The organism is uncultured Paracoccus sp., assembly GCF_945915435.1.
GTDB lineage: Bacteria > Pseudomonadota > Alphaproteobacteria > Rhodobacterales > Rhodobacteraceae > Paracoccus.
Genome location: NZ_CAMEFG010000020.1, coordinates 1 through 56,457 on the forward strand (window position 1 = coordinate 1; position 56,457 = coordinate 56,457).

Sequence of the window (56,457 nt, forward strand, 5' to 3'; positions counted from 1 at the left end):
CGCTATTCGACCGTGGCGGGCATCCCGCTGCCGGATCTGGTCAAGATGGGCTGGACAAGCCAGGAAAACCTGGACGCCATCGTCCAGCGCACCCGCGACGGCGGCGCGGAAATCGTCGGCCTGCTGAAAACCGGCAGCGCCTTCTACGCCCCCGCGACCTCGGCGATCGAGATGGCGGAAAGCTATCTCAAGGACCAGAAGCGCGTCCTGCCCTGCGCGGCCCATGTCAAGGGCGCCTATGGGCTGGACGGCCTTTATGTCGGCGTGCCGACCGTGATCGGCGCGAACGGGATCGAGAAGGTCATCGACATCGAACTGAACAGCGACGAACAGGCGATGTTCGACAAGTCGGTCGATGCGGTCAAGGGCCTGGTCTCGGCCTGCAAAGAGATCGACAACACGCTGGCCTGATCGCCTGATCGGTCCGTTTTCGGAAGAACCCGCAAGCCACCGGCCTGCGGGTTTTTTTCATGGCCGCCGTTTGTGATCACAGTCTGGCGCAGGATGATGACCCTCCAGGCGCCGGAACGCGGCCCGCACGAATCACCTGCACCCCCGTCCAGCGAGAGGTAGACCGGCCCACGCAAGGGACATGGCGGATTGCTGCGATGCAGCACCGCCGTTTTTGTGATCACACCCCTCGGGCCTGCGATCACAAACGGCGAAATTTCTCCAATTGCATCGCATTTACGGGAAATTAGGTTTCTTGTGCGACATGACCTATGCCACAACTCGGCGAACCGAATTTGCGGGGGACTACGATGAACATCCATGAATACCAGGCCAAGGCGCTGTTGCGTCAATATGGCGCGCCGGTCAGCGATGGCCGCGCCGTCACCAAGGCCGATGAGGTGAAATCCGCTGCGGGCGAACTCGACGGGCCGCTTTGGGTCGTCAAGGCGCAGATCCACGCCGGCGGCCGCGGCAAGGGCCATTTCGTCGAGAAGGAGGCCGGTGAAAAAGGCGGCGTCCGCCTGGCGAAATCGGTGTCCGAGGCCGAGGAACTGGCCCGCCAGATGCTGGGCCGCACGCTGGTCACCCACCAGACCGGCCCCGTCGGCAAGCAGGTGAACCGCATCTATATCGAGGACGGCAGCGACATCGAGCGCGAGCTGTATCTGGCCCTGCTGGTCGATCGCTCCACCTCGCGCGTCAGCTTCGTCGCCTCGACCGAGGGCGGCATGGACATCGAGGAAGTGGCGGCCAACACGCCCGAAAAGATCGTCAGCTTCAGCGTCGATCCGGCATCCGGCCTGTCGGATTTCCACGGCCGCCGCGTGGCCTTCGCCCTCGGGCTGCAAGGCGCGCAGGTCAAGCAATGCGTGGCGCTGATCAAGAACCTCTATCGCCTGTTCCTGGACAAGGACATGGAGATGCTCGAGATCAACCCGCTGATCGTGACCGACAAGGGCGATCTGAAATGCCTCGACGCCAAGATGGGCTTCGACAACAACGCGCTTTACCGCCAGCCCGACATCCTCGCCCTGCGCGACGAGACCGAGGAAGACCCCAAGGAACTGGAAGCGTCGAAATACGACCTGAACTATATCGCGCTGGATGGCGAGATCGGTTGCATGGTCAACGGCGCGGGCCTTGCGATGGCCACGATGGACATCATCAAGCTGTTCGGGGCCGAGCCTGCGAACTTCCTGGACGTCGGCGGCGGCGCGACCAAGGAAAAGGTGACCGAAGCGTTCAAGATCATCACCTCGGACCCGAACGTCAAAGGCATCCTGGTCAACATCTTCGGCGGCATCATGCGCTGCGACATCATCGCGGAAGGCATCATCGCCGCCGTGAAAGAGGTCGGCCTGCAAGTCCCGCTGGTCGTGCGGCTTGAGGGCACCAACGTCGATCTGGGCAAGAAGATCATCGCCGAATCCAGCCTGAACGTGATCGCCGCCGACGACCTGTCGGACGCGGCCCAGAAAATCGTGAAAGCGGTCAAGGGCTGATGAGGCGCAAAGGCTGCATCATCGCGCTTTGCCTGATGGCGACCTCGACCGCGCAGGCGGCGGATATTTCGGGGAAAGAGCTTGCGGACAAGCTTTTTTCCGATTGCGATGCCGCCCTTGCCGATCCGGCCAGCGTGCTGGCGCTTGCCGACATCACCTCCGAGGCGCCTGCGATGGCGACCACCGATGGCAAGGTCCTGAGTGCGACGATAACGCTGACCGACGCGGAGGGCGACTTCATCGGCGCCAACTTCGTCACTGCGCGCAGCCTGCCCGGCGGAACCGCCGTAAGTTGCATGTTGACGCTGTATGGCAACGTCGTTCGCGACGAAACCAGAGCCAGCCTGCACGATACGACGCTTGCCAATGCACATGCCTTGATCGGAGAGGATGGCGTCACGGTCGGCGGGGCGGTCGGCGGGCCTGCACTTCTGAAAATGGCCGACGCGCCAACAGAGGTCAAAGTGTTGGCCAGCCCCGATTTTCCGCCTTCGGCCAGCGTGGCGATTGCCACGTCGGACGGTTTCACCAACGTCACCGTAGAAAGATTCCGGGCCGCGCCATGATGCGTCGCGGCCAGACGAGACACATATATCAAGGAGGCCCAAGTGGCTGTTCTCGTAGATAAAAACACCAAAGTCATCTGCCAGGGCCTGACCGGCTCGCAGGGCACGTTCCACACCGAACAGGCGATCGCCTACGGCACGCGGATGGTCGGTGGCGTGACGCCGGGCAAGGGCGGGACCGAGCATATCGGCCTGCCGGTCTTCAACTCTGTCCACGAGGCCGTGGCGAAAACCGGCGCGAATGCCAGCGTGATCTATGTCCCGCCCCCCTTCGCGGCGGATTCGATCCTGGAGGCCATCGACGCCGAGATTCCGCTGATCGTCGCCATCACCGAGGGCATCCCGGTGCTGGACATGATGCGCGTCAAGCGTGCCCTGCAAGGATCGGGATCCCGCCTGATCGGGCCGAACTGCCCCGGCATCATGACGCCCGACGAATGCAAGATCGGCATCATGCCCGGCTCGATCTTCAAGCGCGGCTCGGTCGGCGTCGTGTCGCGTTCCGGCACGCTGACCTATGAGGCGGTCAAGCAGACCTCGGACGTGGGTCTGGGCCAGTCCAGCGCGGTCGGCATCGGCGGCGACCCGATCAAGGGGATGGAACATATCGACGTGCTTCAGATGTTCCTGGACGACCCGGAAACCGAGTCGATCATCATGATCGGCGAGATCGGGGGATCGGCCGAGGAAGAGGCCGCAGAATTCCTGGCCGAGCAGAAGAAGAAGGGCAAATGGAAGCCGACCGCCGGTTTCATCGCCGGGCGCACCGCGCCTCCGGGCCGGCGCATGGGCCATGCCGGCGCCATCGTCTCGGGCGGCAAGGGCGACGCGGAATCGAAGATCGAGGCCATGAAGAAGGCCGGGATCGTCGTCGCCGACAGCCCCGCGGGTCTGGGCGAGGCCGTTCTGAAGGCGATCGGCAAATAAGGCTTTTGACTTGGGCATTGCCGCTACCTACCTTGGTGGCAATGCCATTCCGACAGTATGGTGTTCGACGTGTTCGAAAATGCATCGCGATCCGACGGCGGCAAGGCCCCCCCTTCCGGGGCCGGATCTTTCGTGATCGCTTCGGGCAGGCCCAAGCGGATGGGCCGGGCCGCAGGGCTTGGCCCGCTGTCGCTTTGCGTCCTGCTGGTGCTGGCGGGCTGCGGGGCCGCGCCGACCGACGACATCCTGCCGGGCGGCGTTCCCGCCGCGACCGACCTGCATCGCACGACCAGCCTGCCGCCCGCCTCGGTGCGCTCGGTCGCGCGCAAGGATGCGGGCTGGCGCGTCATCTACCACCCCGCCCGCGCCCCGGCCAATGCCGAACAGGGCGCCGCCGCCGCGCTGTGCCGGCTTGAGCGCAAGCGCCCGGCCCAGATCATCGTGGTCCCGATGGCCGCGCCGATGGACGATCCGGGCGCGCGCATGATCGACGTCATCTGCGGGTAGGGTCATGCGCATGTCTTTCAGCTTCGGCCCGCCTTCTGCCCCCGCCTGCTTCCGGCGGGCCGCGCGGGCGGGCTTTCGATCCGCGGCCCCTTGCGCCGCGCGAACCTTGTCATCCTTCGTCGCGGGCCGGTCTTGGCCGTCCCCTTCATCCCGGCCCGGCAGCGGGCCGCAACCTTCCAGGGCTGTGCAATGAACGACCAATCCCCCAGCGGCAACGCAGCGTTTCACGACTCGTCCTTTCTGCAAGGACAGAACGCCACCTATGTCGAGCAGCTTTATGGCCAATGGGCCAAGGACCCGGCGGCGGTGGATGCCGCCTGGGATGCGTTCTTTTCCAGCCTCGGCGACGAGCAGTCGGACGTGACGCGCGAAGCCGCAGGCGCAAGCTGGCGCCGCGCGGACTGGCCGCCGATGCCACAGGACGAAAACACCTCGGCGCTGACCGGGGAATGGCCGCAGTCCACCAAGGCCGAGGCCGATGCGGCGATGAAGAAGATCGGCGGCAAGGCCAGCGAAAAGGGCGTTTCCCTGACCGATGAGCAGATGCGCCGCGCCGTGCTGGATTCGGTGCGCGCGATCATGCTGATCCGCGCCTTCCGCATCCGCGGCCACCTGTTTGCCGACGTCGATCCGCTGGGCCAGCGCGAAACGCCGACAACGGGCGAGCTGGACCCCGCGACCTACGGCTTCGGGCCGAACGACCTGGACCGCCCGATCTTCATCGACAATGTCCTTGGCCTTCAGGTCGCCACGGTCCGCCAGATCGTCGAGCTGATGCGGCGCACCTATTGCGGCACCTTCGCGCTGCAATTCATGCATATCTCGGACCCCGAGCAAGCCGCCTGGCTGAAGGAGCGGATCGAGGGTTACGGCAAGGAAATCAGCTTCACCCGCGAAGGCCGCCGCGCCATCCTGAACAAGCTGGTCGAGGCCGAAGGCTTTGAAAAGTTCTTGCATGTCAAATACATGGGCACCAAGCGCTTTGGCCTTGACGGCGGCGAATCCCTGATCCCCGCGATGGAGCAGATCATCAAGCGCGGCGGCCAGTTGGGCGTCAAGGACATCGTGGTCGGGATGCCGCACCGGGGCCGCCTGTCGGTTCTGGCCAATGTCATGGGCAAGCCCTATCGCGCGATCTTCAACGAATTCCAGGGCGGCAGCTTCAAGCCCGAGGACGTCGATGGTTCGGGCGATGTGAAATATCACCTCGGCGCGTCCAGCGATCGCGAATTCGACGGCAATTCCGTCCACCTGTCGCTGACCGCCAACCCCAGCCACCTGGAAGCCGTGAACCCGGTGGTTCTGGGCAAGGTCCGCGCCAAGCAGGACCAGATGAACGACACCGAAACGCGCGCGGCGGTGATGCCGATCCTGCTGCATGGCGACGCGGCCTTTGCGGGCCAGGGGATCGTCGCGGAATGCTTTGGCCTTTCGGGCCTGCGCGGCCACAAGACCGGCGGCACGATCCACATCGTGGTGAACAACCAGATCGGCTTTACCACCGCGCCGCATTTCAGCCGCTCGTCGCCCTATCCGACCGATATCGCGCTGATGGTCGAGGCGCCGATCTTCCACGTCAACGGCGACGACCCCGAGGCGGTCGTCCACGCCGCCCGCGTCGCCACCGAGTTCCGGCAGAAGTTCCACAAGGACGTCGTTCTGGACATCTTCTGCTATCGCCGCTTCGGTCACAACGAAGGCGATGAGCCTATGTTCACCAACCCGGCGATGTACAAGCAGATCAAGGGCCACAAGACGACCTTGCAGCTTTACACCGACCGCCTTGTCGCCGACGGGCTGATCCCCGAAGGCGAGATCGAGGACATGAAGGCCGCCTTCCAGTCCCATCTGAACACCGAGTTCGAATCGGGCAAGGAGTTCAAGCCCAACAAGGCCGACTGGCTCGACGGCAAATGGTCGGGCCTGAGCGTCGAGGGCGAGGACTACATGGCCGGCCAGACCGGGATCGAGCGTTCGACGCTGGACGAGATCGGCCGCGCGCTGACCTCGGCCCCCGCCGAATTCGCGCTGCACAAGACGGTCGGGCGCCTGCTGGAAGCCAAGAAGAAGATGTTCGAGACCGGCGAGGGTTTCGACTGGGCCACGGGCGAGGCGCTGGCCTTCGGCTCGCTGCTGCTGGAAGGCCATCCGGTGCGCCTGTCGGGCCAGGATTCGACGCGCGGGACCTTCAGCCAGCGCCATTCCGCCTTCATCGACCAGGCGACCGAGGATCGGTATTATCCGCTCAACCATATCCGCCAGGGGCAGGCGCGCTACGAAGTCATCGACTCGATGCTGTCGGAATATGCGGTGCTTGGCTTTGAATATGGCTATTCGCTGGCCGAACCCAACGCGCTGACCCTGTGGGAGGCCCAGTTCGGCGATTTCGCCAACGGCGCGCAGATCATGTTCGACCAGTTCATCAGTTCGGGCGAAAAGAAATGGCTGCGCATGTCGGGGCTGGTCGTCCTGCTGCCGCATGGGTTCGAGGGGCAAGGCCCCGAACATTCCAGCGCGCGGCTGGAGCGCTTCCTGCAAGGCTGCGCGGAAGACAACTGGATCGTAGCGAACTGCTCGACCCCGGCCAACTACTTCCACATCCTGCGCCGCCAGCTCAAGCGTAACTTCCGCAAGCCGCTGATGCTGATGACGCCGAAATCGCTGCTGCGCCACCCGCTGGCGACCTCGAAGGTCCAGGATTTCCTGCCCGATTCCAGCTTCCGCCGGGTGCTGTGGGACGACGCGCAAAGCGGCGGGTCCGAGTTGACGCTGAAGCCGGACAGCGAAATCCGCCGCGTCGTCATCTGCTCGGGCAAGGTCTATTACGACCTGCTGCAAGCGCGCGATGCCGCCGGGGCCGACGATGTCTATCTGCTGCGGCTGGAGCAGTTCTATCCCTTCCCGGCACAAACCATGTCGCGCGAGCTTGAACGCTTCAAGCAGGCCGAAATCGTCTGGTGCCAGGAAGAACCCAAGAACCAGGGCGGCTGGTCCTTCGTGGAACCCAATATCGAATGGGTGCTGAACCGCGTCGGCGCCACGCATGGCCGCGCCCGCTATGTGGGCCGCAATGCCGCCGCTTCCGTCGCGACCGGCCTCGCCTCGCGCCACAAGGCCGAGCAAGAGGCGCTGGTCCACGAAGCCATCACGATCGGAGAATAGGCCAATGGCTGTCGAACTGCGCGTCCCCGCACTTGGCGAATCGGTATCCGAGGCGACCGTGGCCACCTGGTTCAAGAAACCGGGCGACCGCGTCGCCGTGGACGAAATGCTGTGCGAGCTGGAAACCGACAAGGTGACAGTCGAAGTGCCGTCCCCCGCCGCGGGAACGCTGGCCGAAATCGTTGCACCCGAGGGCCAGACCGTCGCGCCCAACGCATTGCTTGCGCAAATCGCCGAGGACGGGAACGCAGGTCCCGAAGAAATGTTGCCGCGCGAACGACCGGCGGCCAATCCCAAGGAAGGACAAGAGAGAATGAGCGGAAAAGCCGTCGATGTGATGGTGCCCACCCTGGGCGAAAGCGTCACCGAAGCCACCGTCGCGACATGGTTCAAGAAGGTCGGCGATGCGGTCGCGCAGGATGAAATGCTGTGCGAGCTGGAAACCGACAAGGTCTCGGTCGAGGTTCCGGCACCGGCTGCGGGTGTCCTGGCCGAGATCCTCGCGCCCGAGGGCGAAACGGTCGAGGCCAGCGCCCGGCTGGCCATCATCACCGAAGGCGCCGCCGGCACCGCCCCCGCGCCGCAGACCGCCGATCCCAAGGTGCAGGACGCGGCGGCCACCCAATCGCCCGGCGCCGGTCCCGAGCAACTGACGCCGCGCCGCGATGTCGAGGACGCGCCCTCAGCCAGGAAGGCGATGGCCGAGGCCGGGCTCACCCGCGACCAGGTGCAGGGTTCGGGCCGCGACGGCCGCGCGATGAAGGAAGACGTGGCCCGCGCCGCGGCGGCGCCGTCAGTCGCACCCGCACCGGCGGCGGCCCCGCGTCAGCCCGGATCGGCCGCCGACAGCGCGCGCGAGGAACGCGTCAAGATGACCCGCCTGCGCGCCACCATCGCCCGCCGCCTCAAGGATGCGCAGAACACCGCCGCGATCCTGACCACCTATAACGAGGTGGACATGTCGGCGATCATGGGCCTGCGCAACGAATACAAGGACGCCTTCGAAAAGAAGCACAAGGTCAAGCTTGGCTTCATGTCCTTTTTCGTCAAGGCCTGCTGCCACGCGCTGAAGGAAGTCCCCGAGGTCAATGCCGAGATCGACGGCGGAGATATCGTCTACAAGAACTTCGTCCACATGGGCGTCGCGGTCGGCACCCCCACCGGGCTGGTCGTGCCGGTCCTGCGCGATGCCGACCAGCTTTCCTTTGCCGATATCGAAAAGCAGATCGGCGAGCTGGGCCTGCGCGCCCGCGACGGCAAGCTGACGATGAACGACATGCAGGGCGGCACCTTCACCATCTCGAACGGCGGGGTCTATGGCTCGCTCATGTCCTCGCCCATCCTGAACCCGCCGCAATCGGGTATCCTGGGGATGCACAAGATCCAGGAACGCCCCGTCGTCGTGAAGGGCGAGATCGTCATCCGCCCGATGATGTATCTGGCGCTGAGCTACGATCACCGCATCGTGGACGGCAAGGGCGCGGTGACCTTCCTCGTCCGCGTCAAGGAAGCGCTGGAGGACCCCCGCCGCCTGCTGATGGATCTGTGATCACAAAACGGAAAGGGGCGCGATTTCCCGCGCCCCTTCCTTCATCGCGCCTCGTTTGCACCCCTGCGGGCCGGAAAAACCACCAGCCGATCCCGGCACTTGCAGCCTTCGGGGCATGACAGACGCGCAATCTTCGCACCTGCGGACCGCACCCGCAGCCCTGACAGGAGAACCGAGCCATGACCCAGATGATCGCCCGCTACACCATCGCCGATTACGCCCGGTTCAAGCCCGCCTTCGACGCCGATGCCGAGGATCGCGGCAACAACGGGCTGTCGCTGCTGCAACTGTGGCGCGAGGATGACAGCCATGTCTGGGCGCTGTTCCAGGTATCCGACGCCAAGGCCGCGCGCGCCTATCTGGACGGCGCGGCGGGGGCCTTCAACAGCCTGGCCGGGGTCACGGGGACCGGGTTCCACTTCGTGGAAACCGCCTGATGTCTGCCGAGATGACCGCCCTCGGCCTTGCCGCGCTGTTACAGGCGGTCCAGATCGGATTGGCCGGCGCCTCGATGAACCGCGACACCGGCCCGCGCTGGAACGCCGGGCCGCGCGACGACTCGCCCCCGCTGTCGCCCATGACCGGACGGCTGCGCCGCGCGGTCGACAATCATTTCGAGGGGCTGATCCTTTTCACCATCGCCGTGGTGCTAGTGGTCTTCTGGGACCGCACCAGCCCGCTGACGGTGCTTTGCGCGTGGCTCTATCTGGCGGCGCGCGTGCTTTACGTGCCCGCCTATGCCTTCGGCTGGTCGCCGTGGCGCTCGCTCATCTGGGCGGTGGGATTCGTGGCGACGCTGGCCATGATCCTGATCGCCCTGTTCACCTGACCCGCGCGACCCACCGGGGCCGCGACACTTAATGGAGACCTGAATGTCCTACGATCTCATCGTCATCGGCGCCGGCCCCGGCGGCTATGTCTGCGCCATCCGCGCGGCCCAGCTTGGCCTGAAGGTGGCCTGCGTCGAAGGGCGCGAGACCCTTGGCGGCACCTGCCTGAACGTGGGCTGCATCCCCTCGAAGGCGCTGCTGCACGCCAGCCACATGCTGCACGAAACCCATGAGAATTTCGAGAAGATGGGCCTGATGGGCGCCGCCCCCACCGTCGATTGGGACAGGATGCTGGGCTACAAGTCCGAGACCGTCGGCACCAACACCAAGGGGATCGAATTCCTGTTCAAGAAGAACAAGGTGGACTGGCTGAAAGGCTGGGCCGAGATCGAGGCGCCGGGTCGCGTCAAGGTCGGCGATCAGGTGCATGAGGCGAAGAACATCGTCATCGCCACCGGCTCGGTCCCGTCCAGCCTGCCGGGCGTGACGGTCGACAACGACGCGGGCGTGGTCGTCGATTCCACCGGCGCGCTGGCGCTGAAGAAGATCCCCGCCTCGATGGTGGTGATCGGCGCGGGCGTGATCGGGCTGGAGCTGGGTTCGGTCTACGCCCGCCTCGGCGCGCAGGTCACGGTGGTCGAATATCTGGACGCGATCACGCCGGGCATGGACGGCGAGGTGCAAAAGCAGTTCCAGAAGCTGCTGACGAAACAGGGGCTGGAGTTCATCCTCGGCGCCGCCGTGTCCAAGGCCGAGGGCGGCAAGGTCGAATACAAGCTGCGCAAGGACGACAGCGCCCATGAGATCGAGGCCGAGGTGGTGCTGGTCGCCACCGGCCGCCGCCCCCATGTCGAGGGGCAGGGGCTGGACAAGCTGGGCGTCGCGCTGACCGACCGCGGTTTCGTGCAGATCGACAAGCACTGGCAGACCAGCGTGCCCGGCATCTACGCCATCGGCGACGCGGTGCCCGGCCCGATGCTGGCCCACAAGGCCGAGGACGAGGGCATGGCGGTGGCCGAGACCATCGCAGGCAAGCACGGCCATGTGAATTACGACGTCATCCCCGGCGTGATCTACACCGCGCCCGAAGTCGCCTCGGTCGGGCTGACCGAGGCCGCGGCGAAGGAATCGGGCCGCAAGGTCAAGGTCGGCAAGTTCCCCTTCATGGGCAATGCGCGTGCCAAGGCGATGTTCCAGGGCGACGGTTTCGTCAAGATGATCGTGGACGCCGAAACCGACCGCGTGCTTGGCTGCCATATCATCGGCCCGAACGCGGGCGAGATGATCCACGAGGTTTGCGTGGCGATGGAGTTCGGCGCCTCGGCCGAGGATATCGCCCTGACCTGCCACGCGCATCCGACCTGTTCGGAAGCGGTGCGCGAGGCCGCGCTGGCCTGCGGCGATGGCGCGATCCACGCCTGAGCGCCGATCCGGCGGGCCGCCCCCCGGCCCGCCAATGCGCCGGCACTCGGCATGAGCTGGTCGCGGTTGTTTCAGCGATGGTCTGTCAACGATGGCCCGGTGGATTCTTCTCGGATCCGCCCCCACGATCGGCGCGCTGGGCTGCATCCTCGCGGCGTTGTTCCTGTTCGGGACCAAGGCCCCCTGGCTTGTTCATCCCGTCGCTGCCGGGTGCGACAGGTTTTCCGCTGCTTGCGTTGCATGATCCCAAAACACGCGCTTCCCGTAATGGATAACGCACGGACACGCCCTTTTTCCTTGCGGCAAGGCCTTTGCGCCCCTATCCGATAGCCACCGGCACCAGAACCGGACGAGGCACATACCCGGAGCAAAGACCATGATCCTTCGCAGAAGCCTGATCCTGTCGGCCCTTGCACTTGCGGCCTGCGGCGGCGGCACGAAACGCCCGCGCGATTTCGGCAGCCCCGACCTGCACCCCAACGAGACGCCCGAACTGCGCCGCAAGATCAACTACTGGTCCGACCATTACCAGGTTCCGCGTTCGCTGGTGCATCGCGTCATCATCCGCGAATCCAGCCACCGCCCCCATGCGCGCAACGGTCCCTATTACGGGCTGATGCAGATCCTGCCCGAAACCGCGCGCACGATGGGCCACCGCGGTTCCCCCAACCAGTTGCTGGATGCCGACACCAACCTGCAATATGCCGTCAAATACCTGCGCGGCGCCTATATCGTCGCGAACGGCAACCATGATCGCGCGGTAAGCTGGTATGCGCGCGGCTATTATTACGAGGCCAAGCGGCGCGGATTGCTGGAACAGACCGGCCTGCGGGGGTGATGCGGGGACGGCGGGTTTGCGGAACCCGGATGGTGTTCGCCCTGAACAGCCCCTCGGTTTTCCGGGGCGGCCCGTTGCTGATTTCAGGAATTTCGCAAGGCAAGCTCGGCCATAGCTGTTCTTTCATCAACAACATCGGTGCAACCAAGCTCTACACGGATTTTCCCGGTGTCGAGGACAAGATGCTGCCTATAGTCAAACGGCGGTGGAACGGGTGTCTCGCCGTTTCGCGCTGGCAATGATGCCAGCCGCTCGCCCACTGTTGGCGTGACTTCCTCTCCGACATTGAAAACCGCATTGCGCGCTTTGGGGTGAGATGCGCCCGCAACGATTGCAGCGGCGACGTTCTCGACGTGGCCATGAGTCCAACGCCACCCCGGCACCCCCGCAAAGTTGTAAACGGTCGAAAGATCACTGTTGTCTTCCGGTCCATAGACCTTGGGAAGACGCAGAATGGTCCAGTCGAGGCCGGGCCTATTCTGCACGGCGCGCTCTGCCAGAATCTTGTCGTAGTCGTGGGCGTAAGTGCCAAGCTGCGCCTCCATGCCACGATAAGGATAGAGAACCGAGCGAAGCGGCGCATCCTCGCGCAGAGGCACCGCCTCTTGCGGTCCCGGTTCTGTTTTCATCAACCGTCCATAGGCCCGGTAAACATCGCAACTCGAAACGAGAACAAGGCGGCCAGTTCGCCCCGCGAATGAACGTGCGGCGGCATCTGCATCGGCTTCGCCCATCGCAACCATATGGATGACGATATCCCAATCGCGCATCAGATCAGCCGGAAATGCCGTTATCGGATATTCCGCCGAAGCATCCAGAACGTGCTCGATTTCCGGCAGGATCGGGTTGGAGCTTGTCCCGCGATGAAAGGCTGTAACCTGCGCACCGGCATCATGCAGACGCCGCACGACATGCGCACCGATAAAGCGGGTTCCGCCGATAACCAAAGCCTTCATCGTCATTCCTTCCGAATTTCCCGAAACCTGCGACAAGAAAATGTCTATCGCCTCAGGATCCGGGGCAAGGTCGCGCGCAAGGTCGAACTTTGCCGCCACGGCCGTTTCCGGGGTTCGATCATGTAGCCAGTCATCGGGCTGCATGATGGCTTGGCGCACCCAGCCGCTTTTGCGCCTATTCGGCGGGGCTGAACCTCAGAACACCCGCGATTTTGGGACCTCCGGCGGAATCCGAAGGGTGCGAAACGCCGTCCATAACCACGACTTCAGCAAAATCAAACGGGCTGATGCCGTTGATACATGCGATGTTGATTCCGAACTGGCTGGGATTGGAACGACGCTGGTGGTGGGTATAGATCCCACAGGTCTTGCAGAAATAGTGCTTCGCGGTTCCGGTATTGAACTGATAAAGCGTCAGGTTATCTTCGCCCTTGACGAATTCGATATCCGAAAGCTGCGCCGAAGCGGCAATGGCGCCACGCATCCGGCAATAAGAGCATGAACAACGCCGGATCGTATTGAATTCATCCGTCAGTCGAACCTTGAACTGCACGGAGCCGCAATGACAAGCCGCGTTGTGCTGGGGTCGCAGGTGATTCATCGGTGGCTGCCTCCTTTCCGGCTGCAAGACCTTGGCGCAGCGATTGCGCCCATCCCCCTCACCGCCCCTGCCGCCGGGCCATGAAGGCCAGGCGTTCGAACAGCGACACGTCCTGTTCGTTCTTCAGAAGCGCGCCGTGCAGGCGGGGCAGCATCTCGCCCGCAGGGCGGCTGAGGTCCTCGGGGGACAGGTCCTCGGCCAGGATCAGCTTCAGCCAGTCGAGGAATTCGCTGGTCGAGGGCTTCTTCTTCAGCCCCGGCACCTCGCGCAGTTCAAAGAACTGGTTCAGCGCCTCGTCCAGCAGGCGCGGCTTCAGGCCGGGGAAGTGGACATCCACGATGCGCCGCAGCACCTCGGCGTCGGGAAAGCGGATATAGTGGAAGAAACAGCGGCGCAGGAAGGCGTCGGGCAGTTCCTTTTCGTTGTTCGAGGTGATGACGACCACCGGGCGATGGGCGGCGCGGATGGTCTGGCCGGTCTCGTAGACGTGGAACTCCATCCGGTCGAGCTCTTGCAGCAGGTCGTTGGGAAACTCGATGTCGGCCTTGTCGATCTCGTCGATCAGCAGGACGACCTTGCGAGGAGCCTCGAAAGCCTGCCACAGCTTGCCCTTGCGGATGTAATTGCCGATCTCGTGGACGCGGGCATCGCCAAGCTGGCTGTCGCGCAAACGTGACACGGCATCGTATTCGTAAAGCCCCTGCTGGGCGCGGGTGGTGGACTTGACGTTCCACTCGACCATCTCAAGCCCCAGCGAGGCCGCGACCTGCCGGGCCAGTTCGGTCTTGCCGGTGCCGGGTTCGCCCTTGACCAGCAGGGGACGTTCCAACGTGATGGCGGCGTTGACGGCCATCGTCAGGTCGGGCGGCGCGACATATCGGTCGGTGGACGAAAATTGCATGAAATCTATCCCCTGGCTGCGGCGGAACCTAGCCAGCGCCGTGACGGGACGCAAGATGCGCCCAAAGGGGGGGCTGCGCTAGTGACAATGACTCGTCCATAAAGTATTGGGGCCGCATGAACGGGTTCAGCACCCGCTCCTGGAGGACCGATGAAAGCCCAGACCTTCCTGCCCGATGACTACCGTCCCGCCGAGGACGAGCCTTTCATGAACGAGTTGCAACTGGAATACTTCCGCCGCAAACTGGTGGCGTGGAAGCAGGAACTGCTTAGCCAATCAGCCGAAACGCTTGAAGGATTGCAGGACAGCGCGCGCAACGTGCCCGACCTTGCCGACCGCGCGAGCGAGGAAACCGACCGCGCGCTGGAACTGCGCACCCGCGACCGCCAGCGCAAGCTGGTCAGCAAGATCGACGCGGCGCTGCGCCGAATCGAAACCGGTGAGTATGGTTATTGCGAAGTGACCGGCGATCCGATCAGCCTCAGGCGGCTGGACGCGCGCCCCATCGCGACCATGACGCTGGAGGCGCAGGAACGCCACGAGCGGCGCGAACGGGTCCACCGCGACGACTGAACGCCCATTCGGGATGACCGCCACGGGGAGGGATGCGGGTTGACCGGACAAGCAATGCAAGGGCCTGCGCCGATCCGGCGGGCAGGCCGCCACCGCGCCGGGCTGCAAGGAACCGCGATTTGCCGGGCGCGCTGAAGGGCCGCCGCATCACCGTGGTCGGCGCCGGGATCGCGGGGCTGACGGCGGCCATCGCCTGCGCGCGGCGCGGCGCGCATGTCACGCTGCACGAACGCGCGGATGCCCTGCGCGAGGTGGGGGCGGGCTTGCAGATCTCGCCCAATGCCATTCGCGTGCTGGACGCGCTTGGGACCGGCGACGCCTTCCGCGCGGCATCGCTGCGCAGCCACGGGGTGATGTTGCGCGATTCCGCCGGGCGGCAGGTAACGCTGCTGGACCTGGCGCGCCATCGCCCGCAGGACCAGTTCCGCCTGATCCACCGCGCCCGGCTGGTCGAGGTGCTGGCCGAGGCCGCAACCGAGGCCGGCGCACGTCTGGAACTGGGCTGCGAGATGGCCGGCCCGCCGCCCGATTGCGACCTGATCATCGCCGCCGACGGCGTCAAAAGCGTCCTGCGCCCCCTGCTCAACGGCACCGAGGCGCCCTTCTTCACCGGCCAGACCGCATGGCGCGCGCTGATCCCCGACCGGGGCGACACGCCGCCGCTGGCCGAGGTCTACATGGGACCGGGCCGCCATCTGGTCAGCTATCCCCTGCCCGGCGGATTGCGCAACATCGTCGCCGTGATGGAGCGCCGCGAGTGGCAGGCCGAGGGCTGGAGCCAGGAAAGCGACCCCGAGGATCTGCGCGCTGCCTTTGCCCGCTTCGATCCGCGCGCGCGGGGCTGGCTGGACCAGGTCCAGCGGGTCGGCATCTGGGGCCTGTTCCGCCACCCGGTCGCCGCCAACTGGCAGGACGGGCGCATCGCGCTGGTGGGCGATGCGGCCCATCCGACGCTGCCCTTCATCGCGCAGGGCGCCGTCATGGCGATCGAGGATGCCTGGGTGCTGGCCGCCTGCCTTGACGCCGACCCCGATCAGGGCGCTGCGCTGGCGCGCTACCAGGCGCTGCGCCAGCCGCGTTGCAGCAAGATCGTGCAGGCCGCCAACAAGAACGCGGGCAACTATCACCTGCGCGGCCCGGCCCGCGCGGTGGCCCATGCGGGGCTGCGCGGCATCTCGCGCCTCGCCCCCACCGCCCTGATCGAGCGTTTCGCCTGGCTTTACGACTACGACCCGACCGGCGCCGTCTAGGCCGCCGACCGGACCGCGCCGACGATATCCTGCACCACCTGCCGCAGGACGGTTTCGTCCTCGGCCTCGGCCATGACGCGGATCAGGGGTTCCGTGCCCGATTTGCGGATCAGCACGCGGCCCGTGCCTTCCAGCCGGGTTTCGGCCTGGCGGATCGCGGATTTGACGCTTTCGGCATCCAGCGGGTTCGCGCCCGGCGCATAGCGGACGTTTTCCAGCAGTTGCGGCACCGGCTGGAACTGGCGCAGCAATTCCGATGCGGGCACCTGCGTTTCGGCCATCGCGGCCAGGAATTGCAGCGCCGCGATCAGCCCGTCGCCGGTCGTCGCATAATCGGTCATCACGATATGGCCCGACTGCTCGCCGCCAAGGTTGAAGCCCTGCCGGCGCATCCTTTCGACGACATAGCGGTCGCCGACCGAGGTGCGTTCCAGCCGCAGCCCCCGGCCCTCCAGGAAATGCTCAAGCCCCAGGTTCGACATCACCGTCGCCACCAGCGCGCCGCCCCGCAGCCTGCCCTGCCGCGCCCAACGGTCGGCCAGCAGCGCCATGATCTGGTCGCCATCCGCGACATGGCCGGTCTCGTCGATCAGCATCAGCCGGTCGGCATCGCCGTCAAGGCTGATGCCCAGGTGCGCGCCATGCCGCCGCACCGCCTCGGCGCAGGTCTGCGGATGGGTGGAACCCACGCCGTCGTTGATGTTGAAGCCATTGGGATCGACCCCCAGCGGGATCACCTCGGCCCCCAACTCCCACAGCACGTCCGGCGCGGCGCGATAGGCGGCGCCATTGGCGCAATCGACGACCACCTTCAGCCCGTCCAGCCGCTGGCCCGCCGGAAAGGTGGTCTTGGCATATTCGACATAGCGCCCGCGCCCGTCCTCGATCCGCCGGGCGCGGCCGATGTTGCCGGGTTGCGCGGGGGTGATCTCACCCGCCAGGATGGTTTCGATCTCGGATTCGGCGTCATCGGACAGCTTGAAGCCGTCGGGACCGAAGAACTTGATGCCGTTGTCATGCGCCGGGTTGTGGCTGGCCGAGATCATGATGCCCACATCCGCCCGCATCGAGCGCGTCAGGAACCCCACCGCGGGCGTCGGCACCGGGCCAAGCAGCAACACGTTCATGCCCGTGCTGGTCAGCCCCGCCGTCAGCGCGTTTTCCAGCATATAGCCCGACAGCCGGGTGTCCTTGCCGATGACGACGCGGGGGTGATCCTCGCTCTTGCGGCGAAAGAAGCGCCCCGCAGCGGCGCCAAGGCGCAGCGCCATCTCGGCGGTCATGGGATAGCTGTTGGCCCGGCCCCGCACGCCGTCAGTGCCGAAAATCGTTCTGCTCATCTTCATTCCTCGTCAAGCGAGCGCGCTCCACAGGCGCAGCCCTTGTTTTATTTCCCCCGCATCATGGACGCGGTGGATCTGGATGCCCTGCGCCACCGCGGCCAGCGTCAGGGCCAGCGTGCCGGGCGCACGGGCCTGCGGGCTGTCGGCTCCGCCGATCCGCCCGACGAAAGCCTTGCGCGACACGCCCAGCAACACCGGCACCCCCAACCCGTGATAGACCGAGATCCGGCGCAGGATCGCAAGGTTATGGTCCTGCGTCTTGCCGAAGCCGATACCGGGGTCCACCACGATCCTGTCCCGCCCGATGCCGGCCCGCAGGGCCCGCGCGATACGTTCGGCCAGCGCGTCGTAGACGTCCAGCACCACGTCATCATAGCGCGGATCGTCCTGCATGTCTGCGGGCAGGCCCTGCGCATGCATCAGGCACAGCGCAGCGCCGCTTTCGGCCACGACCGCCGCCATGTCCGGGTCGAAATCCAGCCCCGAGACGTCGTTGATCATCCCCGCCCCCGCCGCCACACCGGCCCGCGCGACCACGGCCTTGCGGGTATCGACCGAGACCGGCGCCGCGCAGCGCAGCGCGGCGATCAGGGGGGTGACGCGGGCGGCTTCGGTTTCCGGCGCGACGGGCTGCGCGCCGGGACGGGTCGATTCGCCGCCGATGTCCAGGATATCGGCCCCCTCTGCCACCAGCGCGCGCGCATGGGCGATCCCCGCGCCCTGATCGGCCAGCGCGCCCCCGTCCGAAAAGCTGTCGGGCGTCATGTTCACGATACCCATCAGGCGCGGGCGGTCCATCGCCAGGTCCAGCACCGGCGGACGCGGCGCGGTCAGCCGGGCCAGCACCTCGTCGGGGATGTCGCGGGTCGGCTGAGGGGCCTGCCCCCGGCGCAGCAACTCGCATTCCGAAAAGCGCACCCAGCCACCGGCCAGCCGCCAGCGGCCGGTTTCGCAGGGCACGGGACGAAAATAGCCGGGCATCGCATCATTCCTGACATTCTGGCGCATCCTGGGCCGTTTTCATCGCCCGTGCCGCCAGTTGCAAGCCCAAAGCCTAGCTCAACCGCCCCATCGGCAGGTCCAGCCCCGCAGGCGTGGCAGGCATATCCCGATCCGGCGGCAAGGCCCAGTCCAGCGCAACGGCATTCAGCCGCCCCGCCAGCCACAGCGCAAGCCGGCAGGGGTCCGCATCCTGCCCCGCCTCGTCCGCGACCATCCGGCAGGGCGCCCAGACGACGCGCTGGCCATTGGCGGCGGCCCAGTCCAGTTCCGTCCGGCTGTCGGCGACCTGCAAGCCCAACCGGCCCGCCAGCGCCCATGCCGCCTGATCCAGCGCCAGCAGGGCGATCATGCGCACGTTGCCACCTTCGGGCAGCGGCAGGCCGGGCGCGTCGGGGACGACGACCAGCGCACCCTGGGGCAGCGCGGCGGGATGGCCGTAAAAGACCACCCGAACCTCGGGCGCGCGCAGATCCGCCTGCACCCGCGCGGCGCGGCGCACCAGCGTCACCCCAAGCGCGCCGGGCACGCGGTCCAGCTTTTCGATGGTCACCTCGACCTGCGCGGCGCGGGGATGTTCCAGCACTTGGGCCGCGATCTTTTCAGCCAGCGTTTCCAGCAGGTTATAGCGCCGGTCGGCCAGCCCCGCCTCGATCGCGCCGGTCAGGATGTCATAGCTGAGGATGCGGTCCACCTCATCATCCACGCCGATCACCGGCAGGGCCAGATCGACCGTCAGGTTGAAGCGCAGGCGCTGGTCCTGGCCGCGCTCGGTCTGGAAGGCACCGATATCGGCGGCAAGGACGTAATCGCGAAGGTGAATGCGGTCAGGCTGGTCCATGTCTTTTCTCTATCAAAAAAATACCCGATGGCGGAACCATCGGGCACAAGACGGAACTTTGCCTGTTACTCAGTTCGATGCAACCCTCTGGCCGCCGGGACGGTAAAAGATATGGCTGCCGATGCGCGTGGTGCGCGTGAACTGGCGCGACCAGCTTGGGCGCACGGCGGGGGTGTGGAAATAGGTCGCCCCGCCGGTCAGGGTCCGCGGTGCCCCCGCAAGGGCCGAGGCGGCGATATTGCGCGCGCGCTGATAGGCCGCCTGTTCAGCGTAGCGGCCCGACACGCGGCCCTTGTAGCTGAACTGGCCGCGCTGGTTGACGACGCCGCAGACGCTGGACGGAAAGCGCGGGCTGTCCACCCGGTTCAGGATGACCTCGGCCACGGCCTGCTGGCCCTTCACGCCTTCGCCGCGGGCTTCGTGATAAAGCGCCTCGGTCATGCATTGCAGGTCGCCCGGGTCGATCGTGGCCTGCTGCTGCGCGGGCGCGCGCGCGGTGCTGCTGGGCGCGAAGCTATTGATGAGACTGCCGTTGGCGAAGGCCGGGATCGCAGCGATGGATAGGGCGAGGGCGGTCGCGCAGATCGAAACCTGCGCGCGCCATGACACTTTCTTCGTCATGTTTTCCTGTTTTCTTCCCGAGCAGCGGGTTTCGAATGGGTCTGGTGGGCCACCGCCACATCCGGCCCCTTGGGGCGCCGGGGCAGCGTGACGGCAGGATCGGGCCGAGAAAGACCAAAAAACCACCCCATACGGCCAGCACACAGCTACGTGAGGCCCGGATTCTTGGCGAAATATTAGTTAATCGGCAGGTTTATGCCGAGCGATCCGAATGATTTCAGCAAGTTCCGGCCAAAATCGCCAACCCGGCAAGGCGCGGGTGAACCGATTCAGAGCGGCTCGCAGGGCTTTCCCGAGGTAGCGAGAATCGTTTCACGCGCCGCCGCCAGCCGCGCCACCGGCACCCGGAAGGGCGAACAGGAAACGTAATCGACCCCCGCGCCGATGCAGAAGGCGATGGATTCCGGGTTGCCCCCATGTTCCCCGCAGATCGAGATGGTGATGCCGGGGTTCGAGGCGCGGGCGCGCTCGACCCCGATGGCGATCAGCTCACCCACCCCCTGCTGGTCGAGGATGTGGAAGGGATCCTCTTCGTAGACATGCTGGCCGACATAGGTGCCCATGAAGCGGCCCGCGTCGTCGCGCGACAGCCCATAGGTCATCTGCGTCAGGTCGTTGGTGCCGAATGACAGAAAGGCGCAATGCGGCGCGATATCGCCCGCCCGCAGCGCGGCGCGGGGGGTTTCGACCATGACGCCAAGGCGGAACTCGAAATCCACACGCGATTCGTTGCGCACGGCGGCGGCGATGGCATCGACGCGGGTCTTGACCAGTTCGACCTCACGCCGGGCGCTGACCAGCGGGATCATGATCTCGGGGATGACGGTCACGCCGTCCTTCTTCATGGCGACGGTAGCCTCGAAAATCGCGCGGGCCTGCATCTCGTAGATCTCGGGGACGGTGATGCCCAGGCGGACGCCGCGCATGCCCAGCATGGGGTTGAACTCGGACAGGGCCTCGACCCGGCGGATGACGTCGGACATGGGCAGGTCCAGCGTCTCGGCCAGTTCGCGCATGCCGTCGCGGTCGTGGGGCAGGAATTCGTGCAGGGGCGGGTCGAACAGGCGGATGGTTACCGGCATGCCCGCCATCGTCTGGAACAGCTTGGTGAAATCGGCACGCTGCATGGGCAGGATGCGGTCGAGCGCCAGCCGCCGGTCCTCGGGCGTGTCGGCAAAGATCATCTCGCGCATCGCAGGCAGGCGGGCGTCGTCGAAGAACATGTGTTCCGTCCGGCACAGCCCGATGCCCTGCGCCCTGAAACGCTGCGCCGTGCGCGCATCGGCGGGCGTGTCCGAATTGGCGCGCACCCCGATGGTGCGGATCTCGTCGGCCCATTCCAGCAACCGGGTGAAGCAATCGTCCAGCGCGGGTTCCAGCAGTTGGGCCGCGCCCGCGATCACCTCGCCCCGCGTTCCGTCGATGGTCAGCGTGTCGCCTTCCTGAAACAGCCGGTTGCCGATGCGCATGGTCCGGGCGCGAAAGTCGATGGCGATGCCCTTGGCGCCCACGATGCAGGGCAGGCCAAGCCCGCGCGCGATGACGGCGGCATGGCTGGTCATGCCGCCCCGCTCGGTCAGGACGGCGACGGCGGCATGCATGCCGCGGATGTCCTCGGGGACGGTTTCGCGGCGGATCATGACGCAGGCCTCGCCCCGCGCCTCGCAATCCTGGGCGGCGGCGGCGGTAAAGACGATCTGGCCGGTGGCCGCGCCGGGGCTGGCGTTGATGCCGCGCGTGACGATATCGCGCGCGCCGCCGGGATCGACCTGCCGGTGGAGCAGGTCGCTGAGCGCGCGCGGCTCGACCCGCATCACCGCATCGGCGGGCGAGATGATGCCGTCCTGCGCCAGCGCCACCGCGATCCGCACCGAGGCGCGCGACGTCCGCCCCACCCGCGTCGCGTCGATGATCGAGATGCACCCGTCGGTCAGGACATATTCGATCTGCATTTCCTCGCGCAAGCGCTGGCGCGCGGCGGTGCCGAAACCGACCAATTCGGCAAAGACCTCGGGCGCGGATTCTTCCAGCGAAGGGCCGCGCGGGTCACGGGTCAGGTAAAGCGTCCCGGCCCCCTCGCCCTGCGCATTGCCCTGGGTCTGGCCGCGAAAGCGTCCGGTGATGCGCGGATGGCCCGTCGCGGGATCGACGAACTGGATCGTGCCCGATCCCGTCACCCCCGGCCCGATCGCCAGCGCCATGTCCTGCACGACCAGCCCCAGGGGCGCATAGGCCGGCGCCCCCTTGGCCTGGCGCAGAAGCCGCGCGGTCGGCCCGTCCCAGGCCCGCGCCATCGAACGCATCACCTCGGCCAGTTGCCGCGCGGGATCCTGGGGAAACTCGTCGTCGGTTTCGGCCCGATAGGCGTCGAGCAGGCTGCGCAGGTCGCTGTCGTCGCCCGAGAACATGTCCGGGTCCAGCCGCGCGACATGGATCGCGAAGGAGCGGACGAAATCGCGATAGAGCGCATCGGCGGCCACCTTGCCCTGCTGGCGCGCGATGCGGGTGTGAACCTGGTCGTTCATGCCCACGTTCAGCACCGCCCCCGGTCCGCCCCAGGCCGGATCCACCGCCGAGGGCCGGACGCCGACAAGCCCGCCCCCTTGCGCGATCAGCGCCGCCAGCCTTGCGCGGTCGGGCATGCCGCCGCTGGCGATGGCACGCACGGCCTCGGTCGAGACGGCATGGCTGTGGGGCACGGGCAGGTCCATGCGGATCAGCCGTTGCAGGCATTTCGCCCGCCAGCCGTGGAGGGCCGTGTCCACCCCCGCCACAGGGGTGATTTCGACAATGGCGAGTGGATCGTTGAGCGCGTTCATGGCCCGAATGTGCATGTTTGCCGCTTTGCGGCAAGCGTTAAAAAAGGGGGCTGCCGCCCCCTCGTCGCGGGCCTTACGGCCCGCGCCTCACCCCTGCGGGTATTTGGGTGATGAAGAAGCGGCTCAGCCCTCGATCCGGGTGAAATCGGCGATCTGTGCGCCCGCCGCGCGGATCTGGGAAAGCAGGTTCAGCCGGTTGCGGCGCAGGATCTGGTTGTCCGTGTTGATCTGGACGGCCTCGAAGAAGGCGTCGATGGGGGTTCGCAGGGCCGCGATGGCGGACATGGCGGCGGGGAAGTCCTCGGAGGCGGTGGCCTGCGCGATGGCGGGGCCTGCGGTTTCGAGGGCGGCAAAAAGCGCGCGTTCCTGATCGGTTTCGGCATATTTGGGGTCCGCGCCGAAGCTGTATTCGACGCCGTCCTTTTCCTCGGCCTGCGAAAGGATATTGGCGGCGCGTTTGAGACCTTGCAGCAGGTTGGTGCCGTTTTCGGTTTTCAGGAAGTCCGACAGCGCGGTGGCGCGGTTCACCAGCAGCACGAGGTCGTCGTTGCCCGGCATGGAGAGCACGGCGTCGATGATGTCGTGGCGGATGTTCTGGTCCTTGAGGAAGACCTTCAGACGGTCGTGGAGGAAGGAGAGGAGGTCGGATGCAAGGTCGTTCACGGGTAGGAGCGGCTTTCCTTCGCTTGGCGAAAACCGGACTCCGGCGTCATCAAGAAGATTGCGCACTTCATCGGGGGTTCGCTCGAAAACGATCAAGTTGCCGTCGGGGTCGGTTGTGCGGTAAACGCCGCCCTCCCATTGTTCGTCATGTGTCGTGCGGCCCAGCAGAATATGAACGCGATCCATATTGGCGAACTGCGTGACTGCCTCGACGTAGGTGGCACCGATCAGATCGCACAGCGACAGTCTTGCGCCATTCCCCAGCACCAGCCGGATCACCCCCAAGGCAGCCCGCCTTAGCGCAAACGGGTCCTTCGACCCCGTGGGCTTTTCGTCGATGGCCCAGAAACCCGTCAGCGTGTCCAGCTTGTCGGCCAGTGCGACGGCGACCGAGACGGGGGCCGAAGGCACGGCATCGGACGGTCCCAGCGGGGAATAGTGGTCGCGGGCGGCGTCGGCGACCGCCGCATCCTTGCCTGCCTCCAAGGCGTAGTAGCGGCCCATCGTGCCTTGCAACTCGGGGAACTCGCCGACCATCGCGGAACGCAGGTCCAGCTTGGCGATCTTGGCCGCTTCCTCGGCCTGATCGGGATTGGCACCGACCAGCGGAGCGATCTCGCGGGCCAGTGCGGCGATACGCTGAACCCGATCCGCCTGCGAGCCCAGCTTGCTCTGGAAGGTCACAGCGCGCAGCCCCTCGGTCCATGCGCCCATGCCCGCCTTCGCCTCGCGCAGATCGTTGTCCCAGAAAAAGGCCGCGTCGGACAGGCGCGCGGCCAGCACGCGCTGGTTGCCGTGCAGGATGGTTTCGCCCTGGTCGGGGGTCTCGATATTGGCGACGGTGACGAAGCCCTCGATCCGGCCCGTTTTCGGGTTGCGGGCGGAAAAGAACTTCTGGTGTTCCTTCATCGAGGTTTGCAGCACCTCGGGGGGCAGGGACAGGAAGCGGTCTTCGATGCTGCCCATCAGCGGCACGGGCCATTCGACGAGGCCCGCGATTTCGGCCAGCAACCCGTCGTCGGGCACGATTTCCCAGCCGCGGGCGAAGGCGAGGTTGGCGGCCTCCTGCCGGATGGCGGCCTCGCGCTCGGACGGGTCGAGCATGACGCGGGCGCGGCGCAGTTTCGCGGCGTAATCGTCGAAGCCGGTCACGGTGAAGGCACCGGGGGCCATGAAGCGGTGGCCGCGCGTCGTGTCGCCCGCGCGGATGCCGTCGATTTCCAGCGGGACCACGGTCGCCCCTGCCTCGTCCGAGAGCAGGCAGATGATCGAGTGCAGCGGGCGGACCCAGCGCAGGTTGCCGCTGCCCCAGCGCATCGACTTGGGCCAGGGGAAGTTGCGGATGGCGGTTTCCAGCACCTCGGCCACGATTTCCGCCGCCGGACGGCCCGGCCTGACGATGGTGGCGAACCAGACCTGGCCCTTCTTGTCGTCGCGGGCCTCCAGCTGGTCGCGGGTCAGGCCCGCACCGCGCAGGAAGCCCTCGAGTGCCTTTTCGGGGGCGTCCACGCGCGGACCCTTGCGTTCCTCGCGCGTGGTGGGGCTTTCGGCGGACAGCCCCTCGATGGCCAGGGTCAGGCGGCGGGGGGTGGAGAACGCGCCCGCGCTGCGGTAAGTCAGCCCGGCCTCGACCAGCCCGTCGGTGACCAGCTTGCGCAAATCCTGCCGCGCGCGGGCCTGCATGCGGGCGGGGATCTCTTCGGAAAAGAGTTCGATCAGCAGGTCCGGCATCAGTCGATGGTCCTTGTTTCTTCGGCGTCTTCGTTCAACTGCCGCCATTCGTAGGCGCGCCCGTCGGGATAGACCGCGACGACGCTGTCGATCTTGGGCGCGACATTCTTTTGCGAAAGATAGGCCCGCACCTGGCCCGAGGCGAGATCGGCGGCGATCGCCTCGCCCTCGAAACAGCCGAACCACGGGGGCGGGATCAGCGGCGTGGGGTCGTCATAGGGCGTCAGGCCCTGAACCAGCATCGGATCGGTGCGAAAGCAGGCCCGCGCGGACAGGGGCGAACTGACCGACCAGATCCCCTGGTAATCCGTTACCGGCAGTTCGGCGGGGGCGGCACCGGCCAGCGGGATCGAGGTCGGCGCATCCTCGGGCGCGACGGTGCGATAGTAGTGGTAGACTTGCAGGTAATAGACCCCGCCCGCCGTCAGCAGCGTCATCAGCGCAAGGAATATGGCGATGACCTTGCCGCTCACCGGATGGCCTCGCCGGTGGCGGCGGGGGTGGTGACGAAGGCGTCGGCGCAGGCCTTGGCCAATGCGCGGACGCGCCCGATATAGGCTTGCCGTTCGGTGACCGAAATCACGCCGCGCGCGTCCAGCAGGTTGAACAGATGACTGGCCTTGATCGCCTGATCATAGGCCGGATGCGGCATCGGGATGGTGCGGCCCGCACCGTCGGCGGGATCGGCGGCAAGGATGCGGGCGCATTCGGCCTCGGCATCCTTGAAATGTTGCAGCAGCATCTGGGTGTCGGCCTGGTCGAAGTTCCAGCGGGAATATTCGCGCTCGGTCTGCATGAAAACGTCGCCGTAGGTCAGCGGAATCGGGCTGTCCGGCGCGTTGAAGGGCATGTCCATGACATGTTCGACCCCAAGCACATACATCGCCAGACGTTCCAGCCCATAGGTCAGCTCGCCCGAAACGGGCTTGCAATCGTGCCCGCCGACCTGCTGGAAATAGGTGAACTGGCTGACCTCCATCCCGTCGCACCAGACCTCCCACCCAAGGCCCCATGCGCCGAGGGTCGGGCTTTCCCAATCGTCTTCCACGAAGCGCACGTCGTGGATCATCGGGTCGAGGCCAATGGCCTTGAGGCTGCCCAGATACAGATCCTGCAGATCGGGAGGCGAGGGTTTGATGATCACCTGATACTGGTAATAATGCTGCAAGCGGTTGGGGTTCTCGCCATAGCGCCCGTCCGTGGGGCGGCGCGAGGGCTGGACATAGGCCGCGGCCCAGGGCCTGGCCCCAAGGCTGCGCAGCGTGGTCGCGGGATGGAAGGTGCCCGCGCCGACCTCCATATCGTAGGGTTGCAGCACGGCGCAGCCTTGCGCGGCCCAATAGCTTTGCAGGCGCAGGATGATTTCCTGAAAGCTCTGCGGCTTGTCGGGGCTGGTCATCGCGGCATCCTTTGGCATAACTGGCAGGAGTTTATGCCGCCTTCTATTCAGCGGGCGGCGCAGGGTCAATCAGAGGGGAACGAGTTCATGCGGCGCTTTGCGAAAATCATCGGGACGGCCCTTCCGCTTGCCCTTGCCGGCGGTGCGCTGGCCGAGGACGTCGTGATCCGCATCGAGGCCAAGCGGGGCGAGGCCGCCGCGCGCGAGGCGGCGGGCAATTGGGCGCAGAGCTTTCCCGACGTCGTGACCTTTCCGCTGGCCGACGGCTGGTTCGGGATCGCGCTTGGCCCCCTGCCGCGCGATGAGGCCGCGCCGCGGCTGGAACAACTCAGGGCCGAACGCCAGGTGCCGGGCGACAGCTTCATCGCCGCCGCCGCAGGGCGCGAGATCACGGCGGTCGCCGGGGACGAAGGCGCAGCCGAACCGGGGCAATCGCCTTCGCTCTTCGACGCGGGGACGCTTGGCGGGACCCCTGCGCCGGTCGTGGGGGACGCAGACGCCCAAGCCGAAAATGACGCGGCAAGCGCCGAACCGCCGGCGCAAGCGGATGCCGATGCCGCACCCGACACCGGCGACAGTGCGGCGGAAGCCGATGCGGCCATTCCGGCCGAAACCGTCGCCGAGGCAACCGCTGAACCCGCGCCAGACGAATCCTTCATCCTGATCGAATCCAGCGCCGACCGTGCCCGCGCCGAACAGGCGCTGGAACGCCACCGCGCCACCCTGCCCGACGCCGGGCTGTGGATCCGTCCGAACGGGCGGCATGTCGTGGCGCTTGGTCCCTTCCCGCGCCGGGCCGCCGATCCCTGGCTGGCCGCCTTGCGCAATGCGGGCGCGGTGCCGCGCGATGCCTTCATCGCCCCCGCCGCCGAAATGGGCGAGGCCGCCGTGCCCGGTTCCATCCCCGAAACCGGCACCCTGCCCGACCCCGAACGGCCCGCGCAGATGCCCCCGCTGGAAGACATCCAGCGCGCCCTGCGTTGGGCGGGCGCCTATGCGGGCGACATCGACGGCAAGGACGGCCCCATGACCCGCGCCGCCATCGCGTCCGAGGTTGTGTCCCGCCGTGCCTCTCCCGACACGGCCACGGCGATGAACGAGTTGATCCGCCGCCGCGACGAATGGCGCGCCGGGGCCGGGCTGGCCGAGTTGCGCGACGACCACACCGGCCTTTCCGTTCCCGCGCCGCTGGACCTGCTGCAATTCGACCGCAACGAACGCGCGCTGTCGATCTACGGCCCGAAGGACGGCTCGGGCGCGGCGCTGATCCTGTTTTCCCAGCCCGGCGGCCAGCAAGAGATGCTGGACCTGACCGGGCTGGTGACCGCGCTTGGCTGGGTGCCCTCGCCCCAGCGGCGGATCGCGCGCGGATCCGCCGTGCTGACCGGACGCAACGACAGCCATATCGGCCATGCCGAGGCCCGCGTCGCCGATGGCCGGGCCGAGGGCTTCGTGCTGATCTGGCCTGCCGGGGATGCCGAAGACCAGACCCGGCTCGCCGCCGAGATATCGGACGGATTCGCCCGCTTTGCCGCGCCGGGAAATGACGCCGAATTCGGCGCTAGCGGCGCCAGAAACGGGGAAGAAACAGCACCAGAACCGCAAGCAGCTCAAGCCGGCCCAGATACATCCCCGTGACCATCAGCCATTTGGCCGCGGCCGGAAACAGGTTTATCGCGCCGTTCGCGCCGACCTCGGGCCCCCAGACGGGACCGACGTTGGCGATCGAGGACCACGCCCCCGTCAGCGCCGTGCGCGGATGCAGCCCCGTCAGCGCCAGCGCCACGATCAGCAGGCCGAAGGTCAGCATGAACATGGTGAAGAAGGCCATGACGGAACTGACCACCTCGGGTTCCAGCGGCCTGCCTTGCAGCTTCATCGTGATGACGCGATGGGGCGAATGCATCCGGCGCACCTGCGCGCGGATGGCGCGGAACAGCACCAGGAAGCGAAAGACCTTGATCGCGCAGGCGGTCGAGCCGGTGCAGCCCCCCACCAGCCCGATCACGATAACCAGCGCAAAGGGAAACTGCCCCCAGGCCGAAATATCGCCCGCCACGAAGCCCGTCCCCGTCGCAGTCGAGACGGTGTTGAAGACCGTATCGACCACGACCGCGCCCCACGGCCCCGCGCCCTGCGCCAGCCGCCAGGCGACGATCGTGGCGGCGACATAGGCCAGCCAGCGCAGATAGGCGCGCACCTGCACGTCCTGCAACAAGGGCCGCGCCGTGCCGCGCAGCAGTTGCACCATGCGGATGAAGGGCAGCGCGGCCAGCACCATGAAAACCGAGGCCGCCACCTGCGGCGCACCGGGATAGGTGCCGAAACCCGCGTCGTGGTTGGAAAACCCGCCGGTCGAGCAGGCCGACAGCGCATGGATCACCGCGTCGAACCCGGTCATGCCCAGCAGCACGAAGACCACCGCGCAAACCGTGGTCATGGCGATATAGACCAGCGCGATCTCTCGCGCGATCTCGCCCGCGCGGGGCAGGATCTTGCCCATCGTGTCGAAGCCCTCGGTGCGGAAAAACTGCATCCCCCCGACCTTCATCACCGGCAAGAACAGCATGGCGACGACGATGATGCCCAGGCCCCCCATCCATTGCAGCATGGCGCGCCACAGGTGGGTGCCGTGCGGCAGGCCCTCCAGCACGGGAAAGGCGGTGGTGCCGGTGGTGGTCATGCCCGACATTGCCTCGAACACGGCATCGGTAAAGCCCGCGCCCGGTGCGCCCAGCATGAAGGGCAAGGCCCCGGCCAGCGGCAGCACCAGCCACAGCCCTGCGGTCACGACGAAGGCCTGCCGCACGTCCAGCCCCGCGCGGGTGCGGTTCGTGGCGGTGGCGACGACGCCGCCCAGGACCATGCACAGCGCCCCGCATTCCAGGAAGGCCAGCCAGTTGGGATCGCCGCGCCCCATGTCGACAAGCATCGGCAGCCCCATCGCGGCGCCCAGCGCCACGACCAGCCTGCCGATGATATTGGCGACGGGGGCGAATTGGGTCATGCCGTTTGCTTGCCGCGCCCGCAAAGCCGCGTCAAGCACCGCCCGCACCCTTGCACAAGCCGCGCGGGCAGCTTATAGATTCCAGCCGACGCGGGTGTAGCTCAATGGTAGAGCAGCAGCCTTCCAAGCTGAATACGTGGGTTCGATTCCCATCACCCGCTCCACTGACCCTATGGTCAACCCAAATTTCTCAATAACTTCCGTATCTTGCGTCCCCTCCCGGTGCACAATAGAGGGCACACAAGGGTCACATGGGGCTTGTTTTGAAATACGTCGAGACCACCAAATCAGGGTCTTTCGTCTATCGCCGCAGGGTTCCGAAGGCGGTGGTGGGAATCATCGGCAAGGCGATGTTCAAGAAGAAGCTGGGCGACACAGAGCGGGAAGCCCTCGCTGCCTATCCCCGGTATCATGTGCAGGTGGAGGGCGAGATAGCAGCAGCACAGAAGCGCCTCGCTGCCCCAGCAGGTCGCGCATCCTCCCCAGCGTCGCAGACGCGACTGGCGACAGAGAGGGAAGCCTATGCCGCAGCCCTGCGCTATCGTGCCGATCTGATCGAAGCCGGGACGACCGAGGAAGGGCTACACCGAAAGGGGTCGGCTGGCCCTCCTGCCAGTGCGCAGGAAGTAATCCCGCAGCCTTCGCTGCTGCGACCGGGGTTTCTACGCCGCCAATGGTGACAAAGCCGGGTTTCGGCTGGTTCACGTAAGCCTCGTTATAGCCTTGGGTCTTGGCTTGCTCTGTCAGGTGGGCGACTTTGCCGCCCTGCATGACGACTTCCGCCTTGCTGGCGACTGTATGTTTCCCTTCGAGTGCTCTTTGGGGGTTCTGGGCGTCCAGCTGGGCTTGCCACGCGGCCATGTTTGCGGGCGTGGCATCTTCGGCAGCCATGCTGACGATGGTGGTGTTAGACATTCTTGTTCTTCCTCAGTGGATTGATGTGGTGGTGGTCGTCGTCCCTACACGGTTGAAAAAACACGGGACAGATAGGGACATGCAGTTGCATAAATGCCACAGGTTGGGCGAAGCCTCAGCTCTACACGACGCAAAAGGATGCCGACGCCCCCGCGAAGGGGACGCCGACGATGCGCACACGAAGTCACTGAGGAGCCGCATGACCGGCGGCGGGGGTGGAATGTGTAGTCCTAGGACTGGCCCTTATGGTCAGAGCCAGTCCCCTAAGGGGAGGGGTAATTGAAAGTTGCGCTGCCCAGCATCATCCCGCAACTATCTTCCGGGACCCCCTCGGTTGCTCTAGTCCGCGTTCAGAAGGTTCCACGCGGCCCCGGCGACCAGCGCGCCGTTGATGACCCACGGGGCGAGGTCCAGCAGCAGGGCGCTCATGCCGCGATCTCCGCCTTGGCCTCGTCAGCCGCATTGATGATCCGATAGACGCTCGCCCTGCCGATCCCGAGGCGCTTGGCGATCTCCGTCCCGCCGACCCCGTTCCGGTGCAGCTCCAGCACCTCGTCCGCTCGGGCCCGTGCCGTGGGTTTGCGGCCCCGATACTTTCCGGCGGCCTTGGCCTTGGCGATCCCCTCGCGTTGCCGTTCCAGCATGATCTCGCGTTCAAACTCGGCCACGCCCCCGAGGATGGTCAGCATGAGCTTCCCGGTCGGGGTCGATGTATCAATTCCCATGTCGAGGATGCGCAGGGCCACGCCCTTGGCCTCGAGTTGCCCGAGGATTTCCACTAGATGCGCCACGGAACGCGCCAGACGGTCCAGCTTGGTGGCGACTAGGGTGTCGCCCTCTCGGGCGAAGGTCAGCGCCTCGGCCAGCTTCTCGCGCTGCGCCACGTCCACGGATGAAACCTGTTCTTCAAAGATGCGCTCGCATCCTGCGGTCTCAAGGTCGCGTGTCTGGGCTTCAAGCCCGGCCTTCTGGTCGAGGGTCGATGTTCTGGCATAGCCGATCAGCATGGCGTCTAGCTCCTGCATGTGTCTCACAATGTCTTAGACGTTATCCAGCCCCTGTCCCAAAATGTCAACAGCATTTATATGGGACACTTTCCGGTAACTGGTGAGACGTCTCACAATGGCAAGGTCAGTGAGACACGCGGTGCGGCTCTCGGCCACCGCCCAGCGTCTCAGACGCGACTAGCGCTCCCGCAGGATCGCCTATCGGTGCCCGGCTGGGTGCCCATAGAGGCGGCCCCATGGGGGGTGACGCGCGGTTCATCCCCGTTGAGGCGGGACCTCGGATTTTTCTGCCCAAATATCGCGGCCCGCGCATATCATCGGAGGATTGCATAGACCTAAGCGGGAGAGAGAGGAATGCCGTTGCGCCTTACGCTGGACACCAATTGCCTGATCGACATTGCAGATAAACGGGAACGCGCCCCATACGTCGAAGCGCTGAGGGCTGCGGCTGAGGAAGGGAGGGTCTTGATCTCTCTTGTCGCATCCAGTGCATCTGAGAAACAGCAGAGCGGGGATTTCTTGTCATCCATGGGGAGGTTCAAAGAACGGGTGGCAGCACTGGGTTTTGGCGATTCACTTCTTCTTCCGTCGATTGCGAGGTTCGACGTTTCGTTCTTCGAGCATGGTCTTCACTGCGACAATCAGATGCTTGAAAGGGAGCACAAGATTTATCGAGTCCTCTTCCCCACTTCACCGCCGGAATGGGCAGATTATGCGAAAGAGAAGGGACACATGAGAGATGACCGGCACGGCAAAGGCTATTTCCGATGGCGAAACCAGCTTTTGGATGCTCAGGCTTTTTGGGCGCATGAACACGCCAGTCAGGATATTTTCGTGACAAGTGACGCTCGCTTCAAAGTCTTGGAGGGTCATAGAGATTTTCCGACTGCCGTTGTCAAAGAGGCCCGCGAGGTGGTTGAAATGATCGGACCTGCCATCAAATGACTGGCTTGCGTCTTGCCACCCGAGTGCACTTTCGCTACATGCTGAGTGCACACGTCAACAGCGCCGGAAAGACGCCTTCGACGGAAGTGATTGAAAATGCTTTACTAATTGCGGAAGCCGAAGGTTCGATTTCCTCCAGCTGACGCTCATCACCCGCTCCACCGTCTCCTTCCCCCCCTCATCGCATTTTCGGCCCGGCGCCTATTCCTGATCGCGCCTTTCTGCCCTAAATGGGGAAGGTCCCGCAACGAACGCCCCCGACCGGGCGAAAGGAAAGCGATGTCGTCCCAAGCCAGAATGCGCCTGTCCTTCTACCTGCTGATCGGCCTGACGCTGTTTGCCGCGCTTGGCGGCGCGGCCTGAAGGGGGACGGCATGGCCAAGCGTTACGGCGGACGGTTTTCCCCGCAACCCACCGATCGGGACCGGCCCCTGCCCGCGCGCGCCGCGCCGGGCGAGGCGCGCCATCCGCTGGAATCGCGGCCCAAATGGGTGACCATCGCGGCCACTCCGCTGCTGCTGATGGCGTTCTTCCAGCCGCCGCTGATCATGGCCACCTGCCTTGCGGGCTTCGGCATCATCGCCGGGGCCATGTGGATGACGCGCGAGGGGCTGCGGGCCGAGGCCGCCTATGACGCCCGCCGCGTCGCGCGCCGCCCGGCCTTTCCGCGCAAGCTGTTCGGCGGGCTGCTGGCGGGGCTTGGCCTTGCCGTCGCCTCGTTCGAGCCGGGCGCGGCGGCGGGTGCGGGCATCATCGGCGTGGCGGGGGCGGTGCTGCACTACCTTGCCTTCGGCCCCGATCCCATGCGCGACAAGGGGATGGAGGGGGTGGACGGCTTCCAGCAGGACCGCGCCGCCCGCATCGTGGCCGAGGGCGAGGATCACCTGCGCGCCATGCACGACGCCATCACCCGCACCGGCGACCGGCGGCTGGAGGCGCGGGTGCAGATGTTCGCCGCCACCGCGCGCGAACTGTTCGCGCGGGTTCAGAACAACCCTGGCGAGCTGGCCTCGGCCCGGCGCTATCTGGGCGTCTACCTGATGGGCGCGCGCGAGGCGACGGTGAAATTCGCCGACCTCTACGCCCAGACCCGCGACACCCGCGCGCGGCAGGATTACGAGGCGCTGCTGGACGATCTGGACACCAACTTCGCGGCGCGCACCCGGCAAATGCTGGAAGGCAGCCGCCTCGATCTGGATATCGAGATGCAGGTGCTTGGCGACCGGCTGGCCCGCGAAGGCGTGCGCCCCGACCCCGATGCGCGCCTGATCGGGCAGGCCGGCAAGGCGGGCAACGACGACTGACCATGCCGCGCTACGCCCTGCAAATCGAATATGACGGCACGCCTTTCGCCGGATGGCAGGCGCAGGCCGACCGGCCAAGCGTCCAGGGCGCGGTCGAAGAGGCCCTTGCCGCGCTGGACGCGGGCTTTGCCGCTGGCGCCCGCATCGCCGCCGCCGGGCGCACCGATGCCGGCGTCCATGCGCTGTCGCAGGTCGCCCATGCCGATCTGACCCGCGAATGGGACCCGTTCCGGCTGGCGCAGGCGCTGAACTGGCATCTCAAGCCCGCGCCGGTGGCGGTCCTGGCGGCGGCGCGCGCAGAGGGCGATTTTCACGCCCGTTTCAGCGCGGTCGAGCGGCGCTATCTCTTTCGCCTGATCGCGCGGCGCGCGCCGGTGACGCATGATCGCAACCGGGTCTGGCAGGTGCCCAATCCGCTGGACGTAGAGGCCATGCGCCAGGGCGCGGCGCATCTGGTCGGGCGGCACGACTTCACGACCTTCCGTTCGACCATGTGCCAGGCCGCAAGCCCGGAAAAGACGCTGGACGAGATCGGGATCGAGGAAATCCCCCTGCATTCGGGCCGCGAATACCGTTTTCACCTGCGGGCAAGGTCGTTTCTGCACAATCAGGTCCGCTCGATCGTGGGCACGCTGGAGCGGGTCGGCGCAGGCGCATGGCCGCCCGCGCGCGTGGCTGCGGCGCTTGCCGCCCGCGACCGCGCCGCCTGCGGGCCGGTCTGCCCGCCCGGCGGGTTGTATCTGTCCGGCGTCACCTATCCCGACGATCCGTTCAGCCCATGACAGGCTGCTGAAAAAGGATTTCAAGAGGGCGGCGCAGCGGAAATCGTTCTGGAATCAGCGAAGATCGGCCTGAAAAATGAGGTGTTCTGGACCGATTCAGGCGGATTTCCCGCCTCCCCGCCCGCGTTGTCCTGTCGCGCGACTTTTCAGCAGCCTGACAAGCCCCCCCCCCCCGCAAAGGCAAAGGCCCGGCAAAAGGGGTGCGGCGAATTCCCGCGGATGCCTGGGCGAATCGCGCAAGGGATGCCCTGCCCCCCTTCATCGCCTGCCCCCGTGGGGCAGGGTCACGCCTTGCCGGGCCGGGTCTTCCGGCGGCAATAGCGCCGCCCGTTCCATTGTGGGATGATGACGGTCATCACCGTATTCCACATGATCCACATGTCGATGCGCAGGCTGGCGCGCCGTTGATAGATCATGTCCAGCCGCAGCTTGGTGGGCAGACAGCGGCGGTAATAGGCGGCCTCGGTCGCCTCGGCGGTCGGGCAGCTTGCCATGATGCGGTCTTCGTGGGCGTGATAGATCATCGTCGCCAGCCCGGTCACGCCGGGGCGGTTGCGCAGCACCTGCGCATATCGTTCCGGGAAACGCTCGACGAATTCGGGCAGGGGCGGGCGCGGGCCGACAAAGCTCATGTCGCCCTTCAGGATATTGAAAAGCTGCGGCAATTCGTCGATGCGGGTGCGGCGCAGAAAGCGCCCGACCGGGGTGATGCGCCAATGCTTGTGCGCGCCGGTGGCCCCCGAATCGCTTTCCTCGCGCAGCATGGTGCGGAACTTGAGCAGCCGGAACGGCTGGCCCGGCGCGCGCATACGATGCGCGACATAGAACAGCGGACGCCCCTGCGCCACCAGCAGCACGGCGGCGACAGCCAGCATCACCACCGACAGCGGCACCAGCAGCATCAGCGCAAAGATGATATCGAGGATGCGCTTGATCCGCGGCATCCCGCCACCCTCGGCGGTTTGCCCGGACGAAGCCAGGCGCCGGCCCGCTTGCGTGTCGCCATACCAGTCGTGCTGAACCGTCAAGGTTGTATCCCACATCCGTATTGCACGTCATGCCTCCCGCAGCATTCATAACGATGTTAAAGGCGTATAAGGTAAATGAACGCACAGAGGCAAATCGAGTTCACCCTTTGCTTGATGCGGTCCCCTGTTTCGGCCAATCTTCGCTCATGCAATAGCACCCAAAGGTGAAGAATGCGTAAACAACTGGTCATCCTCGATGACACGCGGGAATGTATCAACGCCATCCGCTTCGCTGCCCTGCGGGCGGCCAAGACAGGCGGCGGGGTGCAGGTCCTGGCCATCATCCCCGCCTCGGAAATCCAGCACGGCATGGGCGTCGCAGATGTCATGCGCGCCGAGGCCCAGGAACGGATCGAGGTCCATTTCGAGGTTTTCGCCAAGTGGATGCGCGACCGCCCCGGCGTCGAACCCGAGCTTGTGATCCGCGAAGGCGATCCCGTCACCGAACTGCTGGCCCAGATCGAGGCCGACACCCGGATCGGCGTCGTGGTCGTAGGCGCGGCCAACGACGGTCCCGGCCCGCTGGTCACGAAACTGCTGCGCGAACTGCCTTCGATGCCCTGCCCGATCACCATCGTGCCCTCGGACATCTCGCGCGAGGGGCTGGAGAAGATCGCCTGAACCCGGACCGGGGCGGACGACGCCCGGTCCAGCTTGACTTGCACCGCCCCGTCCCCATATCTGCCCGAAAGGAGCCTTTCGATGTTCATTCAGACCGAAACCACCCCGAATCCCGCCACGCTCAAGTTCCTGCCCGGCGAACCCGTCCTGCCGCAGGGCACGGCGGATTTCCCCTCGGCCGACCAGGCGGCGGCCAGCCCGCTGGCGCGGCGCATCTTCGATGTCGCGGGGGTCAGCGGGGTTTTCCTGGGGTCGGATTTCGTGACGGTGACCAAGACGGATGCGGCGGTCTGGGATCACCTCAAGCCCTCGATCCTGGGCGCGATCATGGAACATTACCAATCCGGCGCCCCGGTGATCGAGGACGGCGGCGCCGCACCTTCGGGTCATGCCAGCCATGACGGGCCGGACGCCGAAATCGTCATCCAGATCAAGGAGTTGCTGGATACCCGCGTCCGCCCGGCGGTGGCGCAGGACGGCGGCGACATCACATTCCACGGTTTCGACCGTGGCGTGGTCTACCTACATATGCAGGGCGCCTGCGCGGGCTGCCCCTCGTCCACGCTGACGCTGAAGATGGGGATCGAGAACCTGCTGCGCCACTACATCCCCGAAGTGACCGAGGTGCGCCCGGTTGCCTGACCTGACGCTGGGTTTCGACACATCGGCCGCGCATTGCGCGGCCGCTCTGCTTGCGGGCGACCGGCTGGTCGCATCCCGGCTTGAGCCCATGACACGCGGCCAGGCCGAGCGGCTGATGCCGCTGCTGGCCGAACTGCTTGACGAAGCCGGCCACGGCTGGCGGGATCTGGCGCGGATCGGGGTCTGCACCGGGCCGGGCAATTTCACCGGCATCCGCATCGCCGTGGCGGCGGCGCGGGGGCTGGCGCTGTCGCTTGGCATCCCCGCCATCGGCGTCACCGCGACCGAGGCCGCCGCCTTCGGCCTGCCCCGCCCCTGCCGCATCGCCCTGCCCGCGCGGGGGGATGACGTGATCTGGCAGGATTTCGACGTCACGGGCCCCGTGGCCCCGCCCGCCATCGGTCCCGCCGGGGCGCTGCCGCCCGGTCCCGCCCCGGCCCGGCCCGCGATCCCCGTGGCCGAGGCCGTCGCCCGCATCGCGCACACCCGCCGGGGCAGCGCGCAGCCCCGGCCCGCGCCGGTCTACCTGCGCCCCGCCGATGCCGCCCCCGCGCGCGACCGCGGCCCCGTCATGCTGCCGTGACGCCCGACCGGCTTGCCCGCATCCACGCGGCATGCTTTCGCGACGCCCCCCGGCCCTGGTCGGCGGATGAGATCGCCGGTCTGCTGGAAGGGCGCGGCTGCTTCCTGCTGACCCGTCCCGACGCCTTCCTGATCGGCCGCGCCATCGCCGGGGAATCGGAACTGCTGACGCTGGCCGTCGCGCCCGGCGCACGCCGCCGGGGCCTGGGGCGCGCGCTGGTGGCCGAATTCGCCCTGCGCTCGGCGGAAATGGACGCGGACCGCGCCTTTCTGGAAGTCGCCTCGGACAATGCCCCGGCGCAGGCGCTTTATCTTGCGCAAGGCTGGCGGCAGGCGGGACGGCGGCGGGACTATTACGCGCCCGGCGTGGATGCGCTGGTCATGTCCCTGCCGCTTGGTCATGTGAAATTCGGTTGACGCAAGCGAAACTCTGGCCCCAAATTCACGGGCAAGCTGCGACCCGTCGAACGAACAGAGGAACGCCATGTCTATCGTCAAATCCCTGCTGGCCGGTGTGGCTGTCCTTGGCCTTGTTCCCGTCCTTGCCCCCACCCCTGCCCATGCCGATCCGGCGCTGGTTTTCGACCTTGGCGGCAAGTTCGACAAATCCTTCAACGAGGCCGCCTATCGCGGGGCCGAACGCTGGAAGGCCGAGACCGGCGGCACCTACAAGGAACTGGAGATGCAGTCCGAGGCGCAGCGCGAGCAGGCCCTGCGGATGCTGGCGCAGACCGGATCGAACCCCATCGTCACCACCGGCTTCGCCTTTGGCGAGGTGCTGAACAAGGTCGCGCCCGACTATCCCGACACGCGCTTCGTCGTCATCGACACGGCGGTCGACCAGCCCAATGTCCAATCCGTCGTCTTTGCCGAGGAACAAGGCAGCTACCTGGCGGGCATCCTTGCCGCGATGGCGTCCGAAAGCGGCACCGTCAGCTTCATCGGGGGCATGGACATTCCGCTGATCCGCAAGTTCGAATGCGGCTTTGTCCAGGGCGTCAAGGCCACCGACGCCGAGGCCCGCGTCATCGTCAACTACACCGGCACCACCCCCGCCGCATGGAACGATCCCGTCAAGGGGGCCGAACTGACGCGCGCGCAGAAGGGGCAGGGTTCCGACATCGTCTATGCGGCGGCGGGCGGCACAGGGATCGGCGTCTTGCAGGCCGCGGCGGACGAGGGGATGCTGGCCATCGGCGTGGACAGCAACCAGAACCACATGCACCCCGGCCAGATCCTGACCTCGATGGAAAAGGCGGTGGACAATTCGGTCTACGAGGCCTTTCGCCTTGGCGTGGATACCCCGCCGGGGGTCAAGCTGATGGACCTGGCATCAGAGGGGGTGCGGCTGTCGATGGACGAACACAATGCCCCGCTGATCACCGACGAGATGACCGCCGCGCTGGAGGCGGCGACCGCCGCCATCGTCTCGGGCGAGATCGCCGTCCATGACTACATGACCGACAACGCCTGCCCGGTCCGGTAATGCCCGACCGGGGGGCGGCCCCACCCGGCGCTTACGCCATCGAGCTGCGCGGGATCTGCAAATCCTTCGGCGCGGTCCGGGCGAACCACGACATCCACATGGCCGTGCCGCGCGGCACGATCCACGGGATCATCGGCGAAAACGGGGCGGGAAAATCGACGCTGATGTCGATCCTCTACGGCTTCTACCGCCCCGACGCGGGACAGGTCCTGATCGACGGGCGGGCAGTTGCGATCACCGGCAGCCAGGACGCGATCCGGGCGGGCATCGGCATGGTCTTTCAGCACTTCAAGCTGGTCCCGAACTTCACCGTGCTGGAAAACGTCATCCTGGGGGCCGAGGACGGGCCGCTGCTGCGCCCCTCGCTGTCGCGCGCACGGGCAGAGTTGCGCAGGCTGGCCACGGAATACGGCCTTCAGGTCGATCCCGATACGCCGGTCCAGGACCTGTCGGTCGGCCATCGCCAACGGGTCGAGATCCTCAAGGCGCTGTATCGCCGCGCCAATATCCTGATCCTGGACGAGCCGACCGGCGTGCTGACCCCGCCCGAGGCCGACCACCTGTTTCGCATCCTTCGCGGGTTGCGGGACGAGGGCAAGACGATCATCCTCATCACCCACAAGCTGCGCGAGATCATGGAGGCGACCGACAATGTCTCGGTCATCCGCCAGGGCCGGGTCGTCGCGACCATGCCCACGCAAGCCACCACCCCCGAGGCGCTGGCCGAGCTGATGGTGGGCCGCAAGGTGCTGCTGAACGTCGACAAGCGTCCCGCGACCCCCGGCAGCCCGGTGCTGGAGTTGCGCGGCTTGCGCATGGTGGATCGCGACGGGGTGGAACGGCTGCGCGGCATCGACCTGACCATCCGCAGGGGCGAGATCCTGGGCCTTGCCGGCGTCAGCGGCAACGGCCAGACGCAACTGCTGGAAATCCTTGGCGGCTTTCCCCGGAACGGCGCACGGCTGTCGGGCGAGGTCTTGCTGAACAGCCAGCCCCTGCCCCTGAGCGGGCGCGGCAGCGACGCGGGCGCGCGCAGGCGGGCGGGCATCGGCCATGTCCCCGAGGATCGCCAGTCCGAAGGGCTGATCATGGATTTCACCGCCTGGGAAAATTCGGTATTCGGCTATCACCGCCAGCAGCGCGGCGCCCTGATGGACAGTGCCGCCATCCGCCGCGACACCGCCGCCCGGATGGAGCGTTTCGACATCCGTCCCCGCGACGCCCTCCTGCCCGCGCGCAGCTTTTCGGGCGGCAACCAGCAAAAGCAGGTGATCGCGCGGGAAATCGAGCGAAACCCCGACCTTCTGCTGATCGGCCAGCCCACGCGCGGCGTCGATATCGGCGCGATCGAGTTCATCCACAAGCGCATCGTCGAGTTGCGCGACGCAGGAAAAGCCATCCTGCTGGTCAGCGTCGAACTGGACGAGATCCGCGCGCTGTCCGACCGCATCGCGGTGATCTTCGACGGGCGGATCATGGGCGAACGCGATCCCGCCACAACGACGGCCACCGACCTGGGTTGCCTGATGGCCGGGATGGACCCCGCCGATGTCACCGGCGCCGCGCCCCTGCCGCCCGAGCGCAAGCCCGCCGCCGACCGGGCCGAGGCCGCGCCATGACCAGACGAAAGGCCCGCTGATGGAACCCCTGCCGCGTTGGGCGGACATGGTGCTGACCCCGCTGATCTCGGTCCTCCTGGCCTTCGCCATCTCGGCGCTGGTCATCCTTGCCATCGGGGAAAACCCGTGGGAGGCGCTGAAGGTCATGGTCGCCGGCGCGCTCGGGTCCAGCTACGGCTGGGGGTTCACGCTGTATTACGCGACGAATTTCGTCTTTACCGGGCTGGCGGTCTCGGTCGCCTATCACGCCGGGCTGTTCAATATCGGGGGCGAGGGACAGGCGGTCCTGGGCGGGCTTGGCGTGGCGCTGGCCTGCCTGTTCATCCCCTGGCCGCACTGGTCGCTGGCGCTGATCGGGGCGGGGGCGGCGGGGGCGCTCTTCGGGGCGGCATGGGCGCTGATCCCCGCCATCCTGCAAGCGCGGCGCGGCAGCCATATCGTCATCACCACGATCATGTTCAACTTCATCGCCGCCGCCCTGCTGAACCACATGCTGGTCAACGTCCTGCGCCCCACCGGCAGCATGGACCCCGCCACCCGCGCCTTTCCGCCCGCCACCCACCTGCCCACGCTGTCGCAGATGGCGGCGGGCCTTGGCCTCGACTGGGGGCGGCACACGCCCGCCAATGTCTCGCTTTTCGTCGCGGTTCTTGCCTGCGTGCTGGTCTGGCTGCTGATCTGGCGCACCCGGCTTGGCTATGAGATCCGCGCCTTCGGCAAATCCGAACCGGCGGCACTTTACGCGGGCATCTCGCCCACGCGGATCACGGTGCTGGCGATGCTGATCTCGGGCGGGCTGGCCGGGCTGATGGCGGTCAACAACGTCATGGGCGAGGCCGAACGGCTGGTCCTGAACGCGGTCGAGGGCGCGGGCTTCATCGGCATCGCCGTCGCGCTGATGGGGCGCAACCATCCGCTTGGGGTGGCGCTGGCGGCGCTGCTGTTCGGCTTTCTCTATCAGGGCGGCGGGACGCTGGCGCTGTTCACCCAGATCCCGCGGGAACTGATCACCGTCATCCAGGCGCTGGTCATCCTGTTCACGGGCGCGCTGGACAACATGGTCCGCATGCCCCTGGCGCGCCTGTTCGCCCTGCACCGCAAACGGGGGGCGTGATGGATTTCGGCACCGTCCTTCAGATCATGGACAGCGCGCTGCGGCTGATGACGCCCCTGCTGCTGGCCTGCCTTGCCGGGCTGTGGTCCGAACGCGCCGGGGTCTTCGACATCGGGCTGGAGGGCAAGATGCTGATGGCCGCCTTCACCGCCGCCTCGGTCGCCGCCGTCACCGGCAACGCCTGGCTGGGGCTGGCGGCGGGCATCGCCGGATCGCTGGCGATGTCGGTGGTCCACGGGGTCGCCTCGATCACCTTCCGGGGCAACCAGTTGATTTCGGGGGTGGCGATCAACTTCCTTGCCTCGGGGCTGACGGTGCTTCTGGGCCAGCGCATCTTCCAGCTTGGCGGGCGCACGCCCTCGCTGACCGGCGAGGCGCGGTTCCACGCGATCCACCTGCCCTTTGCGCAGGAATTGCGCGGCGTGCCGGTCGTCGGCCCGGTCTATGCGGAACTGGTCTCGGGGCACACGATCCTTGTCTATGTCGCCGTGCTTTGCGTGCCGCTGACATGGTGGGTGCTTTACCGCACGCGCTTCGGCCTGCGGCTGCGGGCGGTGGGGGAAAACCCGGCCTCGGTCGATACCGCCGGGGTCTCGGTCCAGCGGCTGCGCTACGCCGCCGTGATGATCTGCGGCGTGCTGTGCGGGCTGGCGGGCACCTACCTGGCCACCGCGCTTTCCGCCGGTTTCGTGCGCGAAATGACGGCGGGGCGCGGCTATATCGCCCTTGCCGCGCTGATCTTTGCCAAGTGGCGGCCCTGGCATGCGCTGCTTGCCACCTTCCTTTTCGGGCTGATGGAGGCCGTCGCCAACCGCTTTCCCAGCATCGAGATCGGGCCGCTGACCGTGCCGTCCATGTTCGTCAACGCCCTGCCCTATATCCTGACCGTCATCATCCTGGCCGGTTTCGTCGGCCGCGCCACCCCGCCCCGCGCCGGAGGAGAACCCTATGTCAAAGAGCGATGAACTCGCCGCCCTGATCCGCGACCGCGCGGGCGAGGCAGCCCCCGAATACGGGCTGGTGCTGGGTTCCGGCCTGTCCCATCTGGCCGGGCAGGTCGAGGGCGTCGCAATCCCCTACGACGAATTGCCGGGCTTTCCCCATGCGGGTGTCTCGGGCCATGTGCCGCAATTGGTGATCGGCCAGCTTGAAGGGGTGCGGATCGCGGTTTTCGGCGGGCGGGCGCATTACTACGAAAGCGGGCGGCCCGATGCGATGCGCCTGCCGCTGGAGGTGCTGGCCACGCTTGGCTGCAAGCGCCTGATCCTGACCAATGCCGCCGGGTCGCTGCGCGAGGACCTGCCGCCCGGCACGCTGATGATGCTGGGCGACCACATCGCCCTTGGCGGCCCCAACCCGCTGATCGGCGAACCGTCCGAGGCCCGCTTCGTCCCCATGACCGACGCCCACGACCCCGGCCTGCGCACGGGTCTGCGCCGCGCCGCAAGGGCCGAGGGCATCCCCCTGGGCGAAGGCGTCTATTTCTGGTTCTCGGGTCCGTCCTTCGAGACCCCCGCCGAAATCCGCGCCGCGCGGATCATGGGGGCGGATGCGGTCGGCATGTCCACCGTGCCGGAAATCATCCTTGCCCGCTTCCTGGGCCTGCGCTGCGCCGCGATCTCGGTCATCACCAACATGGGCGCGGGGATGGCGGACGAGGCGATCAGCCACGAACACACCAAGGCGACCGCGCCCATCGGCGCGGCCAAGCTGGAACGGCTGCTGCGCCGTTTCCTGCGAGATCAGTAGACGTAGACGGGCGTGCCGACGGGAACCTTTTCGTAAAGGTCCATCACCGCCTCGTTGCGCATGCGGATGCAGCCGTTCGAGACCGCGCGCCCGATCGAGTTCGGCTCGGTCGTGCCGTGGATGCGGATCGCTGTGTCGTTGCCGCGAGAGTCATACATATACAGCGCGCGCGCCCCAAGCGGGTTGCCCGGACCGCCCGGCATGCCGTTGGCATAGCGTTCGTATTGCGCGGGGTTGCGCTTGATCATGTCGGGCGTGGGGGTCCAGCTTGGCCATTCGGCCTTGCGTCCGATCACGGCGCGGCCACGCCAGACCAGTTCGGCGGTGCCCACGGCCACCCCGTAGCGGATCGCGCGGCCCGGCGCGATGACATGATAGAGAAAGTAATCCTTGCTGACCACGACGATGCTGCCGACCTCGAAATCGTTTCGGATCGCCACCTCGACCGGCGCATAGGGATCGCGCGCGGGTTGCTGCTGCGCGGCCTGCGGGGCAGCGGGCAAGCCCTGCTGCGCGAAAACCAGCGCCGGCGCCGCGATCAGCGGCACGGAAAACGCAAGCATTTGACGACGGTTCATAGACTGTCCTGCCTCATATTGTCTTTTCCTTCAGCTAACCGCATCTTGCACGCATTTCAACTCAAAGCGCCGTTATGGGGCGCGTCAGGGCATTGAAAAGCCACGCCGACGGCATTAGCTGGGAATCGAACGAGGCCAAGGCAATGACGGTTTCACGACGAAATTGTGATCTGGGGCGCAGCGCAGGCTGCTGCAACAGTGCGATCCGCGCGCGCGACATCCGCCGCGCCCTGCCCGCGCATCGCTGCCGTGGGTGCGGCGGCGCGGGATGCCGCTGCCATGTCGCGGCGCGCCTGCGCCTTGCGCGTCCGCTGATCGCCTCGCCGGGGGACCAGCCCTCGCCCGCGCTGCACCTGTCGCAGGTCTTTGCCGTCAGGCAGGTGCCGCGACCCCGGCCCTGCCGTCCGCAAGGCCCGCCCCCATCCTTTTCCGCATCGCCCCGAACGCAATACGGAAAAGGAACCTTCCATGTCGGAATCCAATCATAACCCCAACCCGCCGGTGGTCGATCTGACCGTCACCGGCATGAGCTGCGCCTCCTGCGTGGGCCGCGTCGAAAAGGCGCTGGCCGCCGTGCCGGGCCTGCGCGAAAGCAGCGTCAACCTGGCGACGGGCCGCGCAAGGCTGGTGCTGGACGACCCGCAGGCCCTGCCGCTGGCGACGCAAGCCCTGTCGCGCGCGGGCTACCCCGCCGAGCCGGTCGAAACCCGGCTGCAAGTCGAGGGCATGAGCTGCGCCTCTTGCGTGGGCCGGGTCGAGAAGGCACTGGCCGCCGCCCCCGGCGTGACGCAGGCGCTCGTCAACCTCGCCACCGGCATCGCGACCGTCCGCCACGATCCGGGCGCCACCCCGCAGGAACTGGCCGACCGGGTCAGCAGGACGGGCTACGCCGCGCAGGTGATCGCCGAGGACACGCCCGCCGCCCATGCAGGCCACGACCACGGGCAGGACGCGCGGCAGTTGCGCCGGTCGTTCCTGATCGCGCTGGTGCTGACCCTGCCCGTCTTCGTCACCGAGATGGGCGGCCATGCCTTCCCGCCCTTTCATCACTGGCTGCACGCCACCTTCGGCATGCAGCCGATCTGGATCATGCAATTCGTGCTGACGGCACTGGTGCTGGCATGGCCGGGGCGGATCTTCTTCCGCGCAGGCTTTCCCGCCCTGCTGCGCGGCGCGCCCGAGATGAACAGCCTCGTGGCGCTTGGCTCTTCGGCGGCGTTTCTCTATTCCACCGTCGCGACCTTCGCGCCGGGGCTGCTGCCCGCCGACGCCGTGCATGTCTATTTCGAGGCCGCCGCCGTCATCGTCACCCTGATCCTGCTGGGCCGCTGGCTGGAAGCCCGCGCCAAGGGCGAGGCGGGCGAGGCGATCCGCCGCCTGATCGAACTGGCCCCCGACAGCGCCACCGTCCTGCGCGACGGTCAGGCCGTGGACCTGCCGGTGTCGCAGATCCGCCCCGGCGATCTGGTCCGCCTGCGTCCGGGCGAACGTGTCGCCGTGGACGGCATCGTAACCGAAGGCGCCGGGCGGATCGACGAATCCATGCTGACGGGCGAACCCGTCCCGGTCCAGAAGGCCGTAGGCGATGCCGTCACAGGCGGCACGGTCAACGGCACCGCCGCTCTGACCTTCCGCGTCACCGCGACCGGCGGCGACACCGCGCTGGCCCGCATCATCCGCATGGTCGAGGATGCGCAGACCGCCAAGCTGCCCGTGCAGGCGATGGTGGACCGCATCACCGCCGTCTTCGTGCCGGTGGTGATCGCGCTGGCGCTGCTGACCTTCGTGCTGTGGATGATCTTCGGCCCGGCGCCCGCGCTCAGCCATGCGCTGGTGGCGGCGATCTCGGTCCTGATCATCGCCTGCCCCTGCGCGATGGGGCTGGCGGTGCCGGTCTCGATCATGGTTGGGACCGGGCGCGGCGCGCAGCTTGGCGTGCTGTTCCGGCGGGGCGAGGCCCTGCAACGCCTGTCGGATGCGCGCATCGTCGCCTTCGACAAGACCGGCACCCTGACCGAAGGCCACCCCGCCCTGACCGCCTTCGAGGTGCGAGGCTTCGACCCGGACGAGGCGCTGCGCCTTGCCGCATCCGCCGAAACCATGTCCGAGCATCCGCTGGCCGCCGCCATCGTCCAGGCCGCCCGTGACCGGGGGCTGGCGCTGGAACCGGCAAGCCAGGCCGAAAGCGCGACCGGCAAGGGGCTGGCGGCGCAGGTCGCAGGCCACGCCATCCTGATCGGCAATGCCGCCGTGCTGGAACAGGGCAACATCGCCCCCGACCCCGCCCTGATCGCCCGCGCGGGGGACGAGGCCGCCAAGGGTGCAACCCCGGTCCATCTGGCCATCGACGGCCAGCATGTCGCGCTGATGGCGCTGGCCGATCCGATCCGCCCCGAATCGATCCGGACCGTGCGCGAGTTGCATGACCTGGGCCTGCGCAGCGCGATGATTTCAGGCGATACGCAGGCCACCGCCGATGCCGTCGGCAGGCAGATCGGGATCGACCTGATCAAGGGCGGCGTGCTGCCCGAGGGCAAGCTGGAACAGATCCGGGGCTTCGGCGCGGGTTCGGTCTTTGTCGGCGACGGCATCAACGACGCACCCGCGCTGGCCGCCGCCGAAACCGGCATCGCGGTGGGCACCGGCACCGATGTCGCCATCGAATCGGCCGAGGTGGTGCTGGCGGGGGGCGACCCCTCGGGCGTGGTGCGCGCGATCCGGCTCAGCCGCGCGGTGATGCGCAACATCCGGCAGAACCTGTTCTGGGCCTTCGGCTACAATGCCGCGCTGATCCCGGTGGCGATGGGTGTGCTGGTCCCCTTCGGCGGGCCGCAGCTTTCGCCCATGCTGGCGGCGGGGGCGATGGCGCTGTCCTCGGTCTTCGTCGTGACGAACGCGCTGCGGCTGCGGCGGGTGTCGTGATGGGGGTGGCGTGAACCGGCGCGCCTTCCTGCTGGCCGGCGGCGCGCTCGCCGGCCTGTCGGCGCTGCGGGGACAGGCGGAAACCCCGCCCCGCATCGTCGTCTTCGGCGACAGCCTGGCCGAGGGCTACGGCCTGCCCCCCCATCAGGGGCTGGTGCCGCAGTTGCAAGGCTGGCTGGACGAACGCGGCGTCCCCGCGCGGCTGGTCAATGCCGGGCTGTCGGGCGATTCGAGTTTTGGCGGGCGGGTGCGCATCCGTTGGGCGCTGCGCGGCGGCGCGGATGGCGTGGTGATCGAGTTGGGCGGCAACGACTTCCTTGCCGGGTTCGGGCTGCGCGACACCGAAAGGAACCTCGATTCCATCATCGTGCAGGCCAAGCGGGGCGGGCGGCCCGTGCTGCTGGTCGGCGTGGTGCCGCCCGCGCAATACATGGCCCACGACCCGGCGGATGTCGCCCGCATGTGGCAGCGCCTGGCCGAGCGGCACGGGGTGCTGCTGCATCCCGACCTGTTCGCCCCGCTGTGGCGCGCGCCGCAATCGCAATGGGGCAGCTTCCTTCAGGACGACGGCATCCACCTGTCGGCCAGCGGCGTATCGCTGGCGGTCGGGGATCTTGGCCCCATGCTGGCCCGACTGGCCGCGCAAGCCGCGGATTAGCGCATCCGGCAAGGCATCCCTGACAGTCGAGGGGGCTAACCCAAAGGCTGACGCGGCAGACCGCACAAGTCACGGATCAGCAACGCGCAAGCTATCCGCTGGAAGGAATCGGCGCCCTACGGGCAGCCAGTTGCATGGATGCCGGGGCGGCGCGCAAGGTATCGCGGGCATCGGGGTGTGGTCTGATGCCGAGGCGGCCCGCCGCGCGGGTCGCGGATCCAGGGTTGTTCCGGCAGGAAGCCCGCTGGATCATGGGGTGGATTGCCGGGAGATTGCGGCCCCTTGACCGACGTGGAACTGACCGACGTGGAACCGGCACCCGCCCTTGCGGAACATGTCCGCCCTGTGGATTCCATCACGGAGGCGGACATGGCAAAGCCCCGCCATCAAGACGGGGCATTCGACCGATGCGGCAACCCCCGCGCGGTGCGGGGCAAGGCTTATGCCTTGGCCAGCTCGCGCTTGATCTTCAGGGCGCGGTCGGACAGCTCGGCGTCCTTGGCCTTGGCCAGATAGGCGTCCAGCCCGCCACGGTGATCGACCGAGCGCAGCGCAGCCGCCGAGATACGCAGCGAGAAGCTGCGGCCCAGCTTGTCGGAAGCCAGCGAAACCTCGTTCAGGTTCGGCAGGAAGCGACGGCGGGTCTTGTTGTTGGCGTGGCTTACGTTGTTCCCGCTCATCGGGCCTTTGCCGGTCAGTTCGCAGACGCGCGACATGATTCGTGTTCCTTCATTTCGATTCTGCACGGGCGGCGGCCCGCAATATTCAAAGGGCGCCCAGCCAGAGGCAGCGCCCGGAAATCCGTCAGCGGGACATACGCAAACCACCCCGGCGCGTCAAGCCTTTTCCGGCCCGCTTGCCGCCCCATGTTCGCGCAGCCAGTCCAGAAAGGACAGCGCGGCCTGTTCGGGCGCGGCCTGCCCGGCGGCGACCTGCCCGCCCACCCGCTCCATGCGGCGGCGCACCTCGGGCCGGTCGAGGCTGGCCAGCAGGCCCGCGCGCAACTCCGCCTCGAACCAGTGGCGGGCCTGACGGGCGCGATGGGTGGCGAAATGCCCGTTCTCGCGCCGCCAATCGGCCAGGTAGCGGATGTTTTCCCACGCCTTTTCAAGCCCATCGCCCGTCACGGCGGAGACGGGCAGCGCCTTGGGGAAACCCTCGGGGTCGCCCGCGCGCTTGCGCAGCAGGCGCAGGGCACCCGCGTAATCGGCAACGGTGCGCCGCGCGGTCGTCAGCAGTTCCCCGTCGGCCTTGTTGATCAGGATCAGATCGGCGATCTCCATGATGCCGCGCTTGACGCCCTGCAATTCGTCCCCGCCCGCGGGGGCCAGCAGCAGCACGAAGATGTCGGTCATCTCGGCCACCAGCGTTTCGGACTGCCCGACGCCGACGGTCTCGACCAGGATGACGTCGAAGCCCGCCGCATCGCACAGGCGGATGGATTCGCGCGTCCGCCGCGCCACGCCGCCCAGTTGCGTCTGCGAGGGCGAGGGCCGGATGAAGGCCAGCGGATCGCGGCTGAGCGTCTCCATCCGCGTCTTGTCGCCAAGGATCGAGCCGCCCGAACGGGTCGAGCTTGGATCCACCGCCAGCACCGCGACCCGCAGCCCCTGCCCGGTCAGCATCTTGCCGAACGCCTCGATGAAGGTCGATTTGCCGACGCCGGGCGTTCCCGACAGCCCGATTCGCAGCGCCTTGCCCGCAGGCAGCGCGGACAGCAGCGCAATGGCGCGCTGGCGGTGATCGGCGCGGCTGCTTTCGACCAGCGTGATCGCACGCGACAGGGCACGGCGGTTCCCGGCCAGCAAAGGTTCCAGCAGATCGTTCATGGTTTTCCGCAAACCCCGCACAAGACAGCTTTGCCCCATGTGGATATTGCCCGGCCCGGCGGAAGTAAACCGGCCCGATGCCGGGCTTGCCGTCTTGCCCCGGCTTTCCTAAACCGGCAGCCGAGGGAGGTCCCTGATGATCCGCCGCCGCTTTCTTGCCGTCCTGCTTGCCGCCCTGCCGGGTGTGGCCCCGGCCACCACCCCCCTGCGCCTGCTGATGATCGAGCGGCAGGGCTGCCCCCATTGCCGGTCCTGGCTGCGCGAGATCGGGCCGGGCTACGCCGAATCGCCGCAGGGCCGCCGCGCGCCGCTGGTCCGCATCGACCTTGACGGCCCCTTTCCCGACGGGTTGGCGCTGGCCCGGCACCCGTGGCTGACCCCCACCTTCATCCTTGTCGATGGTGGGCGCGAAATCGCGCGGATCGAGGGCTATCCGGGCGCGCGCCACTTCTATCCCCTGCTGGACCGCATGATGCTGGATGCGGAAAACTAGCGCCGTTCATGCATTGTAAAGGTCCGGGCGCTATCTTCCCACCATGACGGGCTTGGGGTAAGCCATCCCCGACCCGCCATGAAGGAAAGGCATCGCCATGCTCGACATCCGCGCCATTCGCGAAAACCCCGCCGCCTTCGACGCGGCGCTGGCCCGTCGCGGCCTTGACGCCATGTCGCCCGCCCTCCTGTCGCTGGACGGCGAACGCCGCGCCACCATCGCGCGGGCCGAAACGTTGCAGGCCGAACAGAACAAGGCCAGCAAGGAGGCGGGCGCCGCCAAGGGCCGGGGGGATGAAGATGAATTCAACCGCCTGCGCGCGCTGGTTTCCGCCCAGAAGGACGAAGCCGCCAGCCTTCAGGCACAGGCCGCCGAGTTGGACGTCCAGCTTCGCGACCTGCTGATGGCGCTGCCCAACCTGCCGCTCGACAGCGTCCCCGACGGCAAGGACGAAGGCGACAACGTCGAGATCCGCCGCTGGGGCGATCCGCGCAGCCTTGATTTCCAGCCGGTCGAGCATTTCCAGATCGCGGGCGTCAAGCCGGGCATGGATTTCGAGACGGCGGCGAAGCTGTCGGGCGCGCGCTTCGTGCTGCTGCGCGGCGGCGTCGCCCGCATCCACCGCGCACTTGCGCAATTCATGCTGGACCTGCATGTGAACGAACACGGGCTGACCGAGACATGGGCGCCCGTCCTCGTCCTGTCCGAGATGATGGCCGGCACCGGCCAGCTTCCGAAATTCGGCGAGGACAGCTATCAGACCCGTGAAGGCTGGTGGCTGATCCCGACATCCGAGGTAACGCTGACCAATACCGTCCACGGCGACCTGGTCGATCACGCCAGCCTGCCCCGACGCATGGTCGCGCATAGCCAGTGCTTCCGCTCCGAGGCGGGCAGCGCGGGCCGCGACACCACCGGCATGCTGCGCCAGCACCAGTTCGAGAAGGTCGAGATGGTCTCGATCACCGATGCCGAAAGCGGGCTGGACGAACACGCCCGGATGACCCGCTGCGCCGAGACCGTGCTGGAACGGCTGGGTCTGCCCTATCGCACGATCGTGCTTTGCACCGGCGACATGGGCTTCGGCGCGCGCATCACCCACGACCTCGAAGTCTGGTTGCCCGGACAGGACAGGTATCGCGAGATTTCCAGCGTCAGCTATTGCGGCGATTTCCAGGCACGCCGCATGAACGCGCGCTATCGCCCCGAAGGGGGCGGCAAGCCGGAATTCGTCCACACGCTGAACGGCTCGGGGCTGGCCGTGGGGCGGACGCTGATCGCGGTGCTGGAAAACGGCCAGCAGGCCGATGGCTCGGTCCTGCTGCCCGAGGCGCTGCATCCCTATCTGGGCGGCAAGACGCGGCTTGACGCCAGCGGCGACCTGGCCTGAGCAGCGAATCCGCAAGGGCGGATCGCGAAAGCCTTGCCGCAGCGCAAAGCCCCCAAGGACGGGGACCTGCCCCCTCGACATCCGACCGGGCCGTCGAGGGGGTCCCGCACATCCGCTCATTTTCCCGAGATCGCGCGTCCCGCAGGGAAACCGCAGGGGTCGGCCCGGCGTTTCCACCCCATGCGTAAACTGGCCCAAGCAGCAGTCTGGACCAGCGTGGCGCTGTTCATCCTCAGCGGGCTGAACTTTGCCACGCGGTCGCAGCCACAGCACCCGACAGGGACCGCGCCCGCCCCGATTCGTCCCGAATCCGGCGCCGTGCCCGAATTGGCGGGCATGCTGCTGGTCCAGCCTCCGGCCGACCTGCCGGGCGGGCTGGCGGCGCAACTGCTGGCGCCGCAGGGACCTGTCCAATGGCTGTTCCTGCTGCTGGTCTGGATCGCGGCGGCAGCCTATTCGCTGCGCCTGTCCGGCTGGATCGCAAGGCCGCAGGGGCATCGCGGCACCTTGCGCCCACGTTCCCACGAGCCGCCCTTTCACGAACCGACGGCGCTTTCCATCGGCCTGCTGATGGGCGCGATCTGGCCCTGGGTCATCTGGCGCCACCCGCCGACCGGCATGGCGCTGGCCCTGATCGGCTTCGTCGCCGTCATGTCGCCCCTGCTGAGGCGCGGCGGCAAGGGGGTCAGCGTCTCGCTTGGCGTGCTGGCGGGCTGGATCACCGTCGTCACCTGCGCCGCCTTCGCGACCTTTCTGGACCTGAACCTGGGCACGCCGCAGACGCTGTCGGCGCTGATCGCGCTGCTGTTCTGCGCGCTGGCGGCGCTGGCCGCGCAGCTTCGCATCGGCGCGCCCTTCGCCTATTCGGCGACCATGATCCTGGGGCTGCTGGGAATCGCCGCGGCGACGATGGGCGTCAACCCGATGATCGCAATGGCGACGACCATCGCGCTAAGCGTCGTCGCAGCCACGCTGATCCGGGTCGCGACCTAGCTGCCCTTGGGCTTTTGCCGCTGCTTGTGCTTGGACAGCGCGCCGGACTGGCTGATCTTGTCCGCCTTGTGACGGTAAGGGTTCTTGACGCCCTGATCGCGGAAATTCAGCCGGATCGGCGTGCCGGGCATGTCGAAATCCTGCCGCAGCCCGTTCACCAGATAGCGCGCATAGGCGTCGGGCAGCTTGTCGGTATGGGTCGCCATGACCACGAAGGCAGGCGGGCGGGTCTTGATCTGCGTCATGTAGCGCAGCCGGATGCGGCGCCCGCCGGGCGCGGGCGGCGGGTGCGCCTCGGTCATGGCACCCAGCCATTGGTTCAGCTTGGCGGTGGTGATGCGGCGGTTCCAGACCTCATGCGCCTTGAGGATCGCGTTGTGCAGCCGGTCCAGCCCCTTGCCGGTGCGGGCGCTGACCGTGACCAGCGGCGCGCCGCGCAACTGCGGCAGCAGGCGCTCGAACGCCTCGCGCAACTCCTTCAGCTTTTCGGGCTTGTCGTCCTCAAGATCCCATTTGTTGGCGGCGACGACGACCGCGCGCCCCTCGGTTTCCGCGAAATCGGCGATGCGCAGGTCCTGCTGTTCAAAGGGGATACCCACGTCCAGCAGCACCACGACAACCTCGGCGAAGCGCACGGCGCGCAGCCCGTCGGCCACGGACAGCTTTTCGACCTTTTCGACCACGCGGGCCTTCTTGCGCATCCCTGCCGTGTCGAAGATCCGCATCGGCGTGCCCATGAATTCCGTCGTGACCGAGATCGAGTCGCGGGTGATTCCCGCCTCGGGTCCCGTCAGCAGGCGATCCTCGCCCAGGATCTTGTTGATAAGCGTGGATTTCCCGGCATTCGGACGGCCGATGACGGCCAGTTGCAAGGGCTTTTGCGCCGAGGGCCGCCAGTCCTCGGCCCCATCCGCATCGGTCACGTCCACATCGGTGGCGGGGACCTGCTGGACGTTTTCGGCCTCGAACCGCTCGGCCAGCGGGACCAGCGCGCGATAGAGGTCGTCCATCCCCTCGCCATGTTCGGCGGAAATGCGCAGCGGCTCGCCCAGGCCAAGCGCATAGCCTTCCAGCGCGCCGGATTCGCCCGCCTTGCCCTCGGCCTTGTTGGCGGCAAGGATGACGTGGCGTGCGCGGCGGCGCAGAATGTCGGCGAAATATTCGTCGGCGGCGGTCACGCCCGCCCGCGCGTCGATGACGAAAAGGCAGACGTCGGCCTCTTCGACGGCGCGTTCGGTCAGGCGGCGCATGCGGCCTTGCAGGCTGTCGTCCTCGACCATTTCCAGCCCCGCCGAATCGACGACGATAAAGCGCAGATCGCCCAGCCGTCCCTGCCCTTCGCGCAGGTCGCGGGTCACGCCGGGCTGGTCATCGACCAGCGCAAGGCGCTTGCCCACGAGACGGTTGAACAGGGTCGATTTCCCGACATTCGGGCGGCCGACGATGGCGAGGGTAAAGCTCATCTGTAAGCAATCAGTTGCGCGTCGCGGGTGACGACGTAAAGCGTCTGGCCCGCGACGACGGGGGTGGTGGCCGCGCCACCGGGAATCTCGGCCTGCCCGATCAGTGCGCCCGAGCCGGGGTCGAAGACCCGCAGCCTGCCGTCGGTCGAAGCAAGGTAAAGCCTGCCCCCCGCCAGCACCGGCCCGAAATGGGCATGAACGCGGTCCTGCTTGCGGGCACGGCGGGTCTCGACATATTCGGGCAGATCGACGCCCCAGATGCCGGCGCCGGTTGCGGCATCCAGCCGCACCAGTTGCGCCTGGTCGTTGACCAGGAAAATCGAGTTGCCCGCAGGCGTCACCGGATTGGCCGCGCCGTTGCGGGCGTTCCACGCCAGCGCGCCGGTTTGCAGATCGAAGGCCGCCGTCCGCCCCGAGGTGGTGCCCGCGATCACGCGGTTGCCCATGATCACCGGATCGCCGCCGATGTCGCGGATCAGCCCGATGGCGCGGCCCGTGCGCGAGCCGCCGACCTGCCCCGACCAAAGCTGTTCGCCGCTGTCGCGGTCCACCGCCAGAAGCTGGCCCGAGGCATAGGGGAAGATCACCGTGTTGCCCGACACCGCGGGCGAGGAATGCCCCATCACCCCGGCGACGGCGAGCGTTCCGCCGACCTGCCATTGCACCCGCCCGTCGGATGCGCGAATCGCCCAGCCGGTCGCGTTGCGCGCCATGACATAGACCATCCCCCGGTCCACCGTGGGCGAGCCGGAAATCACCGCATCCACCCGCTGCCGCCAGATCACGCCGCCGCTGCGGGCATCCAGCGCGACCAGTTCGCCATAGCCGGTGGTGACGTAGACGCGGCCCCCGTCATAGGCGATGCCGCCGCCCGAGACGCTTTCGCCGACTTCGCCCGCCGGAACCAGGTTCGAGGTCCAGGCCGTCTGACCCGAGGGCGTCGTCGCCGTGACCCGCGCCCGGCTGTCCTTGGTATAGATCAGCCCGCCGCCCACGATCGGGTCGGCGGTGATGCGATGGCGGCGCCCGGCGGGCTGGCCGATACCCACGGACCAGATCGGCGTCAGGCCCTGCCCGATGGCGGCATGGCCGGGGTTGTGGGTCGGCCCGCCGCCAAGCTGGGGCCATTCGGCATTGGCGCGCATGGCGGGCAGGGACAGCGCGACCGTGGCCGCGCCGGGCTGGCCCTGCACGGCGGGACCATCGGGCGACAACACGGCGCGGGGGTCCAGCCGCTCACCGGGCAGGATCTCGTCGCGGTCGCCGCAACCCGTCAGGGCGACGGTCCCCGCCAGAAGGGCGATCAGGGGCAATCTGGTCATCACTGTCTCCTCTTCGCGGGCCTTTGGTCCGGGCCGCGTCAGTCGGCGGTGGGTGCGGCATCGGCAGCCGCGACCGCGTCATCCTGTTCGGGATCGACGCCGAGGACGATCATCAACTCGTCCAGCCGCCGGCGCAAGCCTTGGGAAAGCCCGTCCTTCTGCCGGATCTGGCGGATCAGGGTGACGGCATCGTCGTCGCGTCCGGCCTCGACAAGGGCAAGGGCCTTCTGCTCAAGCGCCAGCAGTTCAAAGGGGGTGCCGGGTTGGGAAAGTTCGCTCAGCAGGGTGTCGCGGTCGGCGGCGCCAAGCGCGGGACCGGCGGCGATCACCGCCTTCAGCTTGGCAAGGTCGCGCAGCACGGGATCGTCGCCGCCGATCCGGCTGGCCAGTTCGCGCAGGGCCTGCGCCGCCTGCGGGCCTTGTCCATCGGCCTCGAGCGCGGCGGCGGCCAGCAGCGTGGCGACCGCGTGGCGGCCTTCGTCGCTCTCTTGCGCCAGTTCGTGCAGCGCCGCGGCGGGATCGTCCGACTGTTCGGCGGCCAGCACCGCATCGCCGAAATCCTGCGCCCGGCCGCGTTCCTGGACGCGGGAATATTCATGCCATGCCGCGCCGCCGACCAGCGCCAGCACCAGCAGCACCACGATCCAGCCAAAGCGCCGCAGCAGCCCGAAAAGCCGGTCCCGGCGCAGATCTGCCGCAACCTCGTCGATAAAGCTGTCGTTCTGATTGGACATGAGTTCCCCGCGCTTCCTTCAGCGCCCTTCTATACGCGACCGGGTTCCTTTGCCAATGCCGCGCAACGCCCGCGAAAAGCAGAAGTGAACGATTTTCCGCGCGCCCCGCCCGGCGGGTTCCGGCCAGCCGTTGCCCGAGGGGTCGAAACCGGGGGCCTGCGTGGCCCCGGCCTTGTCGCGGCAATGACGAAAAAGCCCGCCGGTGAAGGGCGGGCTTTCTTGTCGATTCGCGGCGCGGGGGTTCACAGGCGCGAGGCCACGTTTTCCCAGTTCACCAGCTTGTCGAGGAAGTTCTCGATATATTTCGGACGCGCGTTGCGGAAGTCGATGTAATAGCTGTGTTCCCACACGTCGATGCCCAGAAGCGCCGTCTGGCCGTGGCAAAGCGGGTTCACGCCGTTTTCGGTCTTGGTCACTTCCAGCCCGCCGTCGGCATTCTTGACCAGCCATGCCCAGCCGGAACCGAACTGGCCCACGCCGGCCTCGGTGAACTTCTTCTTGAAATCGTCGACCGAGCCGAAGCTGTCCTTGATCGCGCTTTCCAGTTCGGACGGGATCACGCCGGGGTTCGGGGCCATCATTTCCCAGAACTGGCTATGGTTCCAGTGCTGGCTGGCATTGTTGAAGATGCCGTTCTGCGCCACGGCGCCCTGCTGGTAGGTGCCCTTGACGATATCCTCAAGCGACTTGCCCTCCCACTCGGTCCCGGCGACCAGCTCGTTGAGCTTGTCGACATAGGCTTTGTGGTGCTTGTCGTGGTGATATTCCAGCGTCTCGCGCGACATGCCGCCTTCGGCAAGCGCGTCATGGGCATAAGGAAG

Annotated in this window: 52 protein-coding genes, 1 tRNA gene and 1 pseudogene (1 of these 54 only partly in view); 33 read left to right on the forward strand and 21 right to left on the reverse strand. The window is 67.0% G+C overall.

Features of this window, described 5'->3' with window-relative positions; genetic code table 11:
- The 11 genes and pseudogenes from Q0O97_RS08460 to Q0O97_RS08510 form a co-directional block, all read left to right on the forward strand.
- Positions 1-411: pseudogene (locus Q0O97_RS08460) on the forward strand (malate dehydrogenase); the annotation flags it as partial.
- Positions 412-761: 350 nt separating this feature from the next.
- On the forward strand, positions 762-1,955 hold the full coding sequence (gene sucC / locus Q0O97_RS08465; RefSeq protein ID WP_294927344.1) for an ADP-forming succinate--CoA ligase subunit beta: 1,194 nt from the start codon (positions 762-764) through the stop codon (positions 1,953-1,955).
- Positions 1,956-1,990: 35 nt separating this feature from the next.
- A complete protein-coding gene (locus Q0O97_RS08470) occupies positions 1,991-2,521 on the forward strand; it encodes a hypothetical protein (protein ID WP_294927347.1) in 531 nt (176 codons plus the stop codon).
- A 42-nt stretch (positions 2,522-2,563) separates the two neighbouring features.
- Positions 2,564-3,448: a succinate--CoA ligase subunit alpha gene (sucD, locus tag Q0O97_RS08475; protein ID WP_294927350.1), complete on the forward strand. Its 885-nt coding sequence runs from the start codon at positions 2,564-2,566 to the stop codon at positions 3,446-3,448.
- Positions 3,449-3,580: 132 nt separating this feature from the next.
- Entirely contained in the window at positions 3,581-3,955 is a 375-nt protein-coding gene (locus Q0O97_RS08480; protein WP_294927353.1) for a hypothetical protein, read from the forward strand.
- A gap of 189 nt (positions 3,956-4,144) precedes the next feature.
- A complete protein-coding gene (locus Q0O97_RS08485; protein WP_294927358.1) occupies positions 4,145-7,117 on the forward strand; it encodes a 2-oxoglutarate dehydrogenase E1 component in 2,973 nt (990 codons plus the stop codon).
- 4 nt (positions 7,118-7,121) lie between these two features.
- Positions 7,122-8,666, forward strand: a complete 1,545-nt coding sequence (gene odhB, locus Q0O97_RS08490) for a 2-oxoglutarate dehydrogenase complex dihydrolipoyllysine-residue succinyltransferase (protein ID WP_294927361.1) — start codon at positions 7,122-7,124, stop codon at positions 8,664-8,666.
- A gap of 179 nt (positions 8,667-8,845) precedes the next feature.
- A complete protein-coding gene (locus Q0O97_RS08495) occupies positions 8,846-9,103 on the forward strand; it encodes a hypothetical protein (protein ID WP_294927364.1) in 258 nt (85 codons plus the stop codon).
- The gene (locus Q0O97_RS08500) at positions 9,103-9,495 is read left to right on the forward strand and encodes an MAPEG family protein (protein ID WP_294927366.1); all 393 of its coding nucleotides are present in this window, start codon (positions 9,103-9,105) and stop codon (positions 9,493-9,495) included. The genes Q0O97_RS08495 and Q0O97_RS08500 overlap by 1 nt, the downstream gene beginning before the upstream one ends.
- Before the next feature lie 43 nt (positions 9,496-9,538).
- A complete protein-coding gene (lpdA, locus tag Q0O97_RS08505) occupies positions 9,539-10,918 on the forward strand; it encodes a dihydrolipoyl dehydrogenase (RefSeq protein WP_294927368.1) in 1,380 nt (459 codons plus the stop codon).
- Positions 10,919-11,294: 376 nt separating this feature from the next.
- On the forward strand, positions 11,295-11,756 hold the full coding sequence (locus tag Q0O97_RS08510; RefSeq protein WP_294927371.1) for a lytic transglycosylase domain-containing protein: 462 nt from the start codon (positions 11,295-11,297) through the stop codon (positions 11,754-11,756).
- 83 nt (positions 11,757-11,839) lie between these two features.
- Here Q0O97_RS08510 and Q0O97_RS08515 read toward each other — a convergent pair whose 3' ends face one another.
- The 3 genes from Q0O97_RS08515 to Q0O97_RS08525 are packed head-to-tail and all read right to left on the reverse strand — an operon-like array spanning position 11,840 to position 14,214.
- Entirely contained in the window at positions 11,840-12,871 is a 1,032-nt protein-coding gene (locus tag Q0O97_RS08515) for an NAD-dependent epimerase/dehydratase family protein (protein ID WP_294927374.1), read from the reverse strand.
- Positions 12,872-12,887: 16 nt separating this feature from the next.
- A complete protein-coding gene (locus Q0O97_RS08520) occupies positions 12,888-13,313 on the reverse strand; it encodes a GFA family protein (protein ID WP_294927377.1) in 426 nt (141 codons plus the stop codon).
- Between the two features lie 58 nt (positions 13,314-13,371).
- On the reverse strand, positions 13,372-14,214 hold the full coding sequence (locus Q0O97_RS08525; protein ID WP_294927380.1) for a MoxR family ATPase: 843 nt from the start codon (positions 14,212-14,214) through the stop codon (positions 13,372-13,374).
- Positions 14,215-14,364: 150 nt separating this feature from the next.
- Here Q0O97_RS08525 and dksA point away from each other — a divergent pair, with 150 nt between their 5' ends.
- Positions 14,365-14,787: an RNA polymerase-binding protein DksA gene (gene dksA, locus Q0O97_RS08530; RefSeq protein ID WP_294927383.1), complete on the forward strand. Its 423-nt coding sequence runs from the start codon at positions 14,365-14,367 to the stop codon at positions 14,785-14,787.
- Between the two features lie 119 nt (positions 14,788-14,906).
- Positions 14,907-16,037, forward strand: a complete 1,131-nt coding sequence (locus Q0O97_RS08535) for an FAD-dependent monooxygenase (RefSeq protein ID WP_294927386.1) — start codon at positions 14,907-14,909, stop codon at positions 16,035-16,037.
- Here Q0O97_RS08535 and glmM read toward each other — a convergent pair.
- From glmM to Q0O97_RS08575, 8 genes are all read right to left on the reverse strand, one after another.
- Entirely contained in the window at positions 16,034-17,377 is a 1,344-nt protein-coding gene (gene glmM / locus Q0O97_RS08540; RefSeq protein WP_294927389.1) for a phosphoglucosamine mutase, read from the reverse strand. The genes Q0O97_RS08535 and glmM overlap by 4 nt on opposite strands.
- Positions 17,378-17,389: 12 nt before the next feature.
- Positions 17,390-18,361, reverse strand: coding sequence for a dihydropteroate synthase (folP, locus tag Q0O97_RS08545; protein ID WP_294927392.1), 972 nt, complete (start codon positions 18,359-18,361; stop codon positions 17,390-17,392).
- A gap of 73 nt (positions 18,362-18,434) precedes the next feature.
- On the reverse strand, positions 18,435-19,220 hold the full coding sequence (locus Q0O97_RS08550) for a dihydroneopterin aldolase (RefSeq protein WP_294927395.1): 786 nt from the start codon (positions 19,218-19,220) through the stop codon (positions 18,435-18,437).
- A 69-nt stretch (positions 19,221-19,289) separates the two neighbouring features.
- Positions 19,290-19,841, reverse strand: coding sequence for a cell wall hydrolase (locus Q0O97_RS08555; RefSeq protein WP_294927398.1), 552 nt, complete (start codon positions 19,839-19,841; stop codon positions 19,290-19,292).
- Between the two features lie 269 nt (positions 19,842-20,110).
- Positions 20,111-22,660: a putative PEP-binding protein gene (locus Q0O97_RS08560; protein ID WP_294927515.1), complete on the reverse strand. Its 2,550-nt coding sequence runs from the start codon at positions 22,658-22,660 to the stop codon at positions 20,111-20,113.
- Positions 22,661-22,783: 123 nt separating this feature from the next.
- The gene (gene glyS / locus Q0O97_RS08565) at positions 22,784-25,054 is read right to left on the reverse strand and encodes a glycine--tRNA ligase subunit beta (RefSeq protein ID WP_294927401.1); all 2,271 of its coding nucleotides are present in this window, start codon (positions 25,052-25,054) and stop codon (positions 22,784-22,786) included.
- Entirely contained in the window at positions 25,054-25,527 is a 474-nt protein-coding gene (locus Q0O97_RS08570) for a DUF6446 family protein (RefSeq protein WP_294927403.1), read from the reverse strand. Before Q0O97_RS08570 ends, glyS begins: the two co-directional genes overlap by 1 nt.
- Positions 25,524-26,453: a glycine--tRNA ligase subunit alpha gene (locus Q0O97_RS08575; RefSeq protein WP_294927406.1), complete on the reverse strand. Its 930-nt coding sequence runs from the start codon at positions 26,451-26,453 to the stop codon at positions 25,524-25,526. The genes Q0O97_RS08570 and Q0O97_RS08575 overlap by 4 nt, the downstream gene beginning before the upstream one ends.
- A gap of 87 nt (positions 26,454-26,540) precedes the next feature.
- On the opposite strand from Q0O97_RS08575, the gene Q0O97_RS08580 reads away from it, so the two are divergent.
- The gene (locus Q0O97_RS08580) at positions 26,541-28,091 is read left to right on the forward strand and encodes a peptidoglycan-binding domain-containing protein (protein WP_294927409.1); all 1,551 of its coding nucleotides are present in this window, start codon (positions 26,541-26,543) and stop codon (positions 28,089-28,091) included.
- Here the strand turns inward: Q0O97_RS08580 and Q0O97_RS08585 are convergent.
- A complete protein-coding gene (locus tag Q0O97_RS08585) occupies positions 28,015-29,460 on the reverse strand; it encodes a TrkH family potassium uptake protein (RefSeq protein ID WP_294927412.1) in 1,446 nt (481 codons plus the stop codon). The genes Q0O97_RS08580 and Q0O97_RS08585 overlap by 77 nt on opposite strands.
- Before the next feature lie 90 nt (positions 29,461-29,550).
- On the opposite strand from Q0O97_RS08585, the gene Q0O97_RS08590 reads away from it, so the two are divergent.
- Positions 29,551-29,624: transfer RNA gene (locus tag Q0O97_RS08590), tRNA-Gly, on the forward strand.
- Positions 29,625-29,711: 87 nt separating this feature from the next.
- Complete coding sequence (locus Q0O97_RS08595) at positions 29,712-30,140, forward strand: hypothetical protein (protein WP_294927415.1); 429 nt, start codon at positions 29,712-29,714, stop codon at positions 30,138-30,140.
- A gap of 660 nt (positions 30,141-30,800) precedes the next feature.
- On the opposite strand, the gene Q0O97_RS08600 is transcribed toward Q0O97_RS08595, so the two are convergent.
- The gene (locus tag Q0O97_RS08600; protein ID WP_294927418.1) at positions 30,801-31,382 is read right to left on the reverse strand and encodes a recombinase family protein; all 582 of its coding nucleotides are present in this window, start codon (positions 31,380-31,382) and stop codon (positions 30,801-30,803) included.
- Between the two features lie 360 nt (positions 31,383-31,742).
- On the opposite strand from Q0O97_RS08600, the gene Q0O97_RS08605 reads away from it, so the two are divergent.
- The 3 genes from Q0O97_RS08605 to truA all read left to right on the forward strand — a co-directional run bounded on the left by Q0O97_RS08605 (position 31,743) and on the right by truA (position 34,413).
- On the forward strand, positions 31,743-32,327 hold the full coding sequence (locus Q0O97_RS08605) for a hypothetical protein (RefSeq protein ID WP_294927421.1): 585 nt from the start codon (positions 31,743-31,745) through the stop codon (positions 32,325-32,327).
- 374 nt (positions 32,328-32,701) lie between these two features.
- Positions 32,702-33,631 (forward strand): 5-bromo-4-chloroindolyl phosphate hydrolysis family protein, encoded by a 930-nt coding sequence (locus Q0O97_RS08610; protein ID WP_294927424.1) that lies wholly within the window; start codon positions 32,702-32,704, stop codon positions 33,629-33,631.
- A gap of 2 nt (positions 33,632-33,633) precedes the next feature.
- Positions 33,634-34,413: a tRNA pseudouridine(38-40) synthase TruA gene (gene truA, locus Q0O97_RS08615; RefSeq protein WP_294927427.1), complete on the forward strand. Its 780-nt coding sequence runs from the start codon at positions 33,634-33,636 to the stop codon at positions 34,411-34,413.
- Between the two features lie 284 nt (positions 34,414-34,697).
- On the opposite strand, the gene Q0O97_RS08620 is transcribed toward truA, so the two are convergent.
- Entirely contained in the window at positions 34,698-35,456 is a 759-nt protein-coding gene (locus Q0O97_RS08620; RefSeq protein WP_366125248.1) for a sugar transferase, read from the reverse strand.
- A gap of 156 nt (positions 35,457-35,612) precedes the next feature.
- Between Q0O97_RS08620 and Q0O97_RS08625 the strand changes: the two genes are divergently transcribed.
- From Q0O97_RS08625 to Q0O97_RS08665, 9 genes are all read left to right on the forward strand, one after another.
- Positions 35,613-36,062, forward strand: a complete 450-nt coding sequence (locus tag Q0O97_RS08625; protein ID WP_294927430.1) for a universal stress protein — start codon at positions 35,613-35,615, stop codon at positions 36,060-36,062.
- Between the two features lie 81 nt (positions 36,063-36,143).
- Positions 36,144-36,704: a NifU family protein gene (locus tag Q0O97_RS08630; protein WP_294927433.1), complete on the forward strand. Its 561-nt coding sequence runs from the start codon at positions 36,144-36,146 to the stop codon at positions 36,702-36,704.
- Positions 36,697-37,287, forward strand: coding sequence for a tRNA (adenosine(37)-N6)-threonylcarbamoyltransferase complex dimerization subunit type 1 TsaB (tsaB, locus tag Q0O97_RS08635; protein WP_294927436.1), 591 nt, complete (start codon positions 36,697-36,699; stop codon positions 37,285-37,287). Before Q0O97_RS08630 ends, tsaB begins: the two co-directional genes overlap by 8 nt.
- The gene (locus Q0O97_RS08640; RefSeq protein ID WP_294927440.1) at positions 37,284-37,703 is read left to right on the forward strand and encodes a GNAT family N-acetyltransferase; all 420 of its coding nucleotides are present in this window, start codon (positions 37,284-37,286) and stop codon (positions 37,701-37,703) included. The genes tsaB and Q0O97_RS08640 overlap by 4 nt, the downstream gene beginning before the upstream one ends.
- A gap of 67 nt (positions 37,704-37,770) precedes the next feature.
- The gene (locus Q0O97_RS08645) at positions 37,771-38,772 is read left to right on the forward strand and encodes a BMP family ABC transporter substrate-binding protein (protein WP_294927443.1); all 1,002 of its coding nucleotides are present in this window, start codon (positions 37,771-37,773) and stop codon (positions 38,770-38,772) included.
- The gene (locus Q0O97_RS08650; protein ID WP_294927446.1) at positions 38,772-40,391 is read left to right on the forward strand and encodes an ABC transporter ATP-binding protein; all 1,620 of its coding nucleotides are present in this window, start codon (positions 38,772-38,774) and stop codon (positions 40,389-40,391) included. The genes Q0O97_RS08645 and Q0O97_RS08650 overlap by 1 nt, the downstream gene beginning before the upstream one ends.
- A 19-nt stretch (positions 40,392-40,410) precedes the next feature.
- Positions 40,411-41,505 (forward strand): ABC transporter permease, encoded by a 1,095-nt coding sequence (locus Q0O97_RS08655; RefSeq protein WP_294927449.1) that lies wholly within the window; start codon positions 40,411-40,413, stop codon positions 41,503-41,505.
- Positions 41,505-42,470: an ABC transporter permease gene (locus tag Q0O97_RS08660; RefSeq protein ID WP_294927451.1), complete on the forward strand. Its 966-nt coding sequence runs from the start codon at positions 41,505-41,507 to the stop codon at positions 42,468-42,470. The genes Q0O97_RS08655 and Q0O97_RS08660 overlap by 1 nt, the downstream gene beginning before the upstream one ends.
- The gene (locus tag Q0O97_RS08665) at positions 42,454-43,254 is read left to right on the forward strand and encodes a purine-nucleoside phosphorylase (RefSeq protein ID WP_294927454.1); all 801 of its coding nucleotides are present in this window, start codon (positions 42,454-42,456) and stop codon (positions 43,252-43,254) included. The genes Q0O97_RS08660 and Q0O97_RS08665 overlap by 17 nt, the downstream gene beginning before the upstream one ends.
- On the opposite strand, the gene Q0O97_RS08670 is transcribed toward Q0O97_RS08665, so the two are convergent.
- Positions 43,248-43,832, reverse strand: coding sequence for a L,D-transpeptidase (locus Q0O97_RS08670; RefSeq protein WP_294927457.1), 585 nt, complete (start codon positions 43,830-43,832; stop codon positions 43,248-43,250). The two genes, Q0O97_RS08665 and Q0O97_RS08670, sit on opposite strands and share 7 nt — an antisense overlap.
- A 468-nt stretch (positions 43,833-44,300) precedes the next feature.
- On the opposite strand from Q0O97_RS08670, the gene Q0O97_RS08675 reads away from it, so the two are divergent.
- Together Q0O97_RS08675 and Q0O97_RS08680 are read left to right on the forward strand one after the other, a co-directional pair.
- Positions 44,301-46,754 (forward strand): heavy metal translocating P-type ATPase, encoded by a 2,454-nt coding sequence (locus Q0O97_RS08675; RefSeq protein WP_294927460.1) that lies wholly within the window; start codon positions 44,301-44,303, stop codon positions 46,752-46,754.
- Positions 46,755-46,764: 10 nt separating this feature from the next.
- Positions 46,765-47,412, forward strand: a complete 648-nt coding sequence (locus tag Q0O97_RS08680) for a GDSL-type esterase/lipase family protein (protein WP_294927462.1) — start codon at positions 46,765-46,767, stop codon at positions 47,410-47,412.
- 440 nt (positions 47,413-47,852) lie between these two features.
- Here the strand turns inward: Q0O97_RS08680 and rpmB are convergent, their stop codons facing one another.
- Both rpmB and meaB read right to left on the reverse strand, forming a co-directional pair.
- Positions 47,853-48,128, reverse strand: coding sequence for a 50S ribosomal protein L28 (gene rpmB / locus Q0O97_RS08685; protein WP_294927466.1), 276 nt, complete (start codon positions 48,126-48,128; stop codon positions 47,853-47,855).
- Positions 48,129-48,248: 120 nt separating this feature from the next.
- The gene (gene meaB, locus Q0O97_RS08690) at positions 48,249-49,241 is read right to left on the reverse strand and encodes a methylmalonyl Co-A mutase-associated GTPase MeaB (protein ID WP_294927469.1); all 993 of its coding nucleotides are present in this window, start codon (positions 49,239-49,241) and stop codon (positions 48,249-48,251) included.
- A gap of 136 nt (positions 49,242-49,377) precedes the next feature.
- On the opposite strand from meaB, the gene Q0O97_RS08695 reads away from it, so the two are divergent.
- The 3 genes from Q0O97_RS08695 (at position 49,378) to Q0O97_RS08705 (ending at position 52,117) form a co-directional block, all read left to right on the forward strand.
- Positions 49,378-49,734 (forward strand): SoxS protein, encoded by a 357-nt coding sequence (locus Q0O97_RS08695; protein ID WP_294927471.1) that lies wholly within the window; start codon positions 49,378-49,380, stop codon positions 49,732-49,734.
- A gap of 97 nt (positions 49,735-49,831) precedes the next feature.
- Positions 49,832-51,124, forward strand: a complete 1,293-nt coding sequence (gene serS, locus Q0O97_RS08700; RefSeq protein ID WP_294927474.1) for a serine--tRNA ligase — start codon at positions 49,832-49,834, stop codon at positions 51,122-51,124.
- Positions 51,125-51,304: 180 nt separating this feature from the next.
- Positions 51,305-52,117, forward strand: coding sequence for a hypothetical protein (locus Q0O97_RS08705; RefSeq protein WP_294927477.1), 813 nt, complete (start codon positions 51,305-51,307; stop codon positions 52,115-52,117).
- On the opposite strand, the gene der is transcribed toward Q0O97_RS08705, so the two are convergent.
- The 4 genes from der to Q0O97_RS08725 form a co-directional block, all read right to left on the reverse strand.
- A complete protein-coding gene (gene der / locus Q0O97_RS08710; RefSeq protein WP_294927479.1) occupies positions 52,114-53,580 on the reverse strand; it encodes a ribosome biogenesis GTPase Der in 1,467 nt (488 codons plus the stop codon). The two genes, Q0O97_RS08705 and der, sit on opposite strands and share 4 nt — an antisense overlap.
- Positions 53,577-54,902: a PQQ-like beta-propeller repeat protein gene (locus Q0O97_RS08715; protein WP_294927482.1), complete on the reverse strand. Its 1,326-nt coding sequence runs from the start codon at positions 54,900-54,902 to the stop codon at positions 53,577-53,579. The genes der and Q0O97_RS08715 overlap by 4 nt, the downstream gene beginning before the upstream one ends.
- Positions 54,903-54,940: 38 nt before the next feature.
- Positions 54,941-55,636: a tetratricopeptide repeat protein gene (locus Q0O97_RS08720; RefSeq protein ID WP_294927486.1), complete on the reverse strand. Its 696-nt coding sequence runs from the start codon at positions 55,634-55,636 to the stop codon at positions 54,941-54,943.
- Between the two features lie 242 nt (positions 55,637-55,878).
- A protein-coding gene (locus Q0O97_RS08725; protein WP_294927489.1) for a superoxide dismutase crosses the window boundary here: on the reverse strand, positions 55,879-56,457 show its 3' portion. It continues 21 nt past the right edge of the window; the window shows 579 of its 600 coding nt (coding positions 22-600); its start codon lies off the right edge, out of view; it ends in the stop codon at positions 55,879-55,881.

Bases quoted from the DNA above. Each gene is read 5' to 3' on its own strand.
- sucC (WP_294927344.1), top strand. From the start codon at position 762: ATGAACATCCATGAATACCAGGCCAAGGCGCTGTTGCGTCAATATGGC.
- Q0O97_RS08470 (WP_294927347.1), top strand. From the start codon at position 1,991: ATGGCGACCTCGACCGCGCAGGCGGCGGATATTTCGGGGAAAGAGCTT.
- Q0O97_RS08485 (WP_294927358.1), top strand. From the start codon at position 4,145: ATGAACGACCAATCCCCCAGCGGCAACGCAGCGTTTCACGACTCGTCC.
- odhB (WP_294927361.1), top strand. From the start codon at position 7,122: ATGGCTGTCGAACTGCGCGTCCCCGCACTTGGCGAATCGGTATCCGAG.
- Q0O97_RS08495 (WP_294927364.1), top strand. From the start codon at position 8,846: ATGACCCAGATGATCGCCCGCTACACCATCGCCGATTACGCCCGGTTC.
- Q0O97_RS08500 (WP_294927366.1), top strand. From the start codon at position 9,103: ATGTCTGCCGAGATGACCGCCCTCGGCCTTGCCGCGCTGTTACAGGCG.
- lpdA (WP_294927368.1), top strand. From the start codon at position 9,539: ATGTCCTACGATCTCATCGTCATCGGCGCCGGCCCCGGCGGCTATGTC.
- Q0O97_RS08510 (WP_294927371.1), top strand. From the start codon at position 11,295: ATGATCCTTCGCAGAAGCCTGATCCTGTCGGCCCTTGCACTTGCGGCC.
- Q0O97_RS08520 (WP_294927377.1), bottom strand. From the start codon at position 13,313: ATGAATCACCTGCGACCCCAGCACAACGCGGCTTGTCATTGCGGCTCC.
- Q0O97_RS08525 (WP_294927380.1), bottom strand. From the start codon at position 14,214: ATGCAATTTTCGTCCACCGACCGATATGTCGCGCCGCCCGACCTGACG.
- dksA (WP_294927383.1), top strand. From the start codon at position 14,365: ATGAAAGCCCAGACCTTCCTGCCCGATGACTACCGTCCCGCCGAGGAC.
- glmM (WP_294927389.1), bottom strand. From the start codon at position 17,377: ATGAGCAGAACGATTTTCGGCACTGACGGCGTGCGGGGCCGGGCCAAC.
- folP (WP_294927392.1), bottom strand. From the start codon at position 18,361: ATGCCCGGCTATTTTCGTCCCGTGCCCTGCGAAACCGGCCGCTGGCGG.
- Q0O97_RS08550 (WP_294927395.1), bottom strand. From the start codon at position 19,220: ATGGACCAGCCTGACCGCATTCACCTTCGCGATTACGTCCTTGCCGCC.
- Q0O97_RS08555 (WP_294927398.1), bottom strand. From the start codon at position 19,841: ATGACGAAGAAAGTGTCATGGCGCGCGCAGGTTTCGATCTGCGCGACC.
- Q0O97_RS08560 (WP_294927515.1), bottom strand. From the start codon at position 22,660: ATGAACGCGCTCAACGATCCACTCGCCATTGTCGAAATCACCCCTGTG.
- glyS (WP_294927401.1), bottom strand. From the start codon at position 25,054: ATGCCGGACCTGCTGATCGAACTCTTTTCCGAAGAGATCCCCGCCCGC.
- Q0O97_RS08575 (WP_294927406.1), bottom strand. From the start codon at position 26,453: ATGACCAGCCCCGACAAGCCGCAGAGCTTTCAGGAAATCATCCTGCGC.
- Q0O97_RS08580 (WP_294927409.1), top strand. From the start codon at position 26,541: ATGCGGCGCTTTGCGAAAATCATCGGGACGGCCCTTCCGCTTGCCCTT.
- Q0O97_RS08585 (WP_294927412.1), bottom strand. From the start codon at position 29,460: ATGACCCAATTCGCCCCCGTCGCCAATATCATCGGCAGGCTGGTCGTG.
- Q0O97_RS08595 (WP_294927415.1), top strand. From the start codon at position 29,712: ATGGGGCTTGTTTTGAAATACGTCGAGACCACCAAATCAGGGTCTTTC.
- Q0O97_RS08600 (WP_294927418.1), bottom strand. From the start codon at position 31,382: ATGCTGATCGGCTATGCCAGAACATCGACCCTCGACCAGAAGGCCGGG.
- Q0O97_RS08610 (WP_294927424.1), top strand. From the start codon at position 32,702: ATGGCCAAGCGTTACGGCGGACGGTTTTCCCCGCAACCCACCGATCGG.
- truA (WP_294927427.1), top strand. From the start codon at position 33,634: ATGCCGCGCTACGCCCTGCAAATCGAATATGACGGCACGCCTTTCGCC.
- Q0O97_RS08620 (WP_366125248.1), bottom strand. From the start codon at position 35,456: ATGTGGGATACAACCTTGACGGTTCAGCACGACTGGTATGGCGACACG.
- Q0O97_RS08625 (WP_294927430.1), top strand. From the start codon at position 35,613: ATGCGTAAACAACTGGTCATCCTCGATGACACGCGGGAATGTATCAAC.
- Q0O97_RS08630 (WP_294927433.1), top strand. From the start codon at position 36,144: ATGTTCATTCAGACCGAAACCACCCCGAATCCCGCCACGCTCAAGTTC.
- Q0O97_RS08645 (WP_294927443.1), top strand. From the start codon at position 37,771: ATGTCTATCGTCAAATCCCTGCTGGCCGGTGTGGCTGTCCTTGGCCTT.
- Q0O97_RS08650 (WP_294927446.1), top strand. From the start codon at position 38,772: ATGCCCGACCGGGGGGCGGCCCCACCCGGCGCTTACGCCATCGAGCTG.
- Q0O97_RS08655 (WP_294927449.1), top strand. From the start codon at position 40,411: ATGGAACCCCTGCCGCGTTGGGCGGACATGGTGCTGACCCCGCTGATC.
- Q0O97_RS08660 (WP_294927451.1), top strand. From the start codon at position 41,505: ATGGATTTCGGCACCGTCCTTCAGATCATGGACAGCGCGCTGCGGCTG.
- Q0O97_RS08665 (WP_294927454.1), top strand. From the start codon at position 42,454: ATGTCAAAGAGCGATGAACTCGCCGCCCTGATCCGCGACCGCGCGGGC.
- Q0O97_RS08670 (WP_294927457.1), bottom strand. From the start codon at position 43,832: ATGAACCGTCGTCAAATGCTTGCGTTTTCCGTGCCGCTGATCGCGGCG.
- Q0O97_RS08675 (WP_294927460.1), top strand. From the start codon at position 44,301: ATGTCGGAATCCAATCATAACCCCAACCCGCCGGTGGTCGATCTGACC.
- rpmB (WP_294927466.1), bottom strand. From the start codon at position 48,128: ATGTCGCGCGTCTGCGAACTGACCGGCAAAGGCCCGATGAGCGGGAAC.
- meaB (WP_294927469.1), bottom strand. From the start codon at position 49,241: ATGAACGATCTGCTGGAACCTTTGCTGGCCGGGAACCGCCGTGCCCTG.
- Q0O97_RS08695 (WP_294927471.1), top strand. From the start codon at position 49,378: ATGATCCGCCGCCGCTTTCTTGCCGTCCTGCTTGCCGCCCTGCCGGGT.
- serS (WP_294927474.1), top strand. From the start codon at position 49,832: ATGCTCGACATCCGCGCCATTCGCGAAAACCCCGCCGCCTTCGACGCG.
- Q0O97_RS08705 (WP_294927477.1), top strand. From the start codon at position 51,305: ATGCGTAAACTGGCCCAAGCAGCAGTCTGGACCAGCGTGGCGCTGTTC.
- der (WP_294927479.1), bottom strand. From the start codon at position 53,580: ATGAGCTTTACCCTCGCCATCGTCGGCCGCCCGAATGTCGGGAAATCG.
- Q0O97_RS08715 (WP_294927482.1), bottom strand. From the start codon at position 54,902: ATGACCAGATTGCCCCTGATCGCCCTTCTGGCGGGGACCGTCGCCCTG.
- Q0O97_RS08720 (WP_294927486.1), bottom strand. From the start codon at position 55,636: ATGTCCAATCAGAACGACAGCTTTATCGACGAGGTTGCGGCAGATCTG.